The following is a 57,671-nucleotide window of genomic DNA, read 5'->3' on the forward strand; positions in this document are numbered from 1 at the left end:
TGGGCCGCATCAGGAACTTGTACGCGCGTATCAACGCGGCCCACCCCCTTCCAGAACGATTGTGATCACCGTAGTGCGGGCCACTGACAACGGGGTCCGCCCAGGGGGCGAACCCCCGCTCCCTGCCCTGCTCCGCAGGAGCTTCGTTTCCCCCACCGCCTGAAGGCGGTGGTACCCACGAAGGAGACAGGATGGTAACCGCGCGCCCACGCCGTACGGGAAGGAGTCTTCGCCGCCGCGAGAACCACCCGTGCGGCGGCGCCCCGGGCGGCTCAGCCCAGCGCGCGGCCGGCCCGCGGCCCGCGCACGATGCGAGACAGGGGCCGTGGTCCGGCGGCCCGTACGCGGTCTGTGCTCTCGGGAGGATCCGCCATGACCGTCAGCCTGGAACAGCTGCGCCGCTGCCATATCGCCGTCGACCTCGGGGCGGCGCGCACGCGCGTGTTCGTGAAGGGCGCCGGACTCGTCGTGGACGAGCCCAGCTGCGCCGCCGTGAACACCCGTACGGGAGCGCTGATCGCGGTCGGCCAGTTCGCGGAGCAGATGACGGGGCGCACGCCCGACTACATCCGCGTGATGCGGCCCGTGTCCGGCGGCACGGTCGTCGACATCGAGATGTGCCAGCGGATGCTGCGCCACCTGCTCGGCGAGAAGCTGCGCCGCGCCCTGCGCCGCAAGCCCCGCCTGCGCGCCGCCGCCTGCACCCCGCACGACGCGGACCCGCTCGCGCAGCGCGCCGCCGTGGAGACGATGGTGGGGCTCGGCGCCCGGCGCGTGGAGCTGGTGGACACCCTGATCGCGGCGGCGGTGGGCTGCGGGCTCCCGGTGGAGCGGCCCGAAGCCACCATGATCATGGTGTGCGGCGCGGCGACCACGCAGGTCGCGGTCCTCTCCCTTGGTTCCATCGTGACCGCCGAGCGGATCCCGGTCGGCGGCGAGGCCATCGACCACGCGATCGTGCAGCACCTGCGCCACCAGCACGAACTCATGCTGCCCTCCCAGTCGGTACGTCCACTGCAACTGGCCCTCAGCGGCAACGGCCTGACCCCGCACGGCCCGGAGTCCACCGAGATCCACGGCCGCGACGTGGCGACGGGCCTCGCCCGCTCCGTCCAGGTCGACACCGCCGCCGTCCGCGACGCCATCCACACCCCGCTCACCGCGGTGCTCGACGGCATCGGCAAGGTGCTGCGCGACTGTCCCCCCGACCTGGTGGCCGACCTCGCCGACCGCGGCATCATGATGGTCGGCGGCAGCGCGCTCCTGCCCGGCCTGGACCAGATGCTGCGGGACGCCACCGGCATGCCGGTGCACATCGCGGAACGCCCCGACGTGTGCGCGGTGCTCGGCCTCGGTGCCATGCTTGAGGGCAAGATCCAGCCGCTGGTCCTCGACCCGCTGGCGGGCTGACGAACGCCCTGTCCCTCCGTCACCTCGAGGAGTGCGCCGCCGCCATGACCGACGACGCCAGCGGACCGCCGCTGCCGCTGCTCCTGGACGCGGTCCTCGCCATCGGCACGGAGCTCGCGCTGCGGCCCACGCTCCAGCACATCGTGGACAGCGCCACCGCCCTGACGGGCGCGCGGCGCGGGGTGCTGCGGGTGCGGGAGGGGGAGGAGGGCGGGGGTGAGGTGTTCACTGCGGGGGACGCGGCAGGGGATGCGGGGGCGGACGGTCCGGGGCGGGACGCCCTGAGCGTGTCCCTGCACGTGCACGACGAGGAGTTCGGGCGGCTCCACCTCGCGGACAAGCCCGGCGGCTCCTTCACGGACGAGGACCGGGGGCTGCTGCGGGTCCTCGCCGGGCAGGCGGGCATCGCGATCGGCAACGCCCGCCTGTACGAGACGGCGCGTCAGCGCGAGCGCTGGATCGAGGGCGCGGCGGCGGTCACCACGGCCCTCCTCACCGGCGAGGCCGCCCCCGACGCCCTGATGACGGTCGCCCAGCAGGCCCGCCTCCTGGCCGGTGCCGCCGCGGGCGTCGTCCTGCAGCCGACGGAGGAGGGCGGCATGCGCATCGTCGCGGCGGCCACGGACGCGGTCCGCGACGCCAGCGGGGTCGAGCGGGACGAGGAGGTACGCGGTGGGGGCGCCCCCGGCGCTGCCCCGCGGCGGCCGCACCCCGCGGCCGCCGCGCAGAACGACCTCATCGGGACCACCATCGAGCCCGGCAGCGCCGTCCTCGAACAACTCCTGGGCGGGCAGCCGGTGTTCATCGAGGACTCGGCGACCGACCCGCGCATGACCACCCGGGTACGGTCCCGGTTCGGGCCCAGCATGATGCTGCCGCTCCAGGCCGGGGGCCGCCTCATCGGCACCCTCGCGCTCCCCCGCCGCCGCGGCGACCGCCCGTACACGGCCGTGGAGCGGCTGCTCGCCACCCAGTTCGCCTCGCAGGCCGCGCTCGCCCTCGTCCTCGCCGACGCCCAGCAGTCCCGGCAGCGGCTCGCCGTGTTCGAGGACCGCGACCGCATCGCCCGCGACCTGCACGACCTCGTCGTCCAGCGGCTCTTCGCCACCGGCATGATGCTGGAGTCGACGCGCCGCAGGGCCCATTCGCCGTCCGTGGAGTCGGCCCTCGACCAGGCCGTGGACGAGCTGGAGTCCACCATCCAGGAGGTACGTACGGCGATCTTCGCGCTCCAGCAGCCGCCCGCCGACGCGCCGACCACGTTCCGCGGCAAGGTCCTCAAGGAGACGGCGGGCGCGGGGGCGGTGCTCGGGGTGCGGCCCTCGGTGCGGTTCTCGGGGGCCGTTGACGCGCAGGTCACGGAGCCTGTCGCCGGGCGGCTGCTCACCGCGTTGCGGCGGGCCCTGGCGGGGGCGTCGCGGCGGGTGGGGGTGACGCGGGTGGAGGTGGCGGTGGACGCGGTGCCGTTGCCCGATGGGAGGGCGGGCGTGCGGCTTGTCGTCTTCGACGACGGGGCGGGCCCCGGGGCCGACCCCGGCACGACCACCACCTGGCAGGCCCCGCTGTGACCGGGCTCCCCTCTTCCCCCACCCACCCGCCCTCCCTGGATCTCGCTCCTGCCGTCCTTCGGGTGCGGGTGGCTTCGCGCTAACGCGCTCGCTTTCTCCCCGCCCGCCCGCCCCTTTTAGGGGCGGGCGGGCGGGGAACCTCCGCCGCGAAGCGGCGGAGCACATCAGCCGACGCAGACCGGAAGAGACCCATCCAGCCCGTCCGACGTCCGAAGGGCGAGCCGCGAAGCGGCTGAGCGCGTCAGCCGACGGTGGCAGGAGCGGACCATCAAGCCCGTCCGGCGCTTGAGGACGAGCCGCGAAGCGGCGAGGGAGGGGCGGGCGGGTGGGGGACTCCGGCGCGCGGGAGTGCCGGGGGCAGGTCAGGTGGGGGGTACCCGGCGGGTGAAGGTGCGGGCCGTGGAGGGTAGGCCCGCCGCGAGGGGGGCCGCGAAGCAGAGCACCGCACACACCAGGAGCACCGGCCGCGCCCCGAAGTGCTCGATGGCCGGGGCGATCAGGGCGAGCCCCAGGGGCGCGAGGCCGTAGGACAGCATGAAGTCCAGGGAGGAAACGCGGGCCAGCTTGTCGGGCGCGACCTCACGCTGCGTCGCCGTGAACCACGGCACGTTGAACAGCTCGATGCCCACCCCGGCCACGGCGTACGCGGCCACGACGACCACCCAGTGCACGGGCAGCAGCAGACTGAGCGGCGCGAAGCCGTAGAGGGCGAGCCCGCCGAGGGCGGCCCACCCCTGGGCCCGCGGCCGCCAGCGGGCGACGACCAGGGCCCCGCCGAGGGCGCCGAGCGTATAGGCGGTGAGGGAGGCGGCGAGCACCACCTCGGTGCCGTACGTGTCGCGGCTGACGAGCGGCAGTGCGACCGCGGTCGCCGAGTAGCCGGTGGCGATGACGACGGTCAGCGCGCCGAGCCCGGCGAGGAACCAGGGGTGCCGCCGCGCCTCGCGCAGCCCTTCGCCGAACTCGGCGAGGAAGGAGGGGCGTTCGGCGACCGCGCCGCCGCGTGCGGCGCGCCCGGCGCCCGGGCCCGGCACCAGCGCCGCCGCCAGCCACAGCACGCCGATGCCCAGCAGCAGCGCCCAGGTGTCGAGGACGACGGCGAGCAGCGCGGTGAGCGAGGGCCCGGCGAGGGTGGTGGCGCGTACGGACAGGGTCATGGCGGCGTTGGCCGCCTGCCGTCGGTCCTCGTCGACGACTTCGGCGGTCAGCGCCTGGAAGGCGGGCCTGCACGCGCCCTGCCCGGCGCCCGCGACCACGGCGGCGGCGAGCATCAGCGGCAGGGAGCGGCCGAGGCCGAGGGCGAGCAGGGGCGCCGAGGCCGCGGCGGCGAGCCCCGCCCACAGGACGACGCCGCGCCGCGAGTACCGGTCGGCGAGGACGCCGCCGACGGCGACGGCGACGAGGAAGCCCGCGGTGCGGGCGGCGAGCAGCAGGCCGAGGGCCGGGGCGCCGATCGCGCGGTCGAGGACGGCGAGCCCGAGGACGAACGGCAGCGCCCAGGTGGCGAGCCCGGACGCGGTGGTCCCCGCCCAAAGCCGCAGAAAGACGACGTCCGTCAACACCCCCGCCCGCCGGCCGGCACCCGCCGCGGGCGCGCCTGTGCCCTCCTCCCCCCGCTCGGCCCCCGGACCACCCGCACGCCCGGCCCGCGCCGCACCACGTCCATCCCCCTCAGCCTCACCACGACCCCGCCACCCGTCGGGCCCATCCGGCCCGGCCCGCCCGTCATCCTCATCGCGCTCAGCCCGCAGGCCACCTCCGCTCCGCCCGGCACACTCAGCCCGAGACGCGCCCCTGCCACACCCATCCCCGTCAGCCTCACCACGCCCCCGCCGCCCGGCCCGCGCCGCACCACGTCCATCCCCCTCAGCCTCACCACGACCCCGCCACCCGTCGGGCCCGTCCGGCCCGGCCCCGGTCCGCCCGTCATCCTCATCGCGCTCAGCCCGCAGGCCACCTCCGCTCCGCCCGGCACGCTCAGCCCGAGACGCGCCCCTGCCACGCCCGTCCCGCTCGGCCTCACCGCGACTCCGCCGCCCCTCGGGCCCGGCCCCGGCCCGCCGGTCCGCGTCGTCGTGTGCGGCCCGTTCTGCGGGCGGCTCGTGCCCCTCCCGCCGCGCTGCCTCAGCCCGGCCGCCGGGGTCGTCGTGCCCGGCCGCATCGGCCGCTCGTGCCGGTGTCGTCGCCACGTGTCGTGCTCCTCCGTTGTCGTCCGCGCGAGGTCGCGCGCGGGTCTCGAAATCGTTATGCGGGTCCGTCCGCGCGCCCAAGTGCCGTACCAGTGACGGACTTTCGGGCGGGTGCGCCCCGCATGGCGGCACCCCGGGAACCCCGTAATGAAAATGATTACCATTACAGTACTCTTATCTCGTCCCACCCAAGACCGGAGGTCCCATGCGTCACCCCGCCCGCCTCGGCACAGCGGCCCTGGCTCTCGCACTCACGGCTGTCGGCTGCTCGTCCGGTGACGGCGGCTCGTCGGGCGGCGGGGCCGCCGCCCGTGCGACGACCGTCACGAGCTGCGGCGAGAAGCTGAGCTTCGAGCGGCCGCCCCGGCGCGCCGTCGCGCTCGACCAGTCCTCCACCGAGGTGCTGCTCGAACTCGGCCTCCAGGACCGCATGGCCGGCACGTCCAACCTCAAGACGAAGATCGCGCCGGAGTACAAGAAGGCGTACGACGAGGTCAAGGTGCTCAGCCCGAAGATCCTCACCAGCGAGCAGCTGCGCGCGGCGACGCCCGACCTCGCCATCGGCGGCTTCGCGGACTACTTCACCAAGGACCGCGTCGGCACCCGCGAGGAGCTGGCCGGGCTCGGCCTGCCCTCGTACGTGAGCGCCGTGGACTGCCCCAAGGACAACCGGTCCGGCGGCCGCGCCAAGACGCCCTTCGAGCTGCTGTTCCAGGACTACACCGACCTCGGCCGGATCTTCGGCGTGGAGAAGCGCGCCCAGAAGCTCGTGAAGAAGCAGCGCGCCACGCTCGCGGCGGCCGCGAAGACCAAGGACCGGGTCAAGGGCGAGCCCAGCGTCGTGTGGCTGTACTCCGTGTACGGCGACACCCCGTACGTGGCGGGCAAGTCGGCGATCCCCAGCGAGATGAGCAAGATCGTGGGCGCGCGCAACGCCTTCGACGACCTCGACGAGGACTGGCCGCAGGTCACCTGGGAGGAGGTCGCCAAGCGCAAGCCGGACTTCATCGTCGTCGGCGACCTGTCCGAGCGCGGCAAGCCCGGCGACAGCGCCGAGGACAAGCTGAAGGCGATGCGGGACAACCCCGTCATGGCGCAGCTGCCCGCCGTGAAGGGCAAGCGGTTCATCGAGATACCCGGCACGGAGATGGACCCCTCGGTCCGCACGTCCAGCGCGCTGCCGCGCCTGGTGGCGGGGATGAAGGACCTCGGGCATGTCCGCTAGCGCGGAGCTCGCGGGAGTCGTCGGCGCCGGGGACCCGCTGCATCCGTCGGCGCGGGGCGCGGGGGCGGCGCCCACCGTGCCCGCCGCGTCCGCCGCGTCCGGCGGCGCGCGGGCCGGTCTCTTCCTTCTGTGCGCGGTCGCGCTGCTCGCCTCGGCGGCCGTGTCCGTGCGCATCGGCACCACCGACGTGTCGTACGGCGACGTCGCCCGCAGCGTCGGCTTCCATCTGGGCCTGGACGTGGAGCCGTTGCCGCCGCTCGTGGACTCGCTGATCTGGGAGCTGCGGACGCCGCGCGTGCTGATGGCGGCGCTGGTCGGCGCGTGTCTCGCGGTGTGCGGCGCGGCCCTGCAGGCGGTCACGCGCAACGCGCTCGCCGACCCCTATCTCCTGGGCATCTCCTCGGGCGCCTCGACCGGCGCCGTCGCCGTGGTGGTGCTCGGCGTCGGCTCCGCCTCGCTCGGGGTGACGGGCGGCGCGTTCGCGGGCGCGATGGTGTCCTTCGCGCTCCTCATGCTGCTGCTGCGGCGCGGCGGCCTGGACTCGGTGCGGATCGTCCTGACCGGCGTCGTGGTGTCGCAGCTGTTCACGGCCCTCACCTCGCTGGTCCTGATGGCGTCCGGGGACGCGGAGATGATCCGGGGCATCACGCAGTGGCTGCTCGGGTCGATGGCGCCCGCGCGCTGGGACGCGGTGGCGGTGACGGCCGCCGTGACGGCCGTCGGCCTGCTCGTCCTGTGGCTCAACTCGGCCGCCCTCGACGGGTTCTCCTTCGGCGCGGACACCGCGTCCTCGCTCGGCGTCGACGTGCGCGCGACGCGCTGGACGCTCCTGGTGGTGACGTCCCTGATGACGTCGGTGGCGGTGGCGTCCGTGGGCGCGATCGGGTTCGTCGGACTGATCGTCCCGCACGGCGTGCGGTTCCTGGCCGGGCCGGGACACCGGGTGCTCCTTCCGCTTTCGGCGCTGGTGGGCGCGGTGTTCCTGGTGTGGACGGACGCGCTGGCGCGGGTCGCCTTCACCCCGCAGGAAGTGCCCGTCGGGGTGTTCACGGCGCTGCTCGGGGTGCCGCTGTTCCTGCTCGTGCTGCGCAGGCGGGGGGAGCTGTGAGGATCACCGCGGAAGGGCTGAGCTGGTCGGCCGGGGGCCGGAGGATCGTCGACGACGTGTCCCTGGACGTGGCGCCCGGCGAAACCGTCGGCCTGATCGGGCCCAACGGCTCCGGCAAGTCATCGCTGCTGCGCTGTCTCGCCGGACTCCGCACCCCGGACGCGGGCGCCGTCCGCTACGACGGGGAGCCCATCGCCGGCTGGGGCGCCCGGCGCGTCGCCCGCCGCGTGGCCTTCGTGGAGCAGGCCGCCGAGACCACCAGCGACCTGCGCGTCGCGGACGTGGTGAGCCTGGGGCGCACCCCGTTCGGCGACCGCTGGCGCGGCCTCGACGCCCGCGACCGGATCGTCGTGGACGCCGCCCTCGACCGGCTCGGCCTGACCGCGCTGCGCGACCGCGCCTGGAACGCCCTGTCCGGCGGCGAGCGCCAGCGCGCCCACATCGCGCGGGCGCTCGCGCAGCAGCCGTACGCGATCCTGCTCGACGAGCCCACCAACCACCTGGACGTGAAGCACCAGTTGGAGCTGCTCGCCCTGCTCGCCGCCACCGACCAGACGGTCCTGGTCGCCCTGCACGACCTGGCGCTCGCCGCCCGCCACTGCGACCGGCTCCTCCTCATGCACGGCGGGCGCATGGTCGCCGCCGGGCCGCCGAAGGACGTCCTGACGCCGCCGCTGCTCGCCGAGGTCTTCGAGGTGGACGCCGAGACCGGCCCCGACGCCCTCGGCCACCTCACGGTCAGCTACCGCGGGACGGCACCTGCCGTCACCCCCGAAAGCCCCCTGAAGAACCTCAAAGACCTTGAATGACTCGAGTACCTCAAATGCCTCAAGGAAAGGACAGTTGATGGACACCACGGCCACCGGACCCGACCTGCTGCGGCAGTTGCCGCCGCCGCTGCCCGCCGAGCGGATCATCGCGCTCAACCAGCCGAAGGCGGACCTGCGCACCACGCGCGCGTACGAGTGGAACGGCTGGGCCTTCGACGTGCCGCCGGGCGTCTTCCTGCCCGGCTACACCAGCCGTCTGATCCACGAGCGCGTCCTCGACGGCCGCATCGAGACCCGCGGCCTGCGCTACGGCGCCATGGGCGCCGGGCTCGGCGTCGAGGCGGTCGCCGCCGGGGTGCGCGGGGCCGCCGAGATCTACGCGATGGACGTGCACGCCCAGAGCGTCGCCACCGCGGCCCGGCACTACGCGCGCCTGGTCGGCCCCCGGGACGGCACCGCGTTCCTGCCCGCGGCGGGCGACCTCTTCGACGGCCTCCCGCCGGGCACGCGCCTCGACGTCGTCACCTTCAACCCGCCCGCCGTCAGCCAGCCGGTGAGCGAGGACCCCGACGTCGTACGGAACACCTGCGTCGGCGCGCCGCTGCTCGCGCGGTTCTTCACCCAGCTCGCCGAGCGCGAACTGCTCGCGCCGGACGGCGTGGTGTACCTGGTCGCCTCGAACACGGCGGACCTGCGCCGCATCGTGCGCGACGCCCAGGAGCGGGGGTTCACACCGGGCGTCGCCCATGTGCGCGACTGGCGCGACGGCGTCCTCACCTTCCTGTTCACGTTCCAGCTCACCCGCGGAGGCCGGGCATGAAGCACACCGAAGCCCTGACGACGTTCAAGGACACGGACGGACTGCTCGCCGCCGCCCTCGCCGGTGAGCTCGGGCCCAATCCGGCCGAGTTGACCGCCACCAGCGTGTTCTGGATCCACCACGGCACGCGCCTGGCGGGCGGCGGTGTCACCTACCTCAACCAGTACGTCCTCGTGCGCGTCGGCGGCGCGTTCGGCGGCTGCGCCTTCGAGGCGGGCGAGATCGACCCGGCGGTCTGCCAGGACGCCTCGGGCAGCCCGCTCGCCTCGCTCCTCAAGGACGCGCCCGCCCCGCTGCGCGTGGCCGCCCTCGACGCGTACCTGGCCGCCGTGCGGCCGCACCGCGAGGACCCCCGCGCCGAGCCGGTGACGCTGCCCGCCGGGCCTCCGGAGGTGCGCGCGGTGGCCAGGGACACGGCCATCGCGGGCCTGCTCGACCTGGCCCCCGGCGCCCGAGTCGCCCTGATCGGCGTCGTCAACCCGCTGGTCGCGGCGATCCGCGAGCGCGGCGGGGACCCGCTGCCCTGCGACTTCAACCTGCGCGCCACCCAGTGGGGCGACCCGGTCACCCGCGATATGCACGAGGTCCTTGACGCCGCCGACGCCGTCGTCGCCACCGGCATGACGCTGTCCAACGGCAGCTTCGACACGATCCTCGCGCGCTGTCGCGAGCGCGGCGTCCCGCTGATCGTGTACGCGCAGTCCGGCAGCGCCGTCGCGCGGGCCTTCCTCGGCGCGGGCGTGACCGCCCTGTCCGCGGAGCCGTTCCCGTTCTCGCAGTTCAGCGCCGAACCGACGGCCCTGTACCGGTACCGGGCCGCGCCGCGCGCGAAGGGCGGGGCGTGAGGGCCTGCGCGCGGCAGGGCCCGCCCGGCACACCGGCCTTCGGCACCGGCCGTGCCGCCTGCCACCACGGCGAGATCCTGCAGGGCGTGTTCCTCGACGGGCGCGGGCGGCGGCGCGCGGGCCTGGTCACGCTGCCGATGGCCGCGCTCGGCACCCGCGCGGAGTTCGTACGCCGCCCGGACACCGCCGACGTCACGGTGGTCCCCGCCGACCGCGTCAAGGCGCTGCGCGCGGCGACGTACGCGCTCGCGGAGTGCGCCACGCGTTGCCAGGAGCCGCTCGGCGGCGGCGAGTTGAGGCTGACCGGCGACATCCCGGTGGGCCTCGGCATGGGCTCGTCGAGCAGCGATGTGATCGCGGCGGTGCGCGCCGTCGCCGACGCCTTCGGCACCCGTCTGTCCCCCGGCGCCGTCGCCCGCATCGCGGTGCGTGCCGAACGGGCCTCGGACCCGCTGATGCTGGAGGGACGCCCCCTGCTGTTCGCCCAGCGCGAGGGGCGCGTCCTGGAGGACCTCGGCGCCGCGCTGCCGCCCGCGGTCGTGGTCGGCTGCACCCTCGGGGGCGGGCGGCCGGTGGACACGCTGGCCCTGGCGTCCCCGGCCTGCGACGCCTACGACGCGGCCGACGTGCGGGCGTACGAACGGCTGCGGGCGCTGCTGCGCCGGGCCGTCGCCACCGCCGACCCGGTCCTCCTTGGCTATGTGGCGACGGAGAGCGCGCGCCGCGGCCAAGGCGTCCTCGCCCACGAGGAGTTCGGCACGCTCACCGACATCGCGGGCCGGGTCGGCGCGGTCGGCGTGCAGATCGCGCACAGCGGCAACGTGGCCGGGCTCCTGTTCGACGCCACCGCCCCGGACCTGCGCGCACGCCTGCGCCGCTGCCGCGGGGCGCTGGAGGCCGCGGGCATCCCCGCCACGCGCACCTTCCCCACCACCGACGACTCCCGGCGCGAAGGCGCCGCCCCAGCCACCCACGAGGAGCCCCCGCATGGACGAGCACATCGCGGAAGCGATCGGCCGCCCCGACCTGATACGCGTGGCCGACGGTGTCGCCTGCCTGCGCTTTGAGACCATGAAGGTCGTCTCGGCCCTCGCCGCCGTGCGCCACCTCCTCGACACCGGCGCGGTGCGCCGCGGCGACACCCTCCTCGACAGTTCGAGCGGCATCTACGCCTACGCCCTCGCGCTCGCCTGCCACCGCTACGGCATGCGCTGCCACATCGTCGGCTCCACCACCGTCGACCACACGCTGCGCACGCAACTGGCCGTCCTCGGGGCCCGCCTGGAGCAGATGCCGCCGAGCGACGACCTGAAGCTCGACCAGAAGCGGCGCGTCGCGCGCGTCCACGAGATCCTGCGCGAGCACCCCGACTACTTCTGGATGCGGCAGTACCACGACGACATCCACTACCTGGGCTACGAGGCGATCGCTCAGCGCCTTTACGAGGAGACCGGCGCCACCGGCGGCCTGACCCTCGTCGGAGGCGTCGGCTCGGGCGCGTCGACCGGCGCCCTTGCCCGCTATCTGCGCCAGCGCTCCGCAGCCGTGCGCCTGGTGGGCGTGCAGCCCTTCGGCAGCGTCACCTTCGGCGGCGAGCACGTCGCCGACCCGGAGATCATCATCGCCGGGATCGGCAGCTCCATCCCGTTCGCCAACGTCTCGCACCAGGCGTACGACGCGGTGCACTGGCTGTCGTTCACCGCCGCGCTCTCCGGCAGCGTCGACCTGCTGCGGCGGCACGCGGTCTTCGCGGGCCTGTCCACCGGCGCCGGGTACGCGGCGGCCCGCTGGGAGCACGCCCGCCGCCCGGGCGGCACCACGGTGTTCCTCGCCGCCGACACCGGCCACCGGTACGTGGACACGGTGTTCGCCCGGCACGCCGAGGCGGTCCCCCTGGAGGAGCTCGCGCCCCGCACGGTGACGTCCGTGGCCGAACTGGCGCTGCCGTGGGCGCGGATGGAGTGGGGCGGGGCCCCTGCCCCGGCCCAGGCGGTGGCGGGAACAGCGGCGTCCCGGGGGCCGTTGCAGCGGACGTAGAGATCCGTTCGGGGGCCGGGGGCGTGGTGGAGCACGGAGTGGGGGACGGGGACGGCCGCGGGCGGGCGGACGTCGCCTCGTGGGCGCGGGACGCCGTCCGGCGGCTCGTCGCCCTGGACGCCGCGCACGGCGCGCGGGCGGCCGTGCCCCTGGTGCGGGAGGCACTCGCCCGGGTGCCCCGCGCCCCGCAGGGCCCCGGCCCCCGAACGGATCTCCACGTCCGCTCCGACCGTGATGTGCTCGCCGCGCTCGCCGAGTTGTACGAGGTGGCCGGGTGGATCCTGTTCGACGCGGGCGCGCACCGGCGGGCCCACCGGCTCAACGCCCGTGCGCTGGCCCTCGCCGAGCGCGCGGGCGACCGCTGGACGGCCCGGCTCACGCTCCTGAACGACAGCATGCTCCTGGCCCACACCGGCCGCCCCCGCGCGGCCCTCGCCGCCGCAGGGCGCGCGCGGGGGCCGCGCCCGCTGCCGCCGCGCGTGGCGGGCCTCGTCCTGATCCGCGAGGCGCACGCGACGGCGATGCTGGGGGCCCGGCAGGAGCCGCGGCGGCTCCTCGCGCGGGCCGGGAGCCTGTTCCTCGACGGCGTCTCGCGCCGCGACCCGCCGTGGGCCTGGTGGCTGGACGAGGCGGAGCTCACCGGCCACCGGGGCTGGGTCCTGGCCCGCCTCGGCGACACCGACCGCGCCGTCCCGCTGCTGCACCGCGCCGCCACCGCCCCCGGCCCCTCCTACCGGCACCTGTTCACCGCCCAGTTGCTCGCCGCGCTCGCCGGTGCCGGGGCCTGGCGGGAGACGGAGCGGCTCCTCGCGGACCTCGCGCCGCGCGTGCGCGACCTCGGGTCCGCGCGCACCACCGAGGTCCTCGGGCGGGTGGCGCGCGGGCTGCGCGCGCCGGATGCCGCTCCCCCGCCGGTGCGGGACGCCGCCGTGTTCCTGCTGGAGTCGCTGGCCGCTGCGGCCGCGGCTGCGGCTGCGCCTACGACTGCGCCTCCGGCTCCGGCTCGTCGTCCATGAGCTCCAGGTCGGGCGGCACCAGCGTGGTCGACTCCACCAGGCCCTTGAGCAGGTGGTGCAGGAGGCTGTTGTCGCTGGGGCGGCCCGTCGACGGGTCGTGCAGGAGCGGGTAGGGGAAGCCGCTGTCGTGCAGCCTGCGGCGCACGGCCTCGATCCGGTACTCGACCTTGCGCTCCCCCCACTGCTCGTCGCCGCGCAGATACGCGAGCTGGGCCGCGGCCCGCGCGTACGTCAGGGGCCGGGGGCGCTCCTCGTACAGCAGGTACTCCTGTCCCAGGACGACCAGGAGCAGCCGTTCCTCGTCGGACAGGGGCCACCGCTGGGGCGGCACGGTGTCCGCGCGGCGGCGCGAGACCGGGCCGCGGTCGTCGTGGCCGGTGACGTACAGCTCGACGAGGTGCTCGCGGTAGCCCGAGCCGCGTACGAACAGCGGGGTGTAGCCGGGCGCGAGGGGCACGGGCTCGGTGGTGGCGTGCATCATCCGGCCGCGCGGCAGGCGCAGGAGCTGCTGGCCGGTGTTGCGCAGCCACCAGGTGCGGCCGCGGCAGGTCAGCTCGCCGTGCCTGCGGCTGACCATCAGGTCGTGTTCGCCGACCCCGAGGTCGACGTCCCGCTCGTCGCCGCGGCCGAAGCGCAGGGTGCGGCCGGGGTGCGGCGGGGCCTGGACGGCGCCGGTGACGGTGCGGGCGTGCAGGGTGCCCGGCGGGGCGGGCGCCACGCCGCGCGCGAGGCTCGCGGGACTGTTCATGGGCGTCTCCTCGTTCTCCGGGCGGTGCCCGCAGTGTGGGCCGCCGTGGGCGGGACCCGTCCCGGGGGGTCTGCCCTACAACGGGGGTGTGGACGCGGGGCCGGTGCCGGTTCCTGAGGGGGGAGGGAATCGGTGCCGGGGCCTGTGGGCGGGGGGTGCGGGTGTGGGTGCGGGTGGTGCGGGGCTGAGGCGGGGGGGGTGCGCAGCCCGGCGCGGCGGGGTCCGCCCCTGTGCCCGCCCGTTCCGCCCTCTGGGCGGACCAGCCGCCCACAGAGGCGGCGGCAGGCAGGCCGGAGAGCGGGCGGGCCGAAGTGGGTTAGGTGGTGTGGGTGGTGGCTGCTGTGGCCAGGGTGAGGGCCAGGTGGCGCAGGCGGGGGGCGGAGGGGGTGCCGCCGACGGTGATGTTGAGGGTTTCGGCGGTGCGGCCGCCGCCGGGGTCGTGGTGGACGACGCGGACGCGGCAGGTGCCGGGTCCCTCCGCGTCCGGCTCGATGACGGCGCGGCGGCCCGCGACGCGGGTGAGGGCGCCGTCGGAGGCGTCCGGCGGCGGACCCTGGTCGAAGCGGAGCTCCAGCCACAGGTCGCTGGTGGTGCTGGCCCACTCGCAGTCCCAGTTGCCGAAGCCGACGTCGGGGTCACCGGCGTCGATGCCGGGGATGGCTTCGAGGTCCTTGGCGCGCAGCAGCGCGCAGGCGTCCTCGCGGATGAGGGAGCCCCGCGGCGGGTCGGGGCGGCGCCCTATGGGGCCGTCGTTGAGGCGCCGCACGGCCACGCGGGCGGCGGCGTCGGCCATCGCGCACAGCGGGGCGTCGCCGTCGTCCTGCTGCGCGGCCACGGAGACGTCCACGCCGGGGTCCGTGGCCGGGACCATGGTGCGCACGCACACGTCGCTGTCGTCGGCCTCCTTCACCAGGGCCACCCGTCCTTCGGTGCGGTAGGGCTTCGGCAGGCCCGACGCCCCGCCGGTGTCGAAGTGGATCTCGACGTCCACGGGTTCGTCGTCGCCGGTGTCCACGAGGACGTCGCAGCGGTCGAAGTTGCCGTACTTCCGGTCGAGCGTGGCGTCGCCGAAGCGGTCGAGGGCGGCGGGGTCGGCGAGCGCGCAGGGGTCAGCCGTGCGGTGGTCGCCGATGGCCGGTCCCGCCGCGTCGCCGTCGCCGTCGTCGTCGCGCCCGCCCGGCCACAGGCCCGGCCCCCACACGGCGGCGGCGAGCGTCACCACGGCGACGCCCGCCACGATCACGTACTGCCGTTTGCGGCCCCGTGGCACGGCCCGGTCCAGGCCCGCGTCGCTGTCCTGGCCCGCGCCGTCGGACTCGGTGTCCGGGCCCGGCGCGGGCAGCGGCTCCTGCGGGCCCGCGACGCGGGCGAACAGACGCTCCGCCTCGGCGGCGTCGGGCCGGTTCTTCGGGGCGGCGTCGAGCAGCGCGGGCAGGATCCCGGCCAGCGGTCCCAGGCCCGGCGCGAGGGCGACCTCACCGCGCTCGGCCTGCCGCTCGGAGACGAACGGGTCGACGTCCTTGCCGGTGTGCGGGCGCGGCGGCACTCCGGTGACCAGGGTGTGCACCAGGGCGGCCAGGGAGAAGACGTCCGACGCCGGTTCGGGGTGGCCGCGCACGACTTCGGGGGCGGCGTAGTCGGGGGTGTAGCTGAGGGCGCCGCGCCGGGTGAGGGTCTCGCGGCCGCCGACGCGGTAGGCGGCGCCGAAGTCCGCGAGCTTGGCGAGGCCTTCGGGGGTGGCGACGACGTTGCCCGGCTTCACGTCGCCGTGCACGATGCCCTCGGCGTGCAGCGCGGCGAGGGCGGCCGCGATCTGGGCGCCGACGCGCGCGGCCCGCTCCGGCGGCAGCGGCGCCCTGTCCACGAGGCTGCCCCCGGCGACGTACTCCATCACGAGCCAGGAGGCGGGCGTGCGGCGCACCCGGACGCGGCTGCCTTCGGGCAGCGCGAGCACGTCGTGCAGGGTCACCACGTGCGGATGGCTGAACCGGGCCAGGGCCCGCGCCTCCGCTTCGAGGCGGTCGAAGTCCAGGCGGTCGGACCGGGTCATCCGCCGGTCCGGGGGCCGAAGGCGCTTGAGGACGACCTCACGCGAAAGGCGCTCGTCGCGGGCGATCCACACCTCGCCCATGCCCCCGCTGAGGGGGCCGCGCACCAGTCGGTAGCGCCCCCCGACCGTCGTGCCCCGGCGCACCCCTGCTCCCCTCGGCCGTGGTCCGGCACCCGCCTGCCCTGCCTCGCCCCCCGACGTACGCCACGCGACATCCGAACCTACTGCGAGAACGCGGCACCCCACAGGGCCTTCACCGGATGTCCGCGCCCCTCACGTACCGCACCCAACGCCGGGCGGACGGCGGGGCGGCGACGGCGTACGAGCCGCCGCTCAGGCCGTGGGCGCGGGCGCCGGGTCCGCGACCGGGGCCTTGTGGTCGAAGGCGATCAGCGGGTCGCCGGTCAGCGGGTGGTCGACGACGGCGGCGCGCACGCCGAACACCTCCGCGAGGAGCGCGGGCGTGAGCACCTCGCGGGGCGGCCCGGAGGCGACGACGCTCCCCTCGGACAGGACGTGCAGCCGGTCGCAGACCGAGGCGGCCGCGTTCAGGTCGTGCAGGGACACCAGCGTCGTACGGCCCTTGCCGCGCAGCAGGGCGAGGAGCTCCACCTGGTGGCGGACGTCGAGGTGGTTGGTCGGCTCGTCGAGGACGAGCACGTCCGGCTCCTGGGCGAAGGCCCGTGCCAGCAGGACGCGTTGGCGTTCGCCGCCGGACAGGGCCGTGAAGCGGCGCGCGGCGGCGCCGTCCATGCCGGTCTCGGCCAGGGCGTGCGCGACGGTGTCCCGGTCAGTGGCGTCCTCCCCCGCGAACGCCCGCTGGTAGGGGGTGCGGCCCATCGCGACGACCTCGCGCACGGTCAGCTCGACGTCCGCGCCGCGCTCCTGCGGCAGCGCGGCCACGTGCCGGGCGGCCCGCGCGGGGGTCAGCTCGCGCAGGTCCGTGCCGGACAGGAGCACCCGGCCCGCGCGCGGCCGCAGATGGCGGTAGACGGTGCGCAGGAGCGTGGACTTGCCGCTGCCGTTGGGGCCGACGAGCCCGGTGATCTCGCCGTCGGCGGCGACGAGGCGGGCCCCGGCGAGGACGTCGCGTCCGGCGTAGGCGACCCGCAGGTCCTCGATGTCGATCCGCACGGCGGTCCTCAACTCCCGTTCTTCAGGCGCCGGTCGAGCAGCAGGAGCAGCGCCGGGGCCCCGATCAGCGAGGTGACGACCCCGACGGGCAGCTCCTGCTCGGCCAGGGCGGTGCGGCAGACGATGTCGACGACGACCATGAGGACGGCGCCGGTCAGCGCGGACAGCGGCAGGAGCCTGCGGTGGTCGCCGCCCACGACGAGGCGGCACACGTGCGGCACGAGCAGGCCGACGAAGCCGATCGCCCCGGACACCGCCACCAGCGTTCCCGTCAGGACGCTGGTCACCACGAACAGCTCCCGGCGCAGCCGCCCCACGCCGATGCCGAGCCCGGCGGCCGTCTCGTCGCCCATCTGGAGGGCGTTGAGGGCGCGGGCGCGGGCCTGGAGCAGCAGCAGGGCGGCCGGGACGGTCACGGCGGGCACGGCGAGCAGCTGCCAGGTGGCGCCGCTGAGGCTGCCCATGAGCCAGAACAGCACGCTGTGGGTCTGCTGTTCGTCCCCGGCCTGGAGCACCAGGTAGCTGGTGACGCCGGACAAGAACTGGCCGATGGCCACGCCCGCGAGCACCAGGCGCAGCGGCGCGAAGCCGCCGCCGCGCCGGGCCACGGCCCACACCAGGGCGAAGGTGACGAGGGCGCCGGTGAACGCGGCGCCGGAGAGGCCGAGCCCGAGGGCGCCGCCCGCGCCGGTGCCGAGCACGATCGCGGCGACCGCGCCGAGGGAGGCGCCGCTGGAGACGCCGAGCAGGTAGGGGTCGGCCAGCGGGTTGCGGACGAGGGCCTGGACGGCGGTGCCCACCAGGCCGAGCCCGGCGCCGACGAGCGCGGCGAGCAGGGCGCGCGGCACCCGCAGCTGCCACACGATGAGGTCGCTGGTGCCGGGCCGGGGCGCCTCTCCGCTCAGCCTGCGCCCGACGACGCCCCACACCTCGCCGGGCGGGATGGACGTCGAGCCCCAGGACACGGCCGCGGTGAGCGCGATCAGCAGCGCGGCGCCGAGGGCGGCGGCGAGCAGCCCGGCGGGCACGCCGCGCGCCTCGCCCTCGGCGCGGGCACGGCCCACGCGCCGGGCCGCGGCCAGCGGCGGGGTCATGGCGTGCGGAACAGCTGGGGGTGGACCGTCCGCGCGATGCGCGTCACGGTGTCGGCGTTGGCCACTCCGGCGATGGTCGTGGCCTCGGAGCCGATGCGCAGGAACCGCCCCTTCTTGACGGCGCGCAGGCCCTTGGTGGCCGGGTTGGTCTCCAGCCACGCGCGGGCCTCGTCGAAGGCCTTGGCGTTGGCGCGCGCGCCGCCGCGGTTGCGGACGCCGAGCTGGATCCAGTCGGGGTCCTTGGCGATGACGTCTTCCCAGCCGGTCTTCTTGAACGCGCCGTCGCAGTCGGCGAAGACGTTCCTGGCGCCCGCGAGGGTGATCACCGCGTGGGCGACCTGGCGGTTGCAGACGGCGACGGGCTGCTTGGTCCCGGCGTCGTAGTCGAAGAAGAAGTACGTGGGCCGCTCGCGCCCGGGAACGGCGCGCACCTTCGCGCGGACGGCGGCGACCTTCGCGCGCATGCCCGCGACGATCTCCTTGGCGGTGTCGGTGTTGCCGGTGACGGCGCCGAGCGAGGTGATGTCGCGTTCGACGGCCGACAGGTCGGTCACGGGCTTGTCGGCCTTGTCGGCGCAGGCGGTGGACTTGAGGTAGGCGTGCTTGATCCCGGCCGCCTTGAACTCCTCGGGCGTCGGGGCGTCGCCCATGCCGCCGCCCATGGCGCTCATCGAGGCGAAGGAGTCGAGGTAGAGGTCGGCGCCGGAGCCGAGCAGCTTCTCCTTGGGGATGACGGACCTGCTGAGCACGTCGACGTCGTCGGCCCGCGCGCCGAGCGCCCCGGGCAGGGTGCCCTTGCCGGGCGGGAAGCCGGTGCCGATGACCTGGTCCCCGGCGCCGAGCCTGAGCAGCAGTTCGAGCCCGGCGGCGTTGCTGGTCACGATCTTCCGCGGGGCCGCCGGGAAGGTGGTCGTGCGCCCCTCGCAGTCGCTGACCCGCACCGGGAACCCGCCGGCCGCGGCTCCTTCGTCGCGGGATCCTTCCGCCGTACCGCCGCCGCACCCGGCGACGAGCAGTCCGCTCACGGCGGCCGCCGCTCCCCAGCTCATCCGCCTCATCCGCGCACGCGCACGCATCACATCACTCCCAGACCCGCTCAGCTCGGGCGGATCGCACCGCCCTGTCCAGGAGTCGCACCCGGCGGCGCGTGAGTTCCCGCCGGTGCGCGCGGGTTCAGCGGGTCACCCCCACAGGGCGCCCGCGAACCCCGCCCCGGCGAACGCCGCGCCCACGTCCACCGCCACGCTCGCGGTCGCGTACCCGGCGGCGCGGAGCCCGGCCCCGCCCTCGGCGAGGCGCAAGGTCTCGTAGGAGAAGGTGGAGTACGTCGTCAGGGCACCGCACAGGCCGGTGCCGAGCAGGAGCTGGACGTCCCGGGACGCGGCGCCCGTCAGCAGGCCGAGGGCCAGGCAGCCGACGGCGTTCACGGTGAACGTGCCCCAGGGGAAGGCGCCGCCGTGCCGTGCGCTCAGGGCCCGGTCGGTCAGATAGCGCAGCGGCGCGCCGACCGCCGCACCCGCGGCCACGAGCAGCCAGTTCACGCCGGGTTCCGTCCCTTCGCGCGGCGGGTCGCGGCCGCCGCGCCCCACACCGCGAGGAGCGCCGCGCAGGGCGTCGCGGCGAGGTAGAGCAGGCCGGTCGCGGGGCGGCCCTCGTCCACCAGGCCGTGGACGTCGACGGCGTACGTGGAGAACGTGGTGAAGCCGCCGAGGACGCCGGTGCCGAAGAAGGGCCGCACCAGGGGGTGGGCGGCCCTGGCCTCGGTGACGAGGACCATGAACACGCCGATCACGGCGCAGCCGAGCGCGTTGACGCCCAGGGTCGTCCACGGGAAGCCGCCCCGGGCGGTGGGCCACAGCTGGGCGGCGCCGTAGCGGGCCAGGGCGCCGAGGGCGCCGCCGAGCGCGACCACCGCGACGGCCGGTCCCTGCCCGCGCCAGAGGGGCCGCCGCGCGGGCGTGCCGGGGGTGATGTCAGGGGTGATGTGGGGGGTGTTGTCGGGGATGTTGTCGGGGGTGGTGTGGGGGTTCGTGGGTTCGTCCTTGGCTCGTGGTGCGGGGCTGAGCCGACGGTACGTCATCACCGGCGCCGTCCGGCCGTGCCCGGTGGCGCGCGCCGACTGCGCCGGTGGGCCACTTGGGTCCTGAAGTCTTGGCGGCCCGTCCCAATGCGGTGGGCGGGGCGCTCGGCCACACTGCGGGAAAAGACCGAAGGACAAAAGGGCCAAAGGACAAAAAGGCCAAGGGACGGAGTCGGTTCATGGTTGCCCCGTTCGACGCGGCGGAATTCCGGCGCACCCTCGGATGTCTGCCGACCGGGGTGGCGGTCGTCACCACCACGGGCCCCTCGGGCGCGCCCGTCGGCATGGCCGCGAATTCGTTCATGTCGGTGTCGCTGGATCCCCCGCTGGTCATGCTCTGCGTCGCGCACGAGTCGGCGACGCTGGTCGATCTGCGGCGCAGCGGCACGTTCTGCGCGAACGTCCTCGCCGCCGGGCAGGCGCCGCTGTGCCAGCGGTTCTCGCTGAAGGGCGTCGACCGGTTCGCCGGGGTCCCGTGGACTCCGTCGGCGGCGGGCCCGGAGCTGGACGACGCGCTCGCCCGGGTCTCGTGCGCCCTGGAGACGGAGCACGTCGCGGGCGACCACGTCATCCTCGTCGCCCGGGTGACCGCCCTTGCCGTGCACCCGGACGAGCCCGCCCCGCTGGTCTTCCACCGGGGCAGGCTCGGCGGGTTCCGCGAGGAGCCGAAGCCGTCCGCGCGCACGTGGTCCCCGCACCGGCAGGGCGTCGGCGGCAGCGCGTGGGTGTCGCTGGCCGCCGGGTAGGGCTGTCGAGGACGGCGAAGTGCCCGGCGCCTCGTGGGTGCCGGGCACTTCGCCGTCGTGGTGCGCGGGGTCACTCCGGTACGCGCTGTCCCTCCGAGGCCCGCGCGGAGGTCGCGGCCTGGGGCGCCTGGGGCAGGGCCGTGGTCCCCGCGCCGGTCCTGTGCCGCCCGAAGCGCCGCATCAGCGGCCTCTCCACTCCGTAGTACAGGATCGTGGAGCACACCGTCGCCACCGCGAGCAGGGCGAGCACCATGAGCGAGCCGGTGGTCAGCGAGTACACGCGGGTGGGCCCGATCCACTCGGCGGCCGTCATGATGACGATCCAGTGGACCATGTAGAACGCGAAGGAGATCTCCCCCAGGAACACCATCGTCGGCCTGCGGAACACCGAGGCCGTCCCCCGCTGGTCGGCGACCGCGGCGGCGGCGATGAGGGGCGCGGTCCACACGGTGGCCAGGCCACCCGACCCCACCAAGTAGGGCTCCTTCAGGGCGAGTACGTATCCGGCGACGGCAAGGGCGAAGGCGGGCACCAGGCCGACGCGCGGCCACCTGCCCGCGAGGACGACCCGGGCCAGGAGGATGCCGAGGACGAATTCGAGGGCCCGGACCGGCGGGAAGAAGTACACGAACCACACCTGGTCGAACGACAGGTCGCCGTTCACGCCGAAGGCGAGCAGCCGGGGCTGGTCGGTCACGACGTGCGTGGCGACGAGGAACGCGAGCGCGATCAGGCCGACCACCGCGCCGAGCGCGGGCCACAGCCACTCCTCGCGGATGCGGCGCAGCAGGGGAAGGAGCAGGGGGAAGGCCAGGTAGAAGAAGAACTCGCAGGACAGCGACCAGCTCACGCCGTTGACGGCGGCGGTGGTCTGGACGTCGGGGAACCACGCCTGCTGCATGGTCAGGGACGCGAGCCAGTCGACCGTGCGCGTGGGCCGGTCGGTGTTGATGACGAACAGCGCGGCCAGGCCGAAGGTGACCAGGTGCATGGGGCCGATCTTCGTCAGGCGGCGGCGCCAGAACGACGGCGTCGTGTCGCTGCTCCGGGCGGTCCAGGTGAGGACGAAGCCGCTCAGGATGAAGAAGAAGCCGACGCCGTAGGAGCCCGAGAGCGCGAACGCGTCCCTGAGCTCCACTCCGGTGTCGCCCGGTATGAGCCGGGTGTAGAAGACGATGTGGGTGGCGAAGACCATCAGGGCCGCCACGAAGCGCAGCCCTGTGAGCGACGGCAGCCGGTCGGAGGGCAACGATGGTCGCGCGGGCCCTGTGGCCCGCGTCGTTGAGGAGCCGGACAACGGACGACCTCCATACCAGAGAGCGGATGCGGTGAGGGGGTCGGCAGCCTGGCACGCTTTCCGTCACGGCCGGTAATGGTCCGGTAATCGCGCCTGGGTGGCGTGAATTACCTGGCTGGACCGCGCTGGACCGGGCGGGTCCGCACTGGAGTGTGCGGGTCCGCACGGGAGCGTGCGGGTCAGCGCCGGTCGGCCGTGACCGTGCTCGGCTGCCGTCCAGGAACTGGGCTCAGCTGCCGTCCAGGAACTGGAAGAGCTCCTCGTCCGTCGCGTCGGTGACGTCGAGGCGCTCCGCCGTCCCGTCCGCGGAGTCGCGGAGCGCGCGCAGCCTCAGGAGCAGGGCCTCGACGCGCTGGGCGAGTTCGTCGCCGTCGGGTCCCGTCGCCGAGGACGGCGTGAGGGCCGCCTCCAGGCGCTCCAGCTCCGTGAGGGCCGAGCCCATCGGGGCCGCCGCCGGGGCCTGGGCGGCAAGGGCGCGGACCAGCTCCCGGGCGACGGCGGCGGCCGTCGGATGGTCGAACACCAGCGTCTGCGCGAGCCGCGTCCCGGTCTCGGCGCTCAGCCGGTTGCGGAACTCCACCGCGGACACCGAGTCGATCCCGAGGTCGGAGAACGCGCGGTCGGGCTCGACGGCGTGGACCGACGCGTAGCCGAGCACGTCGGCCATCCGCGCGGACACCACGTCGAGCAGGACCGCGTACCGGTCGTCGTCGGACAGGCCCGCGAGCCGGTCCGCCAGGGAGTGCGCGGCGGGCGCGGGCCGCGCCGACGGCGGCGGCGTCGCCCCGCGGCCCGCGAGGCGCCGCAGGATCGGCGGCACGTCCCGCTGGGCGCGCACCGAGGGCAGGTCGAGGGCCACCGGGGCGAGCACCGGCTCGTCGAGGCCGAGCGCGGCGTCCAGGAGCGCGACGCCCTGCTCCGAGGAGAACAGGCTCACGCCGAGCCGGGCCAGGCGGGCCAGGTCCACGTCCGCCAAGTGCTCGGTCATGGCGCTGCGTTCGGCCCACATGCCCCACGCCAGGGAGACGCCGGGCAGGCCCCGGGCCCGCCGGTGCTGGGCGAGGGCGTCCAAGTAGGCGTTGCCCGCCGCGTAGTTGGCCTGGCCCGCCGGTCCGATCAGGCCGGACATCGAGGAGAACAGCACGAACGCCGTCAGGTCGAGGTCGCGGGTCAGCTCGTGCAGATGCCCGGCGGCGACCATCTTGGGGTCGAGCACCGCCTCCAGGCGCCGTGGCGTCAGGTCGGTGAGGACGCCGTCGTCGACGACTCCGGCCGCGTGGACGACGGCGGTCAGCGGGGCCTCGGCCGGGACGGCGGCCAGGAGGCGGGCCAGCGCGTCGCGGTCGGCCGTGTCGCAGGCGGCGAGGTCGACCTCGGCGCCGAGCCGGGTCAGCTCGGCCACCAGCTCCGCGCCCTTGGCGGAGGCGGCGCCCGCGCGGCTGGTCAGGAGCAGCCGCCGCACCCCGTGCGCGGTCACCAGGTGCCGGGCCACGATCCCGCCGAGGGTGCCGGTCGCTCCGGTGAGGAGCACGGTGCCGGTGCCGAACGCGGCGGGCGCGGCGGCCTGTTGACCGGATTCCTCCCCAGGTTCTTCCCCGTGCGCGTCGGTGGCCCCCACTTCGCTCTCGGCGCGGACGAGCCGTGGCACCAGCGTCCGGCCCGCGCGCACCGCGAGCTGCGGCTCCTGGGCGACGAGCGCCGCCACCGCGTCCCACGCCACCGGCTCCGCGTCCACGTCCACCAGGCCGAAGCGGCCCGGGTTCTCGGTCTGCGCCGAGCGCACCAGGCCCCACACGCCCGCCTGGGCGAGCCCGTCGACGGGCTCCCCCGGCTCGGCGCCGACCGCGCCCTCGGTCACCAGGACGAGCGTCCCTGCGGCGAACCGCTCGTCGTCGAGCCACTCCCGTACGACACCGAGCACCTCGCCGGTCACCCGCCGGGCGTCAGGACCGGCCGGGCAGCGCAGGAACACCACGCCCGGGTCGGCGGGCACGTCCGCGAGGGTCTCGGCGCGCGCCCACCGGACGGGGTCCCGCGGCTCGGCGGGCAGCGCCGACCAGTCCACGCGGAACAGCGAGTCCGCGGGCGTGCCGGGGCCGCTCGCGGGCAGCTGCCGGAACCGCAGTCCTTCGGCCGACGCCACCGGTTCCCCGGTGGCGTCGGCGAGCTGCACCGACACCACGTCAGGGCCGGCGGGCGCCATCCGCACGCGCAGCGCGGACGCCCCGGACGCCGACAGGGACACGCCCGACCAGGAGAACGGCAGCACCGCGCCGTCCATCCCGTCCAGGAAGGACCCGAACCAGACCGCGTGCAGCGCGGCGTCGAGGAGCGCCGGGTGCAGCCCGAACGCCTCGGCCCCGGGCGCCTCCCGCGCCAGGACCACCTCGGCGAACACCTCGTCCTCGCGCCGCCACAGCGCCCGCAGGCCCTGGAAGGCGGGCCCGTAGTCGTAGCCGCGCGCGGCGAGGCCGGCGTACGCGTCCGCGACCGGGACCTCCTTGGCCCCGCGCGGCGGCCACACGGTGGCGTCGAACCCGGCGGGCCTCGACCACCCGGCGAGCGTGCCGCTCGCGTGCCGGACCCAGGCCCCGTCCTCGGCGCACGCGTGCACCGACACCGTGCGGCGGCCGGAGCCGTCGGCGTCCTCGACCACGACCCGCAGCCGGGCGCCGCCGCGTTCGCCGAGCACCAGCGGCGCGTGCAGCGTCAGTTCGTCGAGCAGGTCGCAGCCCACCTCGCGGCCCGCGCGCAGCGCCATCTCCACGAACGCCGCGCCCGGCACGATCACCCGGCCGAAGACGGCGTGGTCGGCGAGCCACGGCTGGGCCTGGAGCGAGAGCAGCCCGGTGAGGACCGTGCCGCCGGATCCTGGCAGTGTGAGGACCGCGCCGAGCAGCGGATGCTCCCCGGCGGTGAGGCCCGCGGCGCGCAGGCCGTCCACCCCCGCCGGGACGTCCATCCAGTACCGCTCGCGCTGGAAGGCGTACGTCGGCACCGGCGCGGTGGCCGCGCCCGTCCCCGCGAACACCCGCGCCCAGTCGGCCTCCACGCCGTGCGCGTGCGCCGCGGCGAGCGCGGTGAGCGCGGCGGCGGGCTCGGGGCGGTCGGCGCGCAGCACCGGCACCACCACCGGCGCCGGGGCGCCGCCGGGCTCGGCGAGGCCGCCCTCGGCCATCGTGGTCACCGTGGCGTCCGGGCCCGCGCCGACGAACCGGGTGACCCCGTCGTCCTGGAGGCGGCGCACGGCGGCGGCGAACCGCACCGGCTCGCGGACCTGGCGCACCCAGTACGCGGGCGAGCAGACCTCGTCCGCCGCCATCGGCTCACCGGTGACGGTCGACACGATCGGCAGGACCGGCTCGTGGAACGCCACGTCGGCGAGGACCTCGCGGTACGGCTCAAGCATCGGGTCCATCAGGGGCGAGTGGAACGCGTGGCTGACCCGCAGCCTCTTGGTCCGCCGCCCCAGGGACGCGAAGTGCCCGGCGACGCGCAGCACCGCGTCCTCCGCGCCGGACACGACCACCGACTCGGGGCCGTTCACGGCCGCGATCCCGGCCGCCGCGCCCGGAAGTCCCTCCGTAGCCATGTCGTCGATGGCTTCGATGGCGTCGATGGCTTCGGCGACTTCGCTCTCCGTCGCCTGCAGCGACACCATCGCGCCGCCCTCGGGCAGCCGTTCCATCAGCCGTCCGCGCGCCGCCACCACCCGGCAGGCGTCCTGAAGCGTCCACAGCCCCGCGACGAACGCGGCCGACAGCTCGCCGATCGAGTGCCCGGCCACCACCTCAGGGCGCACGCCCCACGAGCCGAGCAGCCGCGCGAGCGCGACCTCGACGGCGAACAGCGCGGGCTGCGCCCACCCGGTGCGGTCAAGGAGGTGCGCCCCGTCCTCGGAGTCCGCGAACAGGACGTCGCGCAGGGGCTGTTCGAGGAGGCCTTCGAATCCGGCGCACACCTCGTCCAGGGCGGCGGCGAACACCGGGAACGCCGCGTACAGCTCGCGGCCCATGCCGGGGCGCTGGGTGCCCTGCCCGGCGAACAGGAACGCCGTGCGGCCGGGGAGCGCGGTGCCCCGCACCACGCCGGACGCGGTGCCGCCCTCCGTGAGGACGCGCAGACCGGCGCGCAGTCCTTCGCGGTCCGCGGCCACCACCGCGGCCCGGTGCTCGAACGCGGCCCGGGTGGTCGCCAGGGTGAACCCGGCGTCCAGCGGGTCCAAGGAGTCGACGGAGGCCAGGAGTTGGCCCGCCTGCGCCGCGAGGGCCTGCGGCGTCGTGGCCGAGAGGACCACCGGTACGAGCGGCAGCGGCGCCCCCTGTGCGGGCGCGGCCTCCTCGGGCGCCTCCGCCTTCGGTGCCTGCTCCAGGATCAGGTGCGCGTTCGTGCCGCTGATCCCGAACGACGACACCGCGGCCCGCCTGGGCTCGCCGGTCTCCGGCCACGCGCGCCGCTCGGTCAGGAGGCGCACCGTGCCCGCCGACCAGTCCACGTGGGACGACGGGGTGTCCGCGTGCAGGGTCTTCGGCAGGACGCCGTGCCGCAGCGCGAGCACCGTCTTGATCACTCCGGCCACTCCGGCGGCGGCCTGGGTGTGCCCGATGTTGGACTTCAACGAGCCGAGGTAGAGGGGGCGTTCGCGGTCCAGGCCGTAGGTGTCCATGAGGGCCTGCGCCTCGATGGGGTCGCCGAGCCTGGTGCCGGTGCCGTGCGCCTCGACGGTGTCCACGTCGGCCGCGGCCAGACCGGCGTCCGCGAGGGCCTGCTGGATCACCCGCTGCTGGGCGGGGCCGTTCGGCGCGGTCAGGCCGTTGGACGCGCCGTCCTGGTTGACGGCGCTGCCGCGCACCACGGCGAGCACCGGGTGCCCGAGCCGCCGGGCGTCCGAGAGCCGCTCCACCAGGAGCATGCCGACGCCCTCGGCCCAGCCGGTGCCGTCGGCGCCGTCGCCGAAGGACTTGCAGCGCCCGTCGGGGGCGAGGCCGCGCTGGCGGCTGAACGCGACGAGCATGCCCGGCGTCGACATCACGGTGGCGCCGCCCGCGAGGGCCAGGGAGCACTCCCCGCGGCGCAGCGACTGGACCGCCAGGTGCAGCGCGACGAGCGACGAGGAGCAGGCCGTGTCGACGGTGACCGCGGGCCCCTCCAGGCCGAGGGTGTACGCGATCCGGCCGGAGGCGACGCTGTTGGTGGTGCCGGTGAGCAGGTGGGCCTCGGCGCCGCCGGTGGCCTGGTGCAGGCGGGGGCCGTAGTCGGGTGCCATGGCGCCCGCGAACACGCCGACCCGGGCGCCGTGCAGCGCGGCGGGGCGGACCTCGGCCCGCTCCAGGGCCTCCCAGGCGGTCTCCAGGAGCAGCCGCTGCTGCGGGTCCATGGCGAGCGCCTCGCGCGGCGAGATCCCGAAGAACTCCGGGTCGAAGTCCGTGGCGCCGCTGAGGAATCCGCCGCGCCGGGTGTAGGTGCGGCCCGGCGTGTCGGGGTCCGGGTCGTACAGCGACTCCAGGTCCCAGCCCCGGTCGGCGGGGAAGTCGCCGATCGCGTCGCCGCCGGTCTCCAGGAGCCGCCACAGGTCCTCGGGCGTGGTGATGCCGCCGGGGAAGCGGCAGGCCATGCCGACGACGGCGATCGGTTCCCGGCTCTCCCGCTCGGCGTCCCGCAGCCGCCGCTTGGTCTGCTGGAGCTCGGCCGTGACCCGCTTGAGGTACTCGACCAGCTTCTCTTCGTTCGTCACAGGGCCCTCCGGGTCAGGACGTGCCAAGTTCGCCATCGATGAGGTCAAAGAGCTGGTCGAGTCCGAGCCCGTCCAGCTCCGGCGCGGGCGGCGCCTCGGGTACGGCGGCCGCTTCGGGCCCGGTGGCCGCGCCGGGCCGCGCCCGCTCGTCCGGGCCGAGCGCGCCGGTGAGGTGGGTGGCGAGCGCCGACGGCGTCGGGTAGTCGAACACCAGCGTGGCCCGCAGCCGCAGGCCGGTCGCCGTGCCCAGGCGGTTGCGCAGTTCCACCGCCGTCAGCGAGTCGAAGCCGAGCTCCTTGAAGGTGCGGGCGGGGTCGACCTCGCCCGCCGTGCCGTGGGACAGCACGGTGGCGGTGTGCTCGCGCACCAGGCCGAGGAGGGCCTGGGCGCGGTCGGCGTCGGAGAGACCGGCCAGGCTCTGAGCGAGGGAGGTCTCACCGCCGGGGCCGCCCGCGGCGGCCTCCGCCCGCCGGACGCGTGCGCGCACGACTCCGCGGAGGAGTGCGGGCACCGCGCCCTGCGCGCGCACCGCGGCCGGGTCGATCCGGGCGGGTACGAGCAGGGCCGTGCCGGTGGCGACGGCGGCGTCGAACAGGGCGAGGCCGTCCGCCGTGGACAGCGCGGTGAGGCCCGCGCGGCGCATCCGGCTGAGGTCGGCGTCGGCGAGGTGCCCGGTCATGCCGCTGGCCGGGGCCCACAGGCCCCAGGCGAGCGACACCGTGGGCAGGCCCCGGGCCGCGCGGCGCTGTGCGAGGGTGTCGAGGAACGCGTTGGCGGCGGCGTAGTTGGCCTGTCCCGGCAGGCCGAGGATCCCGGCCGCCGAGGAGAACAGCGCGAACAGCGGCAGGTCGAGCCCTTCGGTGAGCTCGTGCAGGTTCAGGGCGGCGTCGACCTTCGGCCGCAGGACGCGCTCCAGCTGCTCGGGCCGCATCGCTTCCAGGACGCTGTCGTCGAGGAGACCTGCGGCGTGCACCACGCCGGTCAGGGGGCGGTCGGCGGGGACCGACGCGAGGAGCGCGGCCAGCGCGTCCCGGTCGGCGATGTCGCAGGCCGCCGTGGTGACGGTGGCGCCCGCCGCGGTGAGCTCGGCGGCGAGTTCGGCCGCGCCGGGGGCTTCGGGCCCGCGCCTGCTGGTGAGCAGCAGGTGGGTCACGCCGTAGCGGGACACCAAGTGCCGGGCGAAGAGCCCGCCGAGGGTGCCGCCGGCGCCGGTGACGAGGACCGTGCCCGCGGTGAGGTCAGGGCCCGCGCTCCGGCCGCCGGGGGTGACCCTGGCGAGCCTGGGCACCAGGACGCGGCCCGCGCGGACGGCGAGTTGCGGCTCCCCGGTGGCCAGGGCCGCGGGCAGGGCCTCGGTGGAGGCCTCGGTGCCGTCCAGGTCGACGACGACGAACCGGTCGGGGTGCTCCCGCTGCGCCGAGCGGACCAGGCCCCACACTCCGGCGCCCGCCGCCCCGGGTCCCGCCCCGGGGTCCGGCTTCTCGTCCGGCGCCGTGACCACGGCGTCGCGGGTGAGCAGGGCCAGTTTCGCCCCGGCGAACCGGTCGTCGGCGAGCCACTCCTGGATCAGCAGGAGCGCGCGGGCGGCCACGGCGTGGGCCCCGGCCGCGGTGGGCTCGCCGGTGAGCGCGGCGCACACCACGTCGGGCACGGGACCGGCCGCGGCCAGCTCGCGCGGTCCGGCGTGGACCGGCGCGCCGATGCCGAACGCGTCGGCGCCGACGACCGCCCACGGCCCGGTGTCTGCGGGGGCGCGCGGCACCGGCGTCTCGGCCCAGTCGACCCGGAACAGCGCGTCCGGCGCCGGGGCGGTGAGCTGCCCGGCGGGGGTGGGGCGCAGCGCGAGGGACTCCACCGAGGCCACCGGTGCCCCGGTGGCGTCGGCGAGCCGCAGGGACACCGTGTCCGGGCCTTCCGGCGTGATCCGTACCCGCAGCGCGGACGCGCCGGTGGCCCGCAGGCGCACGCCCTGCCAGGAGAACGGCAGGCGGCAGTCGGGCCCTTCGGCGACGGCGGCGTGCAGGGCGGCGTCCAGGAGCGCCGGGTGCAGTCCGTAGCGGCCCGCCTCGGCCTCGGCGGTGGGCGGCAGGGCGACCTCGGCGAAGGTCTCCGCGCCACGCCGCCACCAGCCGCGCAGGCCCTGGAACGCCGGTCCGTAGCGGTAGCCGAGTGCGGTCCAGCGGTCGTAGCCGCCGTCCCACTCCTCGGCGACCGCGCCCGGCGGCGGCCAGGCGGTGAGGTCGAACTCCTCGGTCCCGCCGGGGGCGAGCGCGCCGCTGGCGTGCCGGGTCCAGCCGCCGGAGCCGTCCGCGGGGCGGGCGTGGACGGCCAGGTCGCGGTGGCCGGACGCGTCCGCTTCGCCGACCGTGACCCGGACCGCGACGGCCTCGCGCGGCGGCAGGACCAGCGGCACCTCGCAGGTCAGCTCCGCCACTTCGGCACAGCCCACCTCGTCGCCCGCGCGGATCGCGAGCTCGACGAAGGCCGTGCCGGGCAGCAGCACCACGTCGCCGAGCCCGTGGTCGGCGAGCCAAGGCTGGGCCTGGAGCGAGAGGCGCCCGGTGAGCAGCAGGCCGCCGGAGTCCGGGAGTTCCACCACCGCGCCGAGCAGCGGGTGGTCGGCGGCGGCGAGTCCCGCCGCCGCGACGTCCGCAGAGCCGTCCGTCGGGGCGCTGTCGATCCAGTGGCGCCGCCGCCGGAAGGCGGAGGTGGGGACGTCGACGTGCCGGGCGCCGGGGAAGACGGCGCGCCAGTCGGGGCTCAGGCCGCGCGCGTACGCCTCGGCCAGGGAGGTCAGGAACCGTTCGGGGCCGCCGTCGTCGCGGCGCAGGGAGCCGAGGGCCACCGCGTGCTCCAGCGCGTCCTCGACCGCCGTCGTCAGCGCCGGGTGCGGGCTGACCTCGACGAACACCGAGTGCCCGTGCGCGGCGAGCACGGCGAGCGTCTCGGCGAAGCGGACCTGCCCGCGCAGGTTGCGGTACCAGTACCCGCCGTCGAGGCCGGAGGTGTCGAGCACGCCCGCGGTCACCGTCGAGTAGAACGGGATGGCCGCCGCGCGGGGCGCGAGACCGGCCAAGAGTACGGCCAGTTCGCCCTCGATCCGCTCGACGTGCGCCGAGTGCGAGGCGTAGTCCACCGGGAGCCGCTTGACCCGGACCCCGGTGGCCTCGCACTCGGCGACCAGGGCGTCGAGGGCGTCCAGGTCCCCGGCGACGACGACCGACCCGGGGCCGTTGACCACGGCGAGGGACAGGCGGTCCCCCCAGCGCTCCAGGCGCGCGGCGGCCTCGTGCGCGGGCAGGGCGACGGAGACCATGCCGCCCGCGCCGGAGAGCGCCAGGATGGCCTTGCTGCGCAGGGCGACGACCTTCGCCGCGTCCGCCAGGTCGAGCGCGCCCGCCACGCAGGCGGCGGCGATCTCCCCCTGGGAGTGCCCGACCACGGCGGCGGGCTCCACGCCGTGGGCGCGCCACAGGGCGGCCAGCGACACCATCACCGCGAACAGCGCGGGCTGCACCACGTCCACCCGCTCCAGGGCGGCCGCGTCCCGCAGCACGTCGAACAGGTCCCAGTCGACGTGCGGGGCGAGGGCCTCGGCGCAGGCGCGCATGGACGCGGCGAACACCGGGGCGGTGTCGATGAGTTCGACGGCCATGCCGGTCCACTGCGAGCCCTGGCCGGGGAAGACGAACACCACGCGGCCGCTCTCGCGCGCGGTGCCGCGCACCACGCCGGGCGCCTCGGTCCCTGCGGCGAGCGCGGCGAGTCCGCTGCGCCGCGCGGGCAGGTCGGCCCCGACGACGACGGCCCGGTGCGGCAGTCCTGTGCGGGCGGCGGCCAGGGAGAACCCGACGTCGGCGGGGTCGAGGCCGGGGTGCGCGTCGACGAAGGACAGCAGGGCGGCGGCCTGGTCGGCGACGGCGTCCTCGCTGCTCGCGGAGAACGCCCACGGCAGCGCGGGACCGGCCGCCGCGCCGGGCCGCCGTTCCCGGCCGTCCCGCCCGGGCTCCGGCTCGCGCACCGGCTCCGGCTCCGGTGGCGCCTGCTCGATGATCACGTGGGCGTTGGTGCCGCTGATGCCGAACGAGGACACTCCGGCCCTGCGGGCACGGCCCGTCTCGGGCCACGGGCAGGCCTCGGTCACCAGGCGCAGGCCGCCCGCGCTCCAGTCCACGTGCGGGGTCGGCTCGTCCGCGTGCAGCGTCCTCGGCACCACGCCGTTGCGCAGCGCCTGCACCATCTTGATCACGCCGGCCACTCCGGCGGCGGCCTGGGTGTGGCCGATGTTGGACTTCAGGGAGCCGAGCAGCAGCGGGCGGCCCGCCTCCCGGTCCCTGCCGTACGTCGCCGCGAGCGCGTCGGCCTCGATGGGGTCGCCGAGGGTCGTGCCGGTGCCGTGCGCCTCGACCACGTCGACGTCGCCCGGGGACACCCCGGCTCCGGCGAGCGCCTGGCGGATCACCCGTTCCTGGGCGACGCCGTTGGGGGCGGTGAGCCCGTTGGACGCGCCGTCCTGGTTGACGGCGCTGCCGCGCAGCACGGCCAGGACGCGGTGGCCGTTGCGGCGCGCGTCCGAGAGGCGCTCCAGGACGACGGTGCCCGCGCCCTCGGCCCATCCGGTGCCGTCGGCACCGGCCGCGAAGGCCTTGCATCGGCCGTCGGCGGCGAGGCCGCGCTGGCGGCTGAACTCCACGAACATCCCGGGCGTCGACATCACCGCGACGCCGCCCGCCAGGGCCAGCGAGCACTCGCCGCTCCGCAGGGCCTGCGCGGCGAGGTGCAGGGCCACGAGCGACGAGGAGCACGCGGTGTCCACGGTGACCGCGGGGCCCTGGAGCCCGAGGGTGTAGGCGATGCGGCCGGAGGCGACGCTGATGGTGCTGCCGGTCAGACGGTAGCCGTCGGACTCGGCGTGCGCGGTGTGCAGGCGGGGGCCGTAGTCCTGCGCCATCGCCCCGACGAACACGCCGACGGGCGCCCCGCGTTGGGCGGCGGGGTCGATCCCGGCGCGCTCCAGGGCCTCCCAGGAGGTTTCCAGGAGGAGGCGCTGCTGCGGGTCCATGGCGGCGGCCTCGCGCGGCGAGATGCCGAAGAACTCCGCGTCGAACTGGTCGGCCTCGTGCAGGAAGCCGCCGTGCCGGGTGTACGACGTGCCCGCGTGGTCCGGGTCGGGGTCGTAGAGCCGCTCGGTGTCCCAGCCCCTGCCGGTGGGGAACTCGGAGATGGCGTCGGTGCCGTCCATGACCAGGCGCCACAGGTCGTCGGGCGAGGCGACGCCGCCGGGCAGGCGGCAGGCCATGCCGACGACGGCGACCGGCTCGTCGGCCGTCGGGCCGGTCGCCGCCTCGGCGGGCTCCTCGCCGCCCGCGGCGAGCAGCCGCAGGTGGTCGGCGAGGAGATTCGGGGTGGGGTGGCCGAACAGGAGTCCCGCGGGCAGCGCGAGGCCGGTGGCCGTGCTCAGCCGGTCCCGCAGCTCCACCGAGGACAGCGAGTCGAAGCCGAGGTCCTTGAACGTCGCGCCGGGGTCCACCGCGTCGCCGTCCGCGTGGCCGAGGACGACCGCGACGGTCGACCGCACCAGGGCCAGCGCCTCGGGCCCGGCGAGGGCCGGGGAGACGGGCGGGGAGACGGCCGGGGAGGTGGCCGCGGTGGTGGCGGGGGTCTCCGTCGTGTCCGGGGCGGCGGGCGCGGCGGGGCGCTCGGCGGCCTCGGTGAGCCAGTGCCGCTCGCGCTGGAAGGCGTAGGTGGGCAGGGCCACGCTCCGGGCGCCGCGCGGGGCGAACTCCCGGGACCAGTCCACGTCGACGCCGCGCACGTGCAGTGCGGCCAGCGAGGCGAGGAACCGGCGCGGCCCGCCGTCGCCCCGCCGCAGCGATCCGGTGACCACGCCGGAGTCGAGCCCGGCGCGCTCCACGGTGTCCCGCAGCGCGGGCAGGAGCACCGGGTGCGGGCTGCACTCGACGAACACGGTGTGCCCGGCGCCCACCAGCGCCTCGGTGGTGCGCTCCAGCTCCACGGTCTGGCGCAGGTTGCGGTACCAGTACGCGGCGTCGAGTGCGGCGGTGTCGAGGAGCCCGCCGGTCACGGTCGAGTAGAACGGCACCGGTGACGACACCGGCCTGATCCCGTCGAGGACGGCGCGCAGCCGCTCCCGTATCCGCTCCACCTGAGGCGAGTGCGAGGCGTAGTCGACGGCGATCCGGCGGGTCTCGACGCCTTCGGCGGTCCACCGCGCGACGAGTTCGTCAAGGGCGTCGGGGTCGCCGGAGAGCACCACCGACGACGGGCCGTTGGCGGCGGCGATGGACACCGCGCCGTCCCACTCGGCGATGCGCTCGCGCACCTCGTCGGCCGACCGCAGCACCGACACCATGCCGCCGCTCCCCGACAGGGCGAGGAGGGCCTGGCTGCGCAGGGTCACCACGCGGGCGGCGTCGTCCAGCGAGAGGGCGCCCGCCACGCACGCGGCGGCGATCTCGCCCTGGCTGTGGCCGACGACGGCCGCCGGTTCGACGCCCCGGGAGCGCCACAGGGCGGCGAGCGACACCATCACGGCGAACAGCGCGGGCTGCACCACGTCCACCCGCTCCAGGGCGGCCGCGTCCCGCAGCACCTCGGTCAGCGACCAGTCGACGTACGGGGCGAACGCCTCCTCGCAGGCCTTCAGGGAGGCGGCGAACTCCGGTACGGAGTCCTGGAGTTCCGTCGCCATGCCCGCCCACTGCGCGCCCTGGCCGGGGAAGACGAACACCGTCTTCCCGGCGGCCGTGGCCTGCCCCTCGACGACGCCCGCGACGCCCGCCACGGCCGCGCCGCCCGCGAACTCCGCCAGGCGGTCGCGCAGTTGCGCCCGGTCGCGGCCGACCACGACCGCGCGGTGGCGGAAGGCGGTCCGGGTGGTGGCGAGGGACAGGCCGATGTCCGCGGCGTCCTCATGACCGGCGTCCACGAACGCGAGGAGCCGGGCCGCCTGGGCCCGCAGCGCCTCGCCGGTGCGGCCCGCGAGGGGCCAGGCCAGGGCTTCGGCTTCGGCTTCGGCCTTGGGTGCGGACGTGGCTCCGGTCGTGGCTCCGGTCGTGACGGACCCGCCGGTCGTGGGACGTGCACCCGTCACGGGAAGCGCGCCGGTCGCGCGGGCCGCCGCCGGGGCCTCGCTGACCACCAGGTGGCAGTTGGTGCCGCCGACGCCGAACGAGCTCACGCCCGCCACCAGCGGCTGGTCAGGGTCGGGCCACGGCGCGAGCTCGGTCTGCACCCGCAGGCCCAGGTCGTCCAGGGGGATCTCCGGGGGCGGCGCGGTGAAGTGCAGGCTCGGCGGGAGCATCCGGTGCCGGACACTCAGGGCCACCTTGATGAGTCCGGCGATGCCGCCCGCGCCCTCCAGGTGCCCGATGTTGGTCTTGACCGAGCCCACCGCGAGGGGCGCCCCGGCGGGCCGGGCCCGGCCGAGGGCGGCGCCGAGCGCGGCGGCCTCGACCGGGTCGCCCACCTTGGTGCCGCTGCCGTGCAGCTCCACGTACTGCACCCGGCGCTGCGCGAACCCGGCGCGCCGGTGGGCCTGCCGGATGACCTCCTCCTGCGCGGCGGCGCTGGGCACGGTGAGGCCGGTGTGCTCGCCCTCGCCCGCGCCGTCGTTGTTCACGGCGCCGCCGTCGAGGACGCACACCACGTCGTCGCCGTCGGCGAGGGCCGCGGCCAACGGCTTGAGCACCAGGACGCCGCCGCCCTCGCCGCGTACGAACCCGTCCGCGCGCGCGTCGAAGGTGGCGCAGCGGCCCTCCGGCGAGAGGCCGCCGAAGCGGGCCGCGCCGAGCGTCGTCTCGGCGAGGACGTTGAGGTTCACGCCCCCGGCGATGGCCACGCCGCACTCGCCGCGGCGCAGGCTCTCGGCCGCCATGTGGACCGCGACGAGGGAGGAAGACTGCGCGGTGTCGACGGCGATGCTCGGGCCGCGCAGGCCGAGGTGGTGGGAGATCCGGTTGGCGATGATCGCGCGGCGGGTGCCGGTCATGGTGTGGCGGCTGACGCCGTCGGGGCCGAGGCGGTCCTGGAGAGCCGCGTAGTCGTCCCACATGACGCCGACGAACACGCCGGTGTCGCCGCCGCCCAGGGTGGCGGGGACGATCCGCGCGTCCTCCAGGGCCTCCCAGGCCAGCTCCAGCATCATGCGCTGCTGCGGGTCCATCGCGGCGGCCTCGCGCGGCGAGACGCCGAAGAACCCCGCGTCGAAGCGGTCGATCCCGTCGACGAACCCGCCCCGACGGTGCGGAAGTTCGGCGCCGCGCCAGCGGTCATCGGGCGCCTGGCGCACGGCGTCGGTCCCGTCCCGCAGCATGCGCCAGAACCCGTGGCCGTCGCTGGCCCCGGGGAAACGACAAGCCAATCCGACCACGGCGATCTGTCTCATGCCTACCAGTCAACGACGCCCGCCGACGGCGTTGCTTGTCTCAGCGGCCTAAATCGGGACGGAAAACCTGGTGGCCGATACCAGTCGCCAAGAAAAGGGATTTCTTTGCGATCAGAAACACAAATAGGCGCGACTCGGCGGCCCTTTTGCTCATACGGCCGCCAAGCCGCACCGATGCCGTGAAAGAAGGAGACCTGCCGCTCCCTCAAAGGAGTTACGACCGGCTCTTTTCCTCAGTACAGCAGGGTCACCGCGGGGTGCACGTCGAGGACCGCGCGGCTGTAGTCCTCCAGAATGAGCGGGGCGTTGAGCGCGTTGTGCCGGCTCATCACGGAGATGTCGCGCCACAGGCGCTGCAGCGGATTCGACAGGGCGAACGCGCTGCCGCCGACGGCGTCCAGGAGCTTCTCCACGCCCGCCCTCGCCTTCTCCTGGGCGGACTTCTCGTGCATGCGGATGCGGGCCCGGTCCGCCCACGGCACCTGCTGGGTCTCCGGGATGCCGTCGAGGGCCGCGCCGACCTCCCGCAGGTGCATCCCGGCGGTCTCGATCAGGTGCGCGGCCTCGCCGTACCACATCTGCACCGACGGCGCGTCCATGGCCCGCTCGAAGTTGGCGTACGTGATCGGGCGGCCCTTGTCGAGGATCTGCTTGGTGACCTCGAGGGCGCCCTGGGCGGCGCCGACGATCGCGGCGAGGGACTGCGCGCTGCCCTGGATGAGCATGCTGTCGCGGTGGTCCTCGCCGACGAGGTCGGTGAGGCTGAACCCGGCCGCCCTGCGCTCGGGGATGAACACGTCCTCGGCCACGCAGGTGTGGGTGCCGGAGCCGGCCAGGCCTGCCGAGTGCCAGGTCCGCTCGATCCTCAGGTCGCTCATGGGCACCACGACGCCGACCAGGTCCGTGGTCTGCTCGTCGCCGTCGTAGACGTGCACCACCGGGATGTACGCCCAGTCGGCGATCTCGCAGCCCGAGCTCCACGGGAAGGTGCCGCTCACCTTGTAGCCGCCCTCGGCGCGCCAGGCCTTGGTCGTGCTCAGATGGGCCGTGGAGATCACGTACGCGTCGGGGTTGCCCTCGAACATGTCGGACAGGGCGGTCTCCGGCATCGCGTTGAGCGCGAACCGGGTCGAGGCGGTGTCGATCGACAGGTTCCAGCCCGCCGAGCCGCAGGCCTTGCCGACCTCCACGACGATCGAAAGCAGGTCGGGCAGGCTCAGTTCGTAGCCGCCGAAGCGGGCGGGCGTCGTCAGCCGGAACAGGCCCGCGTCCCGCAGCGCGACCACGACCTCCTCGGCGAGCCTGCGGTCCTCCTCGGTCTTCACGGCGTTCTCGCGGATCAGCGGGGCGAGCTCGCGGGCGCGCCGCAAGAGCTCCGCCACGTCCGCCGCGGACCCGGTCGTCCCGCCCACCCGCTCATCGGCCACTGCTGTCACGAAGTCCTCCTTCGATTGCGGGTCGGGGGCCGACCCCGATCGGGGAGGGCTCACCGCGCCACGTGTTGTGGTCAAGTCAATCCACTCGGGGACGCGCGGTCACAGCGCCGGGAATACGAAAACCGGCCGCCGCACTGGTCCTTGGAACCAAGGACCAGTGGGCGGCCGGATTCCCGGTGGAACCGGTCATCACATACCGGGTACGGGGGCCGCTCCACCGGCCTCGGCATCGGTTTCCGCCGACACCGATACGTACCGGTCGAAGAGCAGTCCGCAGATGACCGCGCCCGCGAGGAAGACCACCGCGCCCCAGAAGAACGCGGTCGTATAGCTCTCCACGGAGGCTTCCGCGGCGAGTTGCGGAGTCGGCGTCTTGCCCTCGACGAAGTTGTCGGCGGCGGTGATCGCCAGCGTGCTGAGCAGCGCGGTGCCGATCGAACCGCCCACCTGCTGCACGGTGTTGACCAGCGCCGACGCGGCTCCGGCGTCCTGCGGCTCGACGCCGACCGTGGCCACCGCGGCCCCCAGCGAGACCACGAGGCCGAACCCGATGCCGGCGATGAGGATGGGCGCGAGGATGCCCGCCGCGTACGAGCTGTCGACGGTGAGCCTGCTCATCCAGAACGATCCGACCGCGGCGAGGACGAGCCCCACCGGAATCAGCACCCGTGCCCCGAGTTTCGGTTCCAGGACCGGCGGAATGGTGGTCGCGCCGATCGCGATTCCGACGATCATCGGCAGGAACGCGAGACCGCTTTCGATCGCCGAGAAATCCAGGATCAACTGGAGGTAATAGGTGAGGAAGAGGAACTGGATGAACAGGCCGATGCCAAGCAGGAACATGCCCAGATACGCGCTGCCGCGATTGCGGTGCAGGACGATCCGCATGGGAAGGAGCGGAGTGCGCGTACGGAGTTCGAACAGCACGAAGGCGACCAGCAGGACGCCGCCCGCGAGGAGCAGCCCCCACACGTCGGCGCCGCCCCACTCGCCGTCGTCGGCGTTGGACAGGCCGTAGGCGAGGCAGAACAGACCGACCGACGCCGTCACCGTGCCGGGCAGGTCGAGCTTCTCCGGGCGGTGCTCCGCCTGCCGGTTCTGCATGGTGAGCACCGCGCCGACGAACACGGCCGCCGTGAAGATCACGTTGACGTACAGGCACCAGCGCCAGTCGAACCAGTCCGTCAGGGCGCCGCCGAGCAGCAGGCCGAGCGCGAGCCCGCCGCTGCCAAGGGCGCCGTAGACGCCGAAGGCCTTGACCCGTTCCTTGGGGTCGGTGAACACGGTCAGCAGGAACGACAGGGCCGCGGGCGCGACGAGCGCGGCGAACGCGCCCTGCAGCGCGCGCGCCGTCACCAGCATGCCGAAGGAGTTGGCCGCGCCGCCGAGCACCGACATCAGGCCGAACCCGACGATCGAGACCATCAGGGAGCGTTTGGCGCCGATGAGGTCGACCACGCGGCCGCCGAGCAGCAGCAGGCTGCCGAAGGCGAGCGCGTACGCGGTGACGACCCACTGCCGGTCCCCGTCGCTGAACCCGAGGTCGGCCTGGGCCGACGGCAGCGCGATGTTGACGACCGTGGTGTCGAGGAAGATCGTGAACTGCGCGACGCCGATCACCGCCAGGATTAACCAGCGCTTGGCGTAGTGCGGGTCGGACGCGGGCGCCGCCGCCACCCGCACCCCGGATTCTGCTGACTCTGACATTCCACTTACCCTTTGTCGATCAGGCCTGACCATCGGCCGATGGTCAGGCAGGCTGGCTTTCCGGTAGCCGTCAGATGGAAATCGCCTCGAACCCGTGCTGCTTGGCGAGGTCGACGATCGCGCTTACCCGCTCGAGAGTGATGACGTCACCGACGATCTCTCCGCCAGCTCCGGACAGCGCGAGAACAACTGTCTCCGCCACCCCTGCCAGCAATTCACCGGTGTTCAATGAGCCATTGAAGCCACGCGGCAGAATGCTATCTTCCGGCACCGAAAGAACGCCAGCCCTTATGTAAAGCAAATCATCGCGACCGGCGACAATGGCCGATTCCGTACCGGTGGTGAAGAAGGAAAGATCCGCGATGATCGCGTCTTCGGCGAGATGCTTCTCATCGAGCACGGGAACCGTGCTCGAATGCGCGGAGATCACCACCTGGGCGCCGCGCACCGCCAGCAGGTCGTCGGTCGCCACGACGTAGGGGCTGGTGCCGTGGGCCTCGGCGAGATGGGCGGCGATCGCCTCGCCGCTCGGCTCGTCGCCGGAGCGTCCATCGGCGAGCCAGCCGACGATGAGCGGCTCGGCCGCCAACCCCTCGTCGATGCCGGTCAGTACGGCGCCCGCCGCGATCCGCGCCCAGGCCTCCTGGTAGACGCGGTGCTCGGTGGCGGCGAGCCGCTCGGCCGAACCCGGGCGGCCGCTGCCCACCAGGATGACCTTGCTGACGAAGGGGGCGCACAGCGCGGCGAAGGCAGCGCCGACGCGGCCGCCGGCGCCGATCACCGCGAGCGTCAGCCCGTCGGGTCCCCCGACGCCGAAGCGTTCGGCGCCGAAGCGTTCGACGGCGGCGCTCTCGACAACGGACAGGGTCGCGCCGACCGCAAGCGTCCGGCCCGCGCTCAGCGCGACCCCGGGAACCCGGAGCCCGGCGCCGGGCCCGCCCGCCGCGCCGAGGCCGAAGCCGAGGCCGACGGTCCCGCAGCCGTCCGCCTTCGCCTCGCGCACCCGCCGGTCCAGGTCGATGCCGAGCAGGAAGGAGGAGAGTCCTGGCCCGGCGACCTGGGCCTCGCGCAGCTGCTCCTGGCTCACCAGGAGCGGGTAGACGGTGAGGTCCACCGCCGCGCCCTCGGGTGAGGAGAACCGGACGGGCGCGAACGCCGGGAGGTCCTTGAGCAGTTCGGACCGCCGGACGTAGGCGAGCAGGGCGGTGTCGTCCAGGGCGGCGAGCGAGGGGTCGATCTCCCGCAGCGCGTCCGGGGTCAGCGGATAGCCGACGAACCCGGCCTTGCGCACGGCCTGCGCGTCCGCCCCGTCCGCCCCGTCCGATGAAGCCGCCGCGTCCGCCGCGTCCGCCGAGTCCGTCGCGGCCGTCTCGTCCCCCGGTACCCGGAAGTCCTCGGTCTCGGCGCGCGGCGCCCGCTCGGCGCCGGTCAGCGGGTGGACCAGCGGCAGCGCGTCCTGGTGGCGCAGGATGCGGCAGACCTGGACGAGGCCGGTGCGCAGCTGCTCGATCTCCTCGTCGCTGATGTAGATCGACGGTTCGATGCGCAGCATGTTGGGCACGCTGGCCGTCGGCCCGGTGCGGATGTGGTGGGCCAGCTGCAGATAGCTGCCCAGCTGGAAGACGAGCAGGCCCGCACGCGCCTTCGCCCGGATGACCGGCGAGGAGGCCTGGCTCTGGTCGGTGAACTCCAGGCCGATGAGCAGCCCCCGGCCGCGCACGTCGAGGATGACGTCGGGGTAGTCGGCGGCCAGGTCGCGCAGCATGCCGAGGATGCGCTCGCCGCGCTCCAGGGCGCGGGCGTAGGCGGCGCCGTCCTCGGCTTCGAGGAGTTCAAGGGTGCGCAGGGCGAGGGCGGTGGAGAAGCCGTCCTTGGCGAAGGTCGAGCTGTGCACCAGCTCGAACTCGGCGCGGTAGCGCGACTGCCGGACCAGCAGGGCGGAGGTCTTGCCGATGCCGCCGCCGAGGGACTTGCCGAGTACGTAGTAGTCGCCGAGCAGGCCCATGTGGGAGCTGGCGAAGAACGCCCCGGTGCGGCCCATGCCGCTCTGGATCTCGTCGACGACGACGGGGCACAGGACCTCGTCGCAGATCTCCCGGACGCGGGCGGCGAACTCGGCGGTCAGCTCGTGGATGCCGCCCTCGCCCTGGATCGGCTCGACGATCAGTCCGGCGATCGCCGGGAAGTCCCGCTCGACGAGCGTGACGCGGCCGTCGACGACCTCGACGTCGATCGCGGTGACCCGCCGCTCGGCGACGGCGGCCTCGAACGCGGCCGCGTCGTTCGGCGGCACGAAGTGCACGGCGAGGCCGAGCGCGGCGAACGCGGTCCGGAACAGCGGGTTGTACGTGAACTGGGTGCTGCCGAGGAGCTTGCCGTGGAAGGCCCGCTCCAGGGCGAAGAACACCGGCGTGGTGCCCGCGAGCCCCAGGTTGTGCGCGGCGACCGCGCCGAGCAGCGCCCCGAACTCCTCGGCGTCGCCCGGCACCGGCACGTCGCCCGGCAGCGCGGAGGTGTCGTCCGGCAGCAGCGCCGCGCCCTCGGCGACCGCCTTCACCGCGACGTCGACGTTCCACTCGATCTGCTCGAAGAGGCTCTTCATCCGCAGGACGCGGTCGAACTCGCAGTGCTTGACCGCCGCCTCGACGGCCTCCGCGCCGCTGTTGGCGAACAGGACCGAGTAGGGCTCGGCGCCGGGGAACTCCCGGCCGATGATCCCGTTGAGGACCGCGCCGACCTGGTCGGCGAGGGGGTGCGCGGAGTGCTGCGAGTGCACCGGGAAGCCGCTGTCGAGGAGTTCCTTGGCGTGCGCCACGACCTCGGGGTGGTGGTGCCCGAGCATCAGCGAGCCCCAGCCGCCCACCAGGTCGAGCACCGGCACCTCGGCCCCGCTGTCGTCCCGGTAGTACAGGGAGTTCCTCTCCGCCCGTACGTACTCGATGTCGAGGCCGAAGGTGCCGAGCATGCCGGTCAGCAGTGCTTCGGCGTATCGGGTGGGTGCGTTCACCGTGTCTCCTGGTGGTCAGCGGTACGGGTGGCGGAAGCGCGGCCGAGTTCTCGGTCGATGAAGTCGAAGACCTCGTTCTCGCTGGCGGTCTCGATCGCGGCGGCCATGTCGCTCGCGCCGGTGCCGGGGACCGCGTCGGGCCGCGCGTCGGTCCAGGCCTTGTTCCAGCGGGAGAGGATGGCGGTCAGACGGGCGGCGACCTCGGGGTGCGCCGAGTCCTGGCCTTCGGAGTCGTCGACGGGGACGGCCATCAGGACGGCTTCCAGCTTGTCGAGTTCGGCGAGGGCGGAGCGGCGGCTGACGCCGTCGGTGAGGTCGAGCCGTTCGAGCAGGTGGTCCACGAGGACGCCGGGCGAGGCGTAGTCGAAGACCAGCGTGGTCGGCAGGGCGAGGCCGGTGCGCTCGCTCAGCCGGTTGCGGAACTGCACGGCGGACAGCGAGTCGAAGCCGGAGTCCCGGAAGGACACCTCCCACTGGAGGTTCTCCGGCGCCGCGTGGCCGAGCACTCCGGCCGCCTCGGCGCGCACCAGGTCGCGCAGTTCGGCCTCGGCCTCGGCGCGGGTCAGGTCCGCGAACCGGTGTCCTGGCAGGTCGGCGCTCGCCCTGCGGCGCTCGCCGCGCGGGACGAGGCCGCGCAGCACGGCGGGCACGCTCGCGGCGTCGCGGCGCAGGGCGGCCAGGTCGAGCGGCGCGGGCGCGACGACGGGCTGCCCGGTGGCGAGGGCCGCGTCGAACAGCGCGCACGCCTCGTCCCCGGCGATCACCCGCAAGCCCGGCTGCCCGCCTTCGACCATCCGGCCCCAGGCGAGCGACACCGCGGGCAGCCCCGCGGCGGCGCGGTGCGTGGCCAGCGCGTCCAAGTACGCGTTGGCAGCGGCGAAGTTGGCCTGCCCGGGGCTGCCGAGCACGCCGACGACCGAGGAGAACAGGACGAACAGCGCGGGCGGCGCGGCCTCGGTCAGCTCGTGCAGATGCCGGGCGCCGTCCACCTTGGGCCGAAGCACGGCGGCGACGCGCTCGGGGGTCAGCGCCGTGAACACCCCGTCGTCCAGGACGTTCTCGGTGTGCACGACCCCGGTCAGCGGATGCGCGGCGGGGACGTCGGCGAGCAGCGCGCGCACGGCTTCCCGGTCGGCCAGGTCGCAGGGCGCGACCGTGACGGACGTGCCGAGCTCGGTCAGCTCGTCCCGCAGCGCGGCCGGTGTGGGCGCCGTGTGCGGGTGGACGAGCAGCAGGTGCTCCGCTTGGTACGCGGTGACCAGGTGCCGGGCGAAGAGCGCGCCGAGCTCGCTGTCGGCGCCGGTGACGAGGACGGTGCCGTCGGCCTGCGGCACGGGCGGCTGCCCGGCCCGCCCGGTGGACGGCGCGAGCCGTGGCACGAGCACGCGCCCGGCGCGCAGGGCCAGTTGGGGTTCGCCGGTCTGGGCGATCAGGGGCAGCAGGCCGGCCGACGCCGCGTCGTCGTCGAGGTCGGCCAGGACGATCCGGTCGGGGTGCTCGGACTGGGCGGAGCGCAGCAGGCCCCACACCGCGGCGCCCGCCGGGTCGGGGACGTCGTCCTCGGCGTCGACGGCCATCGCTCCCCTGGTCACCACGACCAGGCGCTGGTCGGGCAGGTCGTCGTGGGCCAGCCAGGCCCTGGCCACGTCGAGGGCGCGCTCCACGGCCCGGTGCGCCGCCGCGACCTGGTCGCCGTCGGCGTCGGGCGCCGACGCCTCGTACAGGAGGACGTCCCACGGCGTGAAGGACTCCGCCGCCTCCTCGACGTCGCCGAAGCGCAGCGGCGCCACGGCGGCAAGGCCGCCGCTGTCGCCGGAGGCGCTGCCACCGGAGCCGCTGTCGTCGCTGAGCAGCGCGAGCAGGCTGTCCGGCTCGCCGCCGTCCGGGTCGGCCGGATCGGCGGGTTCGACGGGTGTCCACCGCAGGGTGAACAGGCCGCCCGTGCCGGGTGTTTCGGGTGCCGCGTCGTCCCTGTGCGTCAGGCGCGCGGGGAGCAGCCGCACCGAGTCGGCCACCAGGACGGGCAGGCCGGACTCGTCGGCGGCCTCCACGCGGAAGGCGTCGGGCCCGGCGGGGGCCAGGCGCACCCGCAGGGCGGTCGCCTCGGTGGCGTGCAGGGTGACGCCCTCCCAGGCGAGCGGCAGTACGGCGGTGCCGTCGGGCCCGGCTTCGGGTCCGCCGGTCAGGAGGGGGTGCAGCGCGGCCTCCAGGAGGGCCGGGTGGATGCCGAACCGTTCGGCGCCGGGGCCCGCGCGCTCGGGCAGCCGGACCTCGGCGAACACCTCGTCACCCCGGCGCCGCACCGACTCCAGGCCCTGGAACACGGGCCCGTACTGGTAACCGGCGTCGGCGAGGTCCTCGTATCCCCAGGCCACGGTCCTGGCGCCGGTCGGCGGCCACGCGACGGGCTCGGTGCCGGGCTGCTCCCCCGCGGGGGCGAGCACGCCGGTGGCGTGGCAGGTCCACTCCACGGGCGTGCCGTCCGGGGCGGCGGGCGCGGTGTAGACGCCCACGGTCCGCCGTCCCGCCTCGCCCGGGGCGCCGGTCACGACCTGGGTGCGCAGGGCGCCCTGTGCGGGCAGGACGAGCGGTTCGGTGACGGTGAGTTCCGCGAGGACGGGGCAGCCGCTCAGGTCGCCCGCCCGGATCGCCAGGTCCACCAGGGCGGAGCCGGGCAGGACCGGCACTCCGGCGACGGCGTGGTCGGCGAGCCAGGGGTGCGCGGTGAGCGACAGGTCACCGGTGAACACCAGCTCGTCCCGGCCCGCGACCGCGACGGCCGTGCCGAGCAGGGCGTGTCCGCCGGGTGCCGCCGCGGCGCCCTTGGCGTCGGCGGTCGCGGCGGGCCAGTACCGCTCGCGCTGGAAGGGGTAGGTGGGCAGGGTGGTGCGGCGGGCTCCGGTTCCGGTGAACACGGCCGCCCAGTCGACGGCGGCCCCGGCCACGAACAGCTCGCCCACGGCGTCGAGCACGCCGTGGAGACCGGACCCGTCCTTGGGGAGCAGGAGCGCCGCGCCCGCGAGCACCTGCTCGGGGCCCGACTCCACGAACCGGGTCACGCGCCGCTCACCGAGCCACCGCTCGACGGCCTCGGCCCCTTCGGTGCCCGCGCGGCCGAGCGGCCCTTCGGGGTCGAGCGTCTCGCCGGTGCGCAGCGAGAGGACGGGGACCGTCGGTTCGCCGTACGTCACCGGGGACGGTTCCCCGGTCGCGAGGAGGCGGGCGGCGTCGGCCGCCGGGATGGCCCCGGCGACGTACGCGGCGGCGAGCTCGCCGACGCCGGTCCCGGCGAGGCCGCCGAAGGTGACGCCCCAGGACTCGACCAGGCGGAACAGGGCCACCTCGGCGGCGAACAGCAGGGCGTCCGCCCCTGGTTCGCCTTGCTCACCGAGTACGGCGAGGGTCTCGTCGTACGCCGTGGCGTACACCGGCAGCGTCTCGTACAGCTCGCGGACCGGTCCTTCGGCGGACTGTCCCGTGAACAGGTACGCGGTCCTGCCGTCCCCGGCGGCGGGCGCGTCGCCCTGGGCGATGGCCCGCAGCCCGGCGCGTGCCTGGGGGCCGCCGTCGGTGACGAGCACCGCGCGGTGGTCGAACACCGCGCGGGCGGTCAGCGAGAACCCGATGTCGAGCGCGTCCGGCGCGGCGTCGGTGCCCAGGTGGTCCAGGAGGCGGGCGGCCTGTGCGCGCAGCGCGGCGGGCGACTTGGCCGTCAGGACCCACGGCGCCACCGGCAGCGGTGTCGCGGGCCGCGCCGGGTCGTGTGCCGGGTCGCGGGCCGGGTCCTCGGGGGCCTGTTCCAGGATGACGTGGGCGTTGGTGCCGCTGAGCGCGAACGCGGACACCGCGCTCCGGCGCGGCCGGTCGAGCTCCGGCCAGGGGCGGGCCTCGGTGAGGAGCCGCACCGCGCCCGAGGACCAGTCGACCTCGGACGTCGGCTCGTCCACGTGCAGGGTCCTCGGCAGCAGGCCGTGCCGCATGGCCATGACGGCCTTGATGAGGCCGCCCGCGCCCGCGGCGTGCTGGGCGTGCCCGATGTTCGACTTCACCGACCCCAGCCACACGGGGTGGTCTTCCGGCCGGTCCCTGCCGTACGTCGCCATGAGGGCCTGCGCCTCGATGGGGTCGCCGAGCCGGGTGCCGGTGCCGTGCGCCTCCACCAGGTCCACTTCGGCGGGCGCGACACCGGCGTTGGCCAGGGCCTGCCGGATGACGCGCTGCTGGGAGGGGCCGTTGGGGGCGGTCAGGCCGTTGGAGGCGCCGTCGGAGTTGACGGCGCTGCCCCGGATGACGGCGAGCACCTGGTGCCCGTTGCGCCGGGCCTCGGAGAGGCGCTCCAGGACGAACAGGCCCACGCCCTCCGACCAGCCGGTGCCGTCGGCGGACTCGGCGAACGCCTTGGACCTGCCGTCGGGCGACAGGGTGCGCTGGCGCGAGAACTCGATGAAGCCGATGGGCTGGGCCATCACGGTGGCGCCGCCCGCGAGGGCGAGGCCGCACTCCCCTGAGCGCAGCGCGTTCGCGGCGAGGTGCACGGCCACGAGCACCGAGGAGCACGCCGTGTCGATGGACATCGTCGGGCCTTCGAGGCCGAGGGAGTAGGCGACGCGGCCGGAGCCGAAGGACGTGGTGGAGCCGGTCAGGAGGTAGCCCTCGGTGCCTTCCTCGGCCGCCCCGGCGCCCGACCCGTACTCCTGCGCGGTCAGGCCGGTGTAGACGCCCGTGTCGCTGCCCCGCAGCGACAGCGGGTCGATGCCGCCGCTCTCCAGGGCCTCCCAGGAGGTCTCCAGGAGGAGCCGCTGCTGGGGGTCCATGGCGAGGGCCTCGCGGGGCGAGATGCCGAAGAAGCCCGCGTCGAAGCCCGCGGCGTCGTCGAGGAATCCGCCGGTCCGGGTGGAGGACGTGCCGGGGTGGTCGGGGTCGGGGTGCCAGAGCCGGTCGAGGTCCCAGCCCCGGTCGGTGGGCATGTCGGTGATCGCGTCGACCTCGTCGGCGACGAGCCGCCACAGCTCCTCGGGGGTGCTGGCGCCGCCGGGGAAGCGGCAGGCCATGCCCACGATCGCGATGGGTTCGTTGGCGGTGCCGGAGCCGGGCACCGCCGCGGCGACGGCGGCGGCCGGGGCCGCCAGGTCGCCGCTCAGCTCGGCGAGGAGCTGTCCGGCGAGCGCGGACACCGTCGGGTAGTCGAACACCACGCCGGGCGAGAGCCGCAGGCCGGTGGCCGCGGTGAGCCGGTTGCGGAGTTCGACGGCGGTCAGCGAGTCGAAGCCGAGCTCCCGGAACGGCAGGGTCTCGCTGACGCGTTCGCCCGCGCCGAACTGGAGCACCGTGGCGACCTCGGCCCGCACCAGATCGGTGATCCGCTCGTGCCGCTCGTGCTCGGGCAGCGCGGCGAGCGTGCCCGCGAGGGACTTCGGGTCGCCCGTGCCCCGCTGGACGACGCGGCGCCCGGGGCGTCCCGCGAGGCCGCGCAGCATCGGCGGCACCGGGGCCGCGGTGCCGCGCAGCGCGCGGAGGTCGAGGCGCGCGGGCAGGGCCACCGGGCGGTTCGCGGCGAGGGCCCGGTCGAAGAGGGCGAGCCCGGCTTCCGGGGCGAGGGCCCGCAGCCCGGTGTTCCGCAGCTGCTCGGTGCCGTCGGCGGTGAGCGCGCCCTGCATGCCGCCCTCGGCGGACCACAGGCCCCAGCCGAGGGCGAGGGCGGGCAGGCCGTGGGCGCGGCGGTGCTGGGCGAGGGCGTCGAGGAACTGGTTGGCGGCCGCGTAGTTGGCCTGTCCGGCGTTGCCCAGGGTGCCCGCGAGGGAGGAGAAGAGAACGAACAGCGCGAGCGGCCGTTCCCGGGTGAGTTCGTGCAGGTTCCAGGCCGCGTCGACCTTGGGCCGCAGCACGGCCGACACCCGCTCCGCCGTCAAGGCGGTGACGATGCCGTCGTCAATCACACCAGCGGTGTGGACGACACCCGTCAGCGGATGCTCCCCCGCCACCGACTCAAGGACCGCCGCAAGCGCGGCGCGGTCCGCCGCGTCACACGCCTCGACGCGCACCTGCGCGCCCAGCGCGGAGAGCTCGTCCACCAGCTCCGCCGCCCCGGGGGCCGCGGGCCCGCGCCGACTCGTCAGCACCAGCTGCCGCACCCCGTACTCCACCACCAAGTGCCGTGCGAACAAGCCGCCCAGCGCACCCGTGCCGCCCGTCACCAGGACCGTGCCGTCCGGATCGAGCTCCGGTGCGGGGGCGTCGGTGGCGGGGCTCGCGGTCAGGCGCGGCACGCTCACCGTGCCGCCGCGCACGACGACCTGGTCGTGGCCCGCCGCGAGGACCGCGGGCAGGGCCGTGAGCGAGGCCGGGTCGTCGTCGACGTCCGCGAGGACGATCCGGTCGGGGTGCTCGGCCTGCGCGGAGCGCAGCAGGCCCCACACCGCGGCGCCCACCAGGTCCGGTGCGGCGGCGTCGGTGGCGGTGGTCATCGCGCCCCGGGTCAGGACGAGCAGGCGGCCCGCGAGGAACCGGTCGTCGGTCAGCCACTGTTGTACGAGTGCGAGGGTCTCGGCGGTCGCGGTGTGCACCGGGGCGACGGCCTCGCCGCCCGGGCCGCCGGTGGGGACGTGGACGACCACGTCGGCGCCCGCCGCGTCCGCGAGGCTCTGGCAGGGGTCGGCCGCGAGCGTCCCGGCGACGGCCGGGGCGGGCTCGCCGAGCAGGGCCCAGCGCCCTGACTGCCCGGCGGGGGCCACCTCGACGCCGGTCCAGTCGACTCCGTACAGCGAGCCCGCCGTCTCGTCGCGGGCGGGCGCCGTGCCGGCCGCCAGGGGGCGGGCCTCCACGGACCGCACCTCGGCGACCGGGCGGCCCGTCTCGTCGGCGAGCTGCACCAGGCAGGAGGTCGCGCTCGCGGTCTCGCCGGTGATGACGACGCGTACCCGCAGCGCGGACGCGCCGGTGGCGTAGAGGCTGATGCCGTTCCACACGAACGGCAGGAGCAGGGTGAAGTCCTCGCCCGCGTCGGCGATCGCGGCGACGACGCGCGGGTGGATGGCCGCGTCGAACAGGGCGGGGTGGATGCCGAACCGGGCGGTGTCCGCGCCGTCGGGCAGCGCGACGTCGGCGAAGAACTCGGCGCCCTGGGCGCTGTCGCGGCGCCACAGCGTGCGCAGGCCGCGGAACAGCGGGCCGTAGACGTAGCCGTTCTCGGCGAGCCGCTCGTAGAACCCGGCGGTCTCCATGGGCTCGGCGTCCGCCGGCGGCCACTGGCTCAGCTCGAAGTCCGGCTCGGGGGCCGACGCGGCGAGCAGTCCGGTGGCGTGGCAGGTCCAGTCGTCGTCGGTCTCCCGGCAGGAGTGGATCTCGAACGACCGGTGCCCGGTGTCCTTGGGCGCGCCCACCACCAGCTGGACGCGCACTCCGCCCGTCGGGGGGATGACCAGCGGCGCGGTGACCACCATCTCGGCCACGCCCGCGCACCCGGTCTCGTCCCCGGCGCGGATCGCCATGTCGAGCAGGGCGGTGCCCGGCACCAGCGCCCGACCGCCCAGTTCGTGCTCGGTGAGCCAGGCGTGCGTCTGTGCCGAGAGGCGTCCGGTGAACACGACCTCGTCACCACCGGCGACGCGGACCACCGCGTCGAGCAGCGGGTGGCTCGCGGCCACCTGACCCGCCGAGACGACGTCACCGGACGCGGCGGGCGTCAGCCAGTACCGCTGGTGCTGGAAGGCGTACGTGGGCAGGTCGACCAGAGCCGCGCCGGTCCCGGCGAAGACCCGCGCCCACTCCACCGCGTGCCCGGCGGCGTACACCTGCGCCAACGCCGCGACGGCCGTGCGCACTTGGGGCTGGCCGCGGCGCTGTGACGCCACGAACGACGCCTCGACGATCTGCGGTCCCATGGACGTCAGGACGCCTTCGGGGCCGATCTCCAGGAACCGGGTGGCGCCTTGCTCCCGCAGCCGGGTCACGTGGTCCGCGAACCGCACGGCCTCACGGATGTGGTCGACCCAGTACCGGGCCGAGCACACCTCCTCGGCGCTCGCGGCCAGGGGAATCACCGGCTCGTGGAAGGTGACGGCCTCCACGACCGCCGCGAACTCCTCCAACACCGGGTCCATCAGCGGGGAGTGGAAGGCGTGGCTGACCGTGAGCCGGTTGGTCTTGGCGCCGCGCTCGCGCAGGGTTTCCGCGACAGCGGTGACCGCTTCTTCCGCCCCGGACAGCACGACCGAGGCCGGCCCGTTGACGGCCGCGACACCGGCCCGTTCCTCCTGCCCCTGGAGCAGCTCCCGCACGTCGGCCTCGGTGGCCTGGACAGCGATCATCGCCCCACCGGCGGGCAGCGCCTGCATCAGCCGACCTCGTGCGGCGACGACCCGGCACGCGTCGGCGAGCGTCCACACCCCCGCCACGTGCGCGGCGGCCAGCTCGCCGATGGAGTGCCCGGTCACGAAGTCCGGCACCACGCCCCAGGACTCCACCAGACGGAACAACGCCACCTCGTACGCGAACAGCGCGGGCTGCGTCCACCCCGTCTCGTCCAGCCCCGCGCCACCGAACACCACGTCCTTCAACGACCCCGGCAGGAGGCCGTCGAAGTGGGCGCAGATCTCGTCGAACGCGGTGGCGAAGGCCGGGAACGCCTCGTACAGCTCACGCCCCATGCCCGCCCGTTGCGCGCCCTGGCCGGTGAACAGGAACGCCGTGCCGCCCTCGTCGGCGACGCCCGTCGTCACGCCCGGAGCGGACTCGCCCCGCGCGAGGGCCCGCAGGCCCGCCGCGAGGTCGTCGCTGCCGGAGGCCACCACGACCGCGCGGTGCTCGAACGTCGACCGGGACGCCGCCGACAGGCCGACGTCCAGCGGGGACGCACCGCCCTCCACCACGGAAAGCAGCCGCTGTGCCTGCGCCCGCAGCGCCTCCGGAGACCTGGCCGACACCGCCACCGGCACGACGGGCAGGGCCTGTTCGGGGGTCTCCTCCGTCTCCTCCGTCGCTTCCTCTGCCTCCGGGGCCTGTTCGAGGACGACGTGGGCGTTGGTGCCGCTGATCCCGAACGAGGACACCGCGGCCCGGCGCGGGCGGCCGGTCTCGGGCCACGGCCGGGTCTCGGTCACCAGCTCCACGGTCCCGGCCGACCAGTCGACGGCGGGCGTCGGCTCGTCCACGTACAGCGTCTTCGGGACCTGCCCGTGCCGCATCGCCATGACCAGCTTGATGACACCGGCGACCCCGGCCGCGGCCTGCGTGTGCCCGATGTTCGACTTCAACGAGCCGAGCAGCAGCGGGTGGTCGTCCGATCCCGCCGTACGCGCCTGCCCGTACGTCGCGATCAGCGCCTGCGCCTCGATGGGGTCGCCCAGGCGCGTGCCCGTGCCGTGGCCCTCCACCACGTCGACCTCGGCGGGCGACAGGCCCGCGCCCGCGAGGGCCTGGCGGATGACGCGCTGCTGGGAGGGGCCGTTCGGGGCGGTCAGGCCGTTGGAGGCGCCGTCCTGGTTGACGGCGCTGCCGCGGATCACGGCGTGGACGGGAAGGCCGCGCTCGCGCGCCACGGAGAGCCGGGCGAGGACGAGCACTCCGGCGCCCTCGGAGAAGCCGGTGCCGTCGGCGGCCGCGGCGAACGCCTTGCAGTGGCCGTCGGGGGCGAGGCCGCGCTGCCGGGAGAACTCCACGAACACGCTGGGCCCCGACATGACGGTGGCGCCGCCCGCGAGCGCGATGTCGCACTCCCCGCCGCGCAGCGCCTGCTCCGCGAGGTGGATCGACACCAGCGACGACGAGCACGCCGTGTCCAGGGTCACCGCGGGGCCCACCAGGCCGAGGACGTAAGCGATCCGGCCCGAGGCGACGCTCGTGGTGCCGCCGGTGAGCACGAAGCCCTCCACCTCGGGGTTCTCCCCCGGGCGCGGCATGTACTCCTGCGGGATCACGCCGACGAACACGCCGCCCGAACTGCCCCGCAGCGACTGCGGGTCGATGCGGGCGTTCTCCAAGGCCTCCCAGGAGGTTTCGAGCAGGAGCCGCTGCTGCGGGTCCATGGCCAGGGCCTCGCGCGGGGAGATCCCGAAGAACTCGGCGTCGAACCCGGCGGCGTCGTCGACGAAGCCGCCCCGCGTGACGTACGTGGTGCCGGGCGCGGCCGGGTCGGGGTCCGCGAGGCGGTCCAGGTCCCAGCCCCGGTCGGCCGGGAAGTCCACCAGGGCGTCCCGGCCGTCGCGCAGCAGTTCCCACAGCTCTTCGGGGCTGCCGGAGCCGCCCGGGAAGCGGGCGGCCATGCCGACGATCGCGATCGGCTCGCGCGCGGCGGCCTCGGCGTCGTGCAACGCGCGCCGGGCCCGCTGCAGGTCCGTCGTGACCCGCCTCAGATACTCTCGAAGCTTCTGCTCGTTGGGCATCCCGAGCAGCCCCCTTCCGTTCGCACAGGCGTGATCACGCGATGTCGAGTTCGCCGTCGATGAAGTCGAAGATCTCGTCGTCGGACGCGGCGGTGAAGTCCCGCTCGGCGCCCGCGTCGACGGGTGCGGACAGCCTCTTCAAGACCTCCTGGAGCCGTTGGGCGAGCAGTCCCCGCTCGGTGTCGTCGAGCTCGGCCACGGCGAGGCGGTCGAGTTCCGTGACGACGGACCGCACGGTCGTCTCCTCAGTGGGCACGAGCAGTTCGTCCAGGACCCGGGCGAGTTCGGCCGGGGTCGGGTGGTCGAACACCACCGTCGGCGGCAGCTTCAGGCCGGTGCCGCCGCCGAGGCGGTTGCGCAGCTCCACCGCCGTCAGCGAGTCGAAGCCGAGCTCCTTGAAGGCGCTGTCCTCAGCCACGGCCGCGGCCGAGCCGTGCCCGAGGACGACGGCCGCCGACTCCCGCACCAGCTCCAGGAGTTCCTTGCGCCGCTGCCGTTCGGGCAGCTCCACGAGGCGGTCCGCGAGGGACGCGGTGGCCGTGGGCGTCACGATCCGCCGCCGTGCCGAGGGCGCGGTGTCAAGGGCCGACAGCAGGTCCGGCACCGGGCGTCCGCTCTCGCGCAGGCGCGCCATGTCGACGGGCACCGCCACCGCAAGCGGGCGGTGCAGGCCGAGCGCCGCGTCGAACAGGGCGGCGCCCTGCTCGTCGCCGATCGCGCCGAGGCCCATGCGGTCCAGGCGGCCGCGGTCGCTGTCGCTGAGGTGGCCGGTCATGGCGCTCTCGCGCGCCCACAGGCCCCACGCGATGGACGTGGCGGGCAGCCCGAGGCCGCGCCGGTGCTCGGCGAGGCCGTCGAGGTAGGCGTTGGCGGCGGCGTACCCGCCCTGGCCCGCGCTGCCGAGGACTCCGGCGACGGACGAGAACAGCACGAACAGCGCCAGGTCGTGGTCTTCGGTCAGCTCGTGCAGGTGCCAGGCCGAGCGCGCCTTGGCCTGGAGCACGGCGTCGAGGTCCGCGCGCGTCAGGGCCTCGAGGACGCCGTCGGAGAGCACCCCGGCCGCGTGCACCACGCCGGTCAGGCGGTGCGCGGAGGCCACCAGGTCCGCCAGGGCGTCCCGGTCGGTGACGTCGCACGCCACCACGGACACCTCGGCGCCCGCCGCCCGCAGCTCCTTCTCCAGCTCGGCCGCGCCCGCGGCGGCCGGACCGCTGCGGCTCGTCAACAGCAGCCTGCGCACGCCGTGTTCGGCGACCAGGCGGCGGGCGACGATGCCGCCGAGCACGCCCGTGCCGCCGGTGACGAGCACCGTTCCCTCGGGGTCGAGGGGCGCGGGCAGGGTGAGGGCGATCTTGCCGATGTGGCGGGCCTGGCTGAGGTACCGGAACGCCTCGGGCGCGCGGTGGACGGGGAACGTGGTGAGCGGCATCGGCCGCAGCGCGCCCGCGTCGAACAGGGCGCGGATCTCCGCGAGCATCTCGGCGATGCGGTCGAGCCCGGCCTCCATCACGTCGAACGCCTGGTAGCGCACGCCGGGATGGCTGCGGGCGATCTCCTCGGGGTCGCGGATGTCGGTCTTGCCCATCTCCACGAACCGGCCGCCGCGCGGCAGCAGCGCCAGGGACTCCTCGACGTGCTCGTGGGCCAGCGAGTTGAGGACCACGTCCACGCCGCGGCCGCCGGTGGCCTTCGCGAAGTGCTCGGCGTAGCCGAGGCTGCGGGAGTCCGCGAGGTGGTCGTCGTCGAAGCCCCAGGCGCGCAGCACGTCCCGCTTGCCGGAGCTGGCGGTGCCGAAGACCTCGGCGCCCCAGTGCCGGGCGAGCTGCAGGGACGCGAAGCCCATGCCGCCGGTCGCCGCGTGCAGCAGCAGCGACTCGCCCTCCTTGAGCCCGGCCAGGTCGTGGAGGCCGTAGTACGCCGTCAGATACACCACGGGTACGCCCGCCGCCTGCGCGAACGTGAGCCGCTTCGGCATCGGGACGACGAGCCTGCGGTCGGTGACGGTGACCGAGGCGAGGCCGCCGGTGAACAGGCCCATGACCCGGTCGCCGGGGGCGAGCCCGGTGACGTCGGCGCCGACGTCCAGGACGATGCCCGCGCCCTCGCCGAGCGACGACCAGCCGTCGCGCTCGACCATGCCGAGTTCGAGGAGCACGGCCTTGAAGTTCAGGCCGCCCGCCCGTACAGCGATCCGCACCTCGCCCGCGTCCAGCGGGCGCAGCACGTCGGGGCAGGGGGCGAGCGAAAGGCCGTCCAGGTCGCCGCGGTAGGTGAGGTCGAGGCGCCACGGCCCGTCCGCGGGCGCCGTGAGGGCGGGGGACGCGGCGGCGCGGGTGAGCCGCGGCACCGCGCCGAGGCCGCCGCGGACGGTCAGCTCGGGGTGGTCGGCGGCCATCGCGGCGGGCAGCGCGCGCCGCGAGTGCGGGTGGTCGTCGAGGTCGATGTGCCTGAGGCGGCCGGGGTGTTCGGCGCGCGCGGTGCGCAGGAGTCCGGTCACCGCGCGGTGCGTGAGCTCGTCGGCGCGGGTGAGGACGGTGAGCGGGACGTCGGCGAACGCGGGCTCGGCGAGCCAGTCCCGCACCACGCCGAGTGCCTTCTCGACGACGTCCTCCAGTTCGCCGACTGGGCACTCCCACAGGGCTGCCGTGGCGGACGCCAGGGCGGCCGGGTGGTCTGCGAAGTCGGCGGGCAGGGTGGTCCAGCTCTGCTCGGCGGGCGGCTGAGGCAGCTCGACGGGCACCAGGTCCAGGCCGAACAGCGCGGAGGTGTCGGCCCGTTCGCGCCCGAGGGTCCCCTGGTCGACGGGCCTGAGCGCCAGCTCCCCGACGGAGGCCACGGCCTGCCCGGCCTCGTCGGTGACGAGCACGGCCACGGAGCCGGTGCCGTCCGCGCCGCCCGGTCCCGCCGGTGCCAGGCGCACCCGCAGCGCGCGGGCGCCGGTGGCGTGCAGCCGGACGTCGCTCCAGCTGAACGGGATACGGACGCCGTCCGCCTGGGCGAGGGCGGCCGTGTGCAGCGCGGCGTCCCACAGCGCGGGGTGCAGCCCGAAGCCGCTGACGTCGTGGTCCTCGGGCAGCGCGACCGACGCGTACAGCACGTCGCCGTCCCGCCACGCGGCGCGCACTCCGCGGAAGGCCGGGCCGTAGCGGTAGCCGAGGTCGGCCAGGGTCGCGTAGAACCCGTCGACGGGCAGGGCGGTGGCGCCGGGCGGCGGCCACGCGGCGAGCTCGCCGGGCACCGCCGGGGTCTCGGCGGTCAGGGTGCCCGTCGCGTGCCGGGTCCAGTCGTCCTGTCCGGCGGGGCTGGTGTGCACGCCGAGCGGCCGCCCGGCGTCGGCCTCGGGGCCGATCAGGAGCTGGAGGTCCAGGTCGCCGTCGAGGACGACCGGGGCGTGCAGGGTCAGTTCGGCGAGGTGGCCGAGGCCGACCTGGTCGCCCGCGTGCAGGGCGAGTTCGACGAGCGCGGTGCCGGGAAGCAGCACGGTCTCGCCGAGCGCGTGGTCGGCGAGCCAGGGCGTCACGGTGCGCGAGAGCCGCCCGGTGAGGAGAAGCGTGTCCGCGTCCGCCGTGCGCAGGGCCGCGCCGAGCAGCGGATGCTCCGCCCTGCGCAGGCCGAGGGCGCCGGTGTCGCCGACCGCCGTGGGCTCCTTCAGCCAGTAGCGCTGCCGCTGGAAGGGGTACGTCGGCAGCGCGGCCCGGGTGACCGGGACGCGCCAGTCGACGGTGACGCCGTGCGTGTACGCCTTGGCGAGGGCGGCGCCGAAGCGGGCGGGCCCGCCGTCGTCGCGGCGCAGCGACTCCAGGACGGCGGCCTCGACCGCCGCCTCCTCCGCCGACTCCGCGACGGCGTTCGTGAGCACGGGGTGCGCGCTGACCTCGACGAACACGGTGTGTCCCTGGTCGAGGAGCGCGCGCGTGCCCGCGGCGAAGCCGACGGTGCGGCGCAGGTTGCGGAACCAGTACTCGGCGTCGAGCTCCGGGCCCGCGAGGACCTCGTTGGTGACGGTGGAGTGGAACGGGACCTGGGCGGGCCGCGGCCGGATGCCGGACAGGGCGCTCAGGATCTCGTCCCGCAGGGCCTCGACGTGCGCCGAGTGGGAGGCGTAGTCGACGGGGACGAGCCGGGCGCGGACCCCGTCGCTCTCGCAGGCCGCGACGAGGTCGGCCAGGTCGCCGGGCGTGCCCGAGACGACCGTGCTGCCGGGCCCGTTGACGGCGGCGACCTCCACCGCGCCGTCGTACCGCGCGATGCGCCGCTCGGCCTCCTCGCGCGGGAGCTGGACGGACGCCATGCCGCCGGTGCCCGCGAGCCGGGTGATGGCCTTGCTGCGCAGGGCGACCACGGCCGCGGAGTCCTCCAAGCTGAGCGCGCCCGCGACGTGGGCGGCGGCGATCTCGCCCTGGGAGTGGCCGAGGACCGCGTCCGGGGCGACGCCGTGGTGGCGCCACAGCGCGGCCAGGGAGATCATCACGGCCCACAGGGCGGGCTGGACGACGTCGACCCGGTCGAGCGGCCCGGCGAGGGCGTCGAGGAGGTCCCAGTCGGTGTGCGGGGCGAGGGCGGCGGCGCAGGCGTCGAGCTGCGCGCGGAAGACGTCCGCCTCGCGGTACAGGTCGAGGGCCATGCCCGGCCACTGCGAGCCCTGGCCGGGGAAGACGAAGACCGTCTTGCCCCGGGAGCGCGCGGCTCCGGCCACGACGTCCGGTGCGGGCCGCCCCTCGGCGAGCGCCAGGAGCCCGGCCAGCGGTGCGTCGCCGGTCACCGCGGCGCGGTGCGGCAGCAGCGGCGCGCTGGTGGCGAGCGCCGCGGCCACGGGCGCGTCCGGGTGGTCCTTCAGGTGGTCGTGCAGCTGCCGGGCCCTGGC

The 57,671-nt window shown here is 75.3% G+C and carries 27 protein-coding genes (1 of these 27 running past the window's edge); 11 read left to right on the top strand and 16 right to left on the bottom strand.

Annotated features, from left to right (window positions below; all coding sequences use genetic code 11):
- Window positions 1–372: 372 nt before the first annotated feature.
- Both mreB and AC07A4_RS07595 read left to right on the top strand, forming a co-directional pair.
- Window positions 373–1,410, top strand: a complete 1,038-nt coding sequence (gene mreB, locus AC07A4_RS07590) for a rod shape-determining protein MreB (RefSeq protein ID WP_478594405.1) — start codon at window positions 373–375, stop codon at window positions 1,408–1,410.
- Between the two features lie 44 nt (window positions 1,411–1,454).
- Entirely contained in the window at window positions 1,455–2,978 is a 1,524-nt protein-coding gene (locus AC07A4_RS07595) for a GAF domain-containing sensor histidine kinase (protein ID WP_478594408.1), read from the top strand.
- Between the two features lie 362 nt (window positions 2,979–3,340).
- Here AC07A4_RS07595 and AC07A4_RS07600 read toward each other — a convergent pair whose 3' ends face one another.
- Window positions 3,341–4,540: an MFS transporter gene (locus AC07A4_RS07600; protein WP_478594411.1), complete on the bottom strand. Its 1,200-nt coding sequence runs from the start codon at window positions 4,538–4,540 to the stop codon at window positions 3,341–3,343.
- A gap of 832 nt (window positions 4,541–5,372) precedes the next feature.
- On the opposite strand from AC07A4_RS07600, the gene AC07A4_RS07605 reads away from it, so the two are divergent.
- From AC07A4_RS07605 to AC07A4_RS07640, 8 genes are read left to right on the top strand one after another with little or no spacing between them, the layout of a single operon-like run.
- The gene (locus tag AC07A4_RS07605; protein ID WP_478594414.1) at window positions 5,373–6,392 is read left to right on the top strand and encodes an ABC transporter substrate-binding protein; all 1,020 of its coding nucleotides are present in this window, start codon (window positions 5,373–5,375) and stop codon (window positions 6,390–6,392) included.
- Window positions 6,382–7,500 (top strand): FecCD family ABC transporter permease, encoded by a 1,119-nt coding sequence (locus tag AC07A4_RS07610; protein ID WP_478594417.1) that lies wholly within the window; start codon window positions 6,382–6,384, stop codon window positions 7,498–7,500. Before AC07A4_RS07605 ends, AC07A4_RS07610 begins: the two co-directional genes overlap by 11 nt.
- A complete protein-coding gene (locus tag AC07A4_RS07615; protein ID WP_478594419.1) occupies window positions 7,497–8,309 on the top strand; it encodes an ABC transporter ATP-binding protein in 813 nt (270 codons plus the stop codon). The genes AC07A4_RS07610 and AC07A4_RS07615 overlap by 4 nt, the downstream gene beginning before the upstream one ends.
- A gap of 37 nt (window positions 8,310–8,346) precedes the next feature.
- Window positions 8,347–9,090 carry a class I SAM-dependent methyltransferase gene (locus AC07A4_RS07620; protein ID WP_478594422.1) on the top strand — a complete coding sequence of 248 codons (744 nt, stop codon included), beginning with the start codon at window positions 8,347–8,349 and terminating at the stop codon, window positions 9,088–9,090.
- The gene (locus AC07A4_RS07625) at window positions 9,087–9,935 is read left to right on the top strand and encodes a Rossmann-like domain-containing protein (protein WP_478594424.1); all 849 of its coding nucleotides are present in this window, start codon (window positions 9,087–9,089) and stop codon (window positions 9,933–9,935) included. Before AC07A4_RS07620 ends, AC07A4_RS07625 begins: the two co-directional genes overlap by 4 nt.
- The gene (locus AC07A4_RS07630; RefSeq protein WP_478594426.1) at window positions 9,932–11,002 is read left to right on the top strand and encodes a GHMP family kinase ATP-binding protein; all 1,071 of its coding nucleotides are present in this window, start codon (window positions 9,932–9,934) and stop codon (window positions 11,000–11,002) included. Before AC07A4_RS07625 ends, AC07A4_RS07630 begins: the two co-directional genes overlap by 4 nt.
- Window positions 10,923–11,972 (top strand): pyridoxal-phosphate dependent enzyme, encoded by a 1,050-nt coding sequence (locus tag AC07A4_RS07635; RefSeq protein WP_478594429.1) that lies wholly within the window; start codon window positions 10,923–10,925, stop codon window positions 11,970–11,972. The genes AC07A4_RS07630 and AC07A4_RS07635 overlap by 80 nt, the downstream gene beginning before the upstream one ends.
- A 23-nt stretch (window positions 11,973–11,995) precedes the next feature.
- A complete protein-coding gene (locus tag AC07A4_RS07640) occupies window positions 11,996–12,988 on the top strand; it encodes a DNA-binding protein (protein ID WP_478594432.1) in 993 nt (330 codons plus the stop codon).
- Here AC07A4_RS07640 and AC07A4_RS07645 read toward each other — a convergent pair.
- From AC07A4_RS07645 to crcB, 7 genes are all read right to left on the bottom strand, one after another.
- Window positions 12,951–13,736 (bottom strand): FHA domain-containing protein, encoded by a 786-nt coding sequence (locus AC07A4_RS07645; protein WP_478594435.1) that lies wholly within the window; start codon window positions 13,734–13,736, stop codon window positions 12,951–12,953. The genes AC07A4_RS07640 and AC07A4_RS07645 overlap by 38 nt on opposite strands.
- Window positions 13,737–14,052: 316 nt before the next feature.
- Window positions 14,053–15,930 (bottom strand): serine/threonine-protein kinase, encoded by a 1,878-nt coding sequence (locus tag AC07A4_RS07650; RefSeq protein WP_478594438.1) that lies wholly within the window; start codon window positions 15,928–15,930, stop codon window positions 14,053–14,055.
- Window positions 15,931–16,119: 189 nt separating this feature from the next.
- Complete coding sequence (locus tag AC07A4_RS07655; RefSeq protein WP_478595876.1) at window positions 16,120–16,920, bottom strand: ABC transporter ATP-binding protein; 801 nt, start codon at window positions 16,918–16,920, stop codon at window positions 16,120–16,122.
- A gap of 8 nt (window positions 16,921–16,928) precedes the next feature.
- Window positions 16,929–18,014 (bottom strand): FecCD family ABC transporter permease, encoded by a 1,086-nt coding sequence (locus AC07A4_RS07660; RefSeq protein ID WP_478594441.1) that lies wholly within the window; start codon window positions 18,012–18,014, stop codon window positions 16,929–16,931.
- Window positions 18,011–19,063 (bottom strand): ABC transporter substrate-binding protein, encoded by a 1,053-nt coding sequence (locus tag AC07A4_RS07665; RefSeq protein WP_478594444.1) that lies wholly within the window; start codon window positions 19,061–19,063, stop codon window positions 18,011–18,013. Before AC07A4_RS07665 ends, AC07A4_RS07660 begins: the two co-directional genes overlap by 4 nt.
- A 132-nt stretch (window positions 19,064–19,195) precedes the next feature.
- On the bottom strand, window positions 19,196–19,555 hold the full coding sequence (locus tag AC07A4_RS07670; RefSeq protein WP_478594447.1) for a fluoride efflux transporter FluC: 360 nt from the start codon (window positions 19,553–19,555) through the stop codon (window positions 19,196–19,198).
- Window positions 19,552–20,094 (bottom strand): fluoride efflux transporter CrcB, encoded by a 543-nt coding sequence (gene crcB / locus AC07A4_RS07675; protein WP_478594450.1) that lies wholly within the window; start codon window positions 20,092–20,094, stop codon window positions 19,552–19,554. Before crcB ends, AC07A4_RS07670 begins: the two co-directional genes overlap by 4 nt.
- Before the next feature lie 179 nt (window positions 20,095–20,273).
- Here crcB and AC07A4_RS07680 point away from each other — a divergent pair, with 179 nt between their 5' ends.
- Window positions 20,274–20,840: a flavin reductase family protein gene (locus tag AC07A4_RS07680; RefSeq protein WP_478594452.1), complete on the top strand. Its 567-nt coding sequence runs from the start codon at window positions 20,274–20,276 to the stop codon at window positions 20,838–20,840.
- A 70-nt stretch (window positions 20,841–20,910) separates the two neighbouring features.
- On the opposite strand, the gene AC07A4_RS07685 is transcribed toward AC07A4_RS07680, so the two are convergent.
- The 8 genes from AC07A4_RS07685 to AC07A4_RS07720 form a co-directional block, all read right to left on the bottom strand.
- On the bottom strand, window positions 20,911–22,137 hold the full coding sequence (locus AC07A4_RS07685; RefSeq protein WP_478594454.1) for an acyltransferase family protein: 1,227 nt from the start codon (window positions 22,135–22,137) through the stop codon (window positions 20,911–20,913).
- Between the two features lie 229 nt (window positions 22,138–22,366).
- Window positions 22,367–27,898 (bottom strand): SDR family NAD(P)-dependent oxidoreductase, encoded by a 5,532-nt coding sequence (locus AC07A4_RS07690; protein ID WP_478595879.1) that lies wholly within the window; start codon window positions 27,896–27,898, stop codon window positions 22,367–22,369.
- Window positions 27,885–36,278, bottom strand: coding sequence for a type I polyketide synthase (locus AC07A4_RS07695; RefSeq protein WP_478594456.1), 8,394 nt, complete (start codon window positions 36,276–36,278; stop codon window positions 27,885–27,887). The genes AC07A4_RS07690 and AC07A4_RS07695 overlap by 14 nt, the downstream gene beginning before the upstream one ends.
- A gap of 233 nt (window positions 36,279–36,511) precedes the next feature.
- Window positions 36,512–37,714: an acyl-CoA dehydrogenase family protein gene (locus AC07A4_RS07700; protein ID WP_478594458.1), complete on the bottom strand. Its 1,203-nt coding sequence runs from the start codon at window positions 37,712–37,714 to the stop codon at window positions 36,512–36,514.
- 189 nt (window positions 37,715–37,903) lie between these two features.
- A complete protein-coding gene (locus AC07A4_RS07705) occupies window positions 37,904–39,421 on the bottom strand; it encodes an MFS transporter (protein ID WP_478594460.1) in 1,518 nt (505 codons plus the stop codon).
- 70 nt (window positions 39,422–39,491) lie between these two features.
- Window positions 39,492–42,428, bottom strand: a complete 2,937-nt coding sequence (locus AC07A4_RS07710) for an aminotransferase class III-fold pyridoxal phosphate-dependent enzyme (RefSeq protein WP_478594463.1) — start codon at window positions 42,426–42,428, stop codon at window positions 39,492–39,494.
- Window positions 42,425–52,807, bottom strand: coding sequence for a type I polyketide synthase (locus AC07A4_RS07715; protein WP_478594465.1), 10,383 nt, complete (start codon window positions 52,805–52,807; stop codon window positions 42,425–42,427). Before AC07A4_RS07715 ends, AC07A4_RS07710 begins: the two co-directional genes overlap by 4 nt.
- A 34-nt stretch (window positions 52,808–52,841) precedes the next feature.
- Window positions 52,842–57,671 carry the 3' portion of an SDR family NAD(P)-dependent oxidoreductase gene (locus AC07A4_RS07720; protein ID WP_478594467.1) on the bottom strand. Its footprint extends 1,494 nt past the window's final position, so the window shows 4,830 of its 6,324 coding nt (coding positions 1,495–6,324); its start codon lies beyond the right edge, outside the window; its stop codon occupies window positions 52,842–52,844.

The organism is Streptomyces sp. NPDC043996, from assembly GCF_056435225.1.

Coding starts and splice junctions, on each gene's coding strand:
- AC07A4_RS07705 (WP_478594460.1), bottom strand. CDS start 39,421: ATGTCAGAGTCAGCAGAATCCGGGGTGCGGGTGGCGGCGGCGCCCGCG.
- AC07A4_RS07660 (WP_478594441.1), bottom strand. CDS start 18,014: ATGACCCCGCCGCTGGCCGCGGCCCGGCGCGTGGGCCGTGCCCGCGCC.
- AC07A4_RS07605 (WP_478594414.1), top strand. CDS start 5,373: ATGCGTCACCCCGCCCGCCTCGGCACAGCGGCCCTGGCTCTCGCACTC.
- mreB (WP_478594405.1), top strand. CDS start 373: ATGACCGTCAGCCTGGAACAGCTGCGCCGCTGCCATATCGCCGTCGAC.
- AC07A4_RS07610 (WP_478594417.1), top strand. CDS start 6,382: ATGTCCGCTAGCGCGGAGCTCGCGGGAGTCGTCGGCGCCGGGGACCCG.
- AC07A4_RS07645 (WP_478594435.1), bottom strand. CDS start 13,736: ATGAACAGTCCCGCGAGCCTCGCGCGCGGCGTGGCGCCCGCCCCGCCG.
- AC07A4_RS07625 (WP_478594424.1), top strand. CDS start 9,087: ATGAAGCACACCGAAGCCCTGACGACGTTCAAGGACACGGACGGACTG.
- AC07A4_RS07695 (WP_478594456.1), bottom strand. CDS start 36,278: ATGAGACAGATCGCCGTGGTCGGATTGGCTTGTCGTTTCCCCGGGGCC.
- AC07A4_RS07680 (WP_478594452.1), top strand. CDS start 20,274: ATGGTTGCCCCGTTCGACGCGGCGGAATTCCGGCGCACCCTCGGATGT.
- AC07A4_RS07595 (WP_478594408.1), top strand. CDS start 1,455: ATGACCGACGACGCCAGCGGACCGCCGCTGCCGCTGCTCCTGGACGCG.
- AC07A4_RS07715 (WP_478594465.1), bottom strand. CDS start 52,807: ATGCCCAACGAGCAGAAGCTTCGAGAGTATCTGAGGCGGGTCACGACG.
- crcB (WP_478594450.1), bottom strand. CDS start 20,094: ATGACGTACCGTCGGCTCAGCCCCGCACCACGAGCCAAGGACGAACCC.
- AC07A4_RS07665 (WP_478594444.1), bottom strand. CDS start 19,063: ATGAGCTGGGGAGCGGCGGCCGCCGTGAGCGGACTGCTCGTCGCCGGG.
- AC07A4_RS07620 (WP_478594422.1), top strand. CDS start 8,347: ATGGACACCACGGCCACCGGACCCGACCTGCTGCGGCAGTTGCCGCCG.
- AC07A4_RS07635 (WP_478594429.1), top strand. CDS start 10,923: ATGGACGAGCACATCGCGGAAGCGATCGGCCGCCCCGACCTGATACGC.